This window comes from Armatimonadota bacterium, assembly GCA_031081585.1.
Taxonomy (GTDB): Bacteria; Sysuimicrobiota; Sysuimicrobiia; order Sysuimicrobiales; family Humicultoraceae; genus Geohabitans; species Geohabitans tengchongensis.
The window spans coordinates 1-55,594 of record JAVHLY010000014.1 but is presented as its reverse complement, the minus strand read 5'-3'; the positions used below and the strand labels follow the sequence as shown (position 1 = coordinate 55,594).

General features: G+C 72.8%; 62 protein-coding genes (1 of these 62 cut by a window edge). 16 read left to right on the top strand and 46 right to left on the bottom strand.

What is annotated here, in order from left to right:
- From RB146_07375 to icd, 18 genes are all read right to left on the bottom strand, one after another.
- On the bottom strand, positions 1 to 552 hold the start of the coding sequence (locus RB146_07375; GenBank protein MDQ7828799.1) for an NADH-quinone oxidoreductase subunit N. Its footprint begins 933 nt before the window's first position; the window shows 552 of its 1,485 coding nt (coding positions 1–552); it begins with the start codon at positions 550 to 552; the stop codon falls past the left edge of the window.
- A 76-nt stretch (positions 553 to 628) separates the two neighbouring features.
- Positions 629 to 2,140 (bottom strand): NADH-quinone oxidoreductase subunit M, encoded by a 1,512-nt coding sequence (locus tag RB146_07370; GenBank protein ID MDQ7828798.1) that lies wholly within the window; start codon positions 2,138 to 2,140, stop codon positions 629 to 631.
- Positions 2,141 to 2,198: 58 nt separating this feature from the next.
- Positions 2,199 to 4,121, bottom strand: coding sequence for an NADH-quinone oxidoreductase subunit L (gene nuoL / locus RB146_07365; GenBank protein ID MDQ7828797.1), 1,923 nt, complete (start codon positions 4,119 to 4,121; stop codon positions 2,199 to 2,201).
- Between the two features lie 19 nt (positions 4,122 to 4,140).
- On the bottom strand, positions 4,141 to 4,452 hold the full coding sequence (nuoK, locus tag RB146_07360) for an NADH-quinone oxidoreductase subunit NuoK (GenBank protein MDQ7828796.1): 312 nt from the start codon (positions 4,450 to 4,452) through the stop codon (positions 4,141 to 4,143).
- 1 nt (position 4,453) lies between these two features.
- Complete coding sequence (locus RB146_07355) at positions 4,454 to 4,945, bottom strand: NADH-quinone oxidoreductase subunit J (GenBank protein ID MDQ7828795.1); 492 nt, start codon at positions 4,943 to 4,945, stop codon at positions 4,454 to 4,456.
- A 3-nt stretch (positions 4,946 to 4,948) separates the two neighbouring features.
- Positions 4,949 to 5,953, bottom strand: a complete 1,005-nt coding sequence (gene nuoH, locus RB146_07350; protein ID MDQ7828794.1) for an NADH-quinone oxidoreductase subunit NuoH — start codon at positions 5,951 to 5,953, stop codon at positions 4,949 to 4,951.
- Between the two features lie 20 nt (positions 5,954 to 5,973).
- Complete coding sequence (gene ndhC, locus RB146_07345; protein MDQ7828793.1) at positions 5,974 to 6,333, bottom strand: NADH-quinone oxidoreductase subunit A; 360 nt, start codon at positions 6,331 to 6,333, stop codon at positions 5,974 to 5,976.
- 140 nt (positions 6,334 to 6,473) lie between these two features.
- On the bottom strand, positions 6,474 to 7,808 hold the full coding sequence (locus RB146_07340) for a YvcK family protein (protein MDQ7828792.1): 1,335 nt from the start codon (positions 7,806 to 7,808) through the stop codon (positions 6,474 to 6,476).
- A 2-nt stretch (positions 7,809 to 7,810) separates the two neighbouring features.
- Positions 7,811 to 8,668: an RNase adapter RapZ gene (rapZ, locus tag RB146_07335; protein ID MDQ7828791.1), complete on the bottom strand. Its 858-nt coding sequence runs from the start codon at positions 8,666 to 8,668 to the stop codon at positions 7,811 to 7,813.
- 61 nt (positions 8,669 to 8,729) lie between these two features.
- A complete protein-coding gene (locus RB146_07330) occupies positions 8,730 to 9,068 on the bottom strand; it encodes a phage holin family protein (protein ID MDQ7828790.1) in 339 nt (112 codons plus the stop codon).
- Positions 9,068 to 9,280, bottom strand: a complete 213-nt coding sequence (locus tag RB146_07325) for a PspC domain-containing protein (GenBank protein MDQ7828789.1) — start codon at positions 9,278 to 9,280, stop codon at positions 9,068 to 9,070. The genes RB146_07330 and RB146_07325 overlap by 1 nt, the downstream gene beginning before the upstream one ends.
- Before the next feature lie 7 nt (positions 9,281 to 9,287).
- Entirely contained in the window at positions 9,288 to 10,157 is an 870-nt protein-coding gene (sucD, locus tag RB146_07320) for a succinate--CoA ligase subunit alpha (GenBank protein ID MDQ7828788.1), read from the bottom strand.
- 4 nt (positions 10,158 to 10,161) lie between these two features.
- A complete protein-coding gene (locus tag RB146_07315; protein ID MDQ7828787.1) occupies positions 10,162 to 11,127 on the bottom strand; it encodes an alkaline phosphatase family protein in 966 nt (321 codons plus the stop codon).
- On the bottom strand, positions 11,114 to 12,217 hold the full coding sequence (sucC, locus tag RB146_07310; GenBank protein MDQ7828786.1) for an ADP-forming succinate--CoA ligase subunit beta: 1,104 nt from the start codon (positions 12,215 to 12,217) through the stop codon (positions 11,114 to 11,116). The genes RB146_07315 and sucC overlap by 14 nt, the downstream gene beginning before the upstream one ends.
- Positions 12,218 to 12,276: 59 nt before the next feature.
- Positions 12,277 to 12,693, bottom strand: a complete 417-nt coding sequence (locus tag RB146_07305) for a putative toxin-antitoxin system toxin component, PIN family (protein MDQ7828785.1) — start codon at positions 12,691 to 12,693, stop codon at positions 12,277 to 12,279.
- Positions 12,690 to 12,914, bottom strand: coding sequence for a hypothetical protein (locus RB146_07300; protein ID MDQ7828784.1), 225 nt, complete (start codon positions 12,912 to 12,914; stop codon positions 12,690 to 12,692). Before RB146_07300 ends, RB146_07305 begins: the two co-directional genes overlap by 4 nt.
- Before the next feature lie 57 nt (positions 12,915 to 12,971).
- On the bottom strand, positions 12,972 to 13,901 hold the full coding sequence (gene mdh, locus RB146_07295; protein ID MDQ7828783.1) for a malate dehydrogenase: 930 nt from the start codon (positions 13,899 to 13,901) through the stop codon (positions 12,972 to 12,974).
- 23 nt (positions 13,902 to 13,924) lie between these two features.
- Positions 13,925 to 15,175, bottom strand: a complete 1,251-nt coding sequence (icd, locus tag RB146_07290; GenBank protein MDQ7828782.1) for an isocitrate dehydrogenase (NADP(+)) — start codon at positions 15,173 to 15,175, stop codon at positions 13,925 to 13,927.
- 223 nt (positions 15,176 to 15,398) lie between these two features.
- Here icd and RB146_07285 point away from each other — a divergent pair, with 223 nt between their 5' ends.
- From RB146_07285 to RB146_07265, 5 genes are read left to right on the top strand one after another with little or no spacing between them, the layout of a single operon-like run.
- Positions 15,399 to 16,229: a FadR/GntR family transcriptional regulator gene (locus RB146_07285; protein ID MDQ7828781.1), complete on the top strand. Its 831-nt coding sequence runs from the start codon at positions 15,399 to 15,401 to the stop codon at positions 16,227 to 16,229.
- Positions 16,226 to 17,656 carry a class II fumarate hydratase gene (locus RB146_07280; protein ID MDQ7828780.1) on the top strand — a complete coding sequence of 477 codons (1,431 nt, stop codon included), beginning with the start codon at positions 16,226 to 16,228 and terminating at the stop codon, positions 17,654 to 17,656. Before RB146_07285 ends, RB146_07280 begins: the two co-directional genes overlap by 4 nt.
- A gap of 3 nt (positions 17,657 to 17,659) precedes the next feature.
- A complete protein-coding gene (locus RB146_07275) occupies positions 17,660 to 18,463 on the top strand; it encodes a hypothetical protein (GenBank protein MDQ7828779.1) in 804 nt (267 codons plus the stop codon).
- Positions 18,464 to 18,470: 7 nt separating this feature from the next.
- Positions 18,471 to 20,267 carry a fumarate reductase/succinate dehydrogenase flavoprotein subunit gene (locus RB146_07270; GenBank protein ID MDQ7828778.1) on the top strand — a complete coding sequence of 599 codons (1,797 nt, stop codon included), beginning with the start codon at positions 18,471 to 18,473 and terminating at the stop codon, positions 20,265 to 20,267.
- Between the two features lie 40 nt (positions 20,268 to 20,307).
- A complete protein-coding gene (locus RB146_07265; protein ID MDQ7828777.1) occupies positions 20,308 to 21,117 on the top strand; it encodes a succinate dehydrogenase/fumarate reductase iron-sulfur subunit in 810 nt (269 codons plus the stop codon).
- Positions 21,118 to 21,228: 111 nt separating this feature from the next.
- Here the strand turns inward: RB146_07265 and RB146_07260 are convergent, their stop codons facing one another.
- The 27 genes from RB146_07260 to RB146_07130 all read right to left on the bottom strand — a co-directional run bounded on the left by RB146_07260 (position 21,229) and on the right by RB146_07130 (position 44,547).
- Positions 21,229 to 21,657, bottom strand: a complete 429-nt coding sequence (locus RB146_07260; GenBank protein MDQ7828776.1) for a MaoC family dehydratase — start codon at positions 21,655 to 21,657, stop codon at positions 21,229 to 21,231.
- A gap of 7 nt (positions 21,658 to 21,664) precedes the next feature.
- Positions 21,665 to 22,450, bottom strand: a complete 786-nt coding sequence (locus RB146_07255) for a 3-hydroxybutyrate dehydrogenase (protein ID MDQ7828775.1) — start codon at positions 22,448 to 22,450, stop codon at positions 21,665 to 21,667.
- Positions 22,417 to 23,526, bottom strand: a complete 1,110-nt coding sequence (locus RB146_07250; GenBank protein ID MDQ7828774.1) for an alpha/beta fold hydrolase — start codon at positions 23,524 to 23,526, stop codon at positions 22,417 to 22,419. The genes RB146_07255 and RB146_07250 overlap by 34 nt, the downstream gene beginning before the upstream one ends.
- 83 nt (positions 23,527 to 23,609) lie before the next feature.
- A complete protein-coding gene (locus tag RB146_07245) occupies positions 23,610 to 24,065 on the bottom strand; it encodes a poly(R)-hydroxyalkanoic acid synthase subunit PhaE (GenBank protein ID MDQ7828773.1) in 456 nt (151 codons plus the stop codon).
- A complete protein-coding gene (locus RB146_07240) occupies positions 24,062 to 25,156 on the bottom strand; it encodes an alpha/beta fold hydrolase (GenBank protein MDQ7828772.1) in 1,095 nt (364 codons plus the stop codon). The genes RB146_07245 and RB146_07240 overlap by 4 nt, the downstream gene beginning before the upstream one ends.
- Positions 25,153 to 25,449, bottom strand: coding sequence for a hypothetical protein (locus RB146_07235; protein MDQ7828771.1), 297 nt, complete (start codon positions 25,447 to 25,449; stop codon positions 25,153 to 25,155). The genes RB146_07240 and RB146_07235 overlap by 4 nt, the downstream gene beginning before the upstream one ends.
- Before the next feature lie 28 nt (positions 25,450 to 25,477).
- Complete coding sequence (locus tag RB146_07230) at positions 25,478 to 25,747, bottom strand: hypothetical protein (GenBank protein MDQ7828770.1); 270 nt, start codon at positions 25,745 to 25,747, stop codon at positions 25,478 to 25,480.
- A 119-nt stretch (positions 25,748 to 25,866) separates the two neighbouring features.
- Complete coding sequence (locus tag RB146_07225; GenBank protein MDQ7828769.1) at positions 25,867 to 26,385, bottom strand: hypothetical protein; 519 nt, start codon at positions 26,383 to 26,385, stop codon at positions 25,867 to 25,869.
- A gap of 24 nt (positions 26,386 to 26,409) precedes the next feature.
- The gene (locus RB146_07220) at positions 26,410 to 27,180 is read right to left on the bottom strand and encodes a BTAD domain-containing putative transcriptional regulator (GenBank protein MDQ7828768.1); all 771 of its coding nucleotides are present in this window, start codon (positions 27,178 to 27,180) and stop codon (positions 26,410 to 26,412) included.
- A 16-nt stretch (positions 27,181 to 27,196) separates the two neighbouring features.
- Positions 27,197 to 27,883 (bottom strand): ABC transporter ATP-binding protein, encoded by a 687-nt coding sequence (locus RB146_07215; GenBank protein MDQ7828767.1) that lies wholly within the window; start codon positions 27,881 to 27,883, stop codon positions 27,197 to 27,199.
- Positions 27,884 to 27,934: 51 nt separating this feature from the next.
- On the bottom strand, positions 27,935 to 28,672 hold the full coding sequence (locus tag RB146_07210) for an ABC transporter ATP-binding protein (GenBank protein ID MDQ7828766.1): 738 nt from the start codon (positions 28,670 to 28,672) through the stop codon (positions 27,935 to 27,937).
- Positions 28,669 to 29,676 carry a branched-chain amino acid ABC transporter permease gene (locus tag RB146_07205; GenBank protein MDQ7828765.1) on the bottom strand — a complete coding sequence of 336 codons (1,008 nt, stop codon included), beginning with the start codon at positions 29,674 to 29,676 and terminating at the stop codon, positions 28,669 to 28,671. The genes RB146_07210 and RB146_07205 overlap by 4 nt, the downstream gene beginning before the upstream one ends.
- Positions 29,673 to 30,515, bottom strand: coding sequence for a branched-chain amino acid ABC transporter permease (locus RB146_07200; protein ID MDQ7828764.1), 843 nt, complete (start codon positions 30,513 to 30,515; stop codon positions 29,673 to 29,675). The genes RB146_07205 and RB146_07200 overlap by 4 nt, the downstream gene beginning before the upstream one ends.
- Before the next feature lie 110 nt (positions 30,516 to 30,625).
- The gene (locus RB146_07195) at positions 30,626 to 31,792 is read right to left on the bottom strand and encodes an ABC transporter substrate-binding protein (protein MDQ7828763.1); all 1,167 of its coding nucleotides are present in this window, start codon (positions 31,790 to 31,792) and stop codon (positions 30,626 to 30,628) included.
- Positions 31,793 to 31,872: 80 nt separating this feature from the next.
- Positions 31,873 to 32,934 (bottom strand): alpha/beta fold hydrolase, encoded by a 1,062-nt coding sequence (locus RB146_07190; protein ID MDQ7828762.1) that lies wholly within the window; start codon positions 32,932 to 32,934, stop codon positions 31,873 to 31,875.
- Between the two features lies 1 nt (position 32,935).
- Positions 32,936 to 33,766: an alpha/beta fold hydrolase gene (locus RB146_07185; protein ID MDQ7828761.1), complete on the bottom strand. Its 831-nt coding sequence runs from the start codon at positions 33,764 to 33,766 to the stop codon at positions 32,936 to 32,938.
- Positions 33,767 to 33,768: 2 nt separating this feature from the next.
- Entirely contained in the window at positions 33,769 to 35,355 is a 1,587-nt protein-coding gene (locus RB146_07180) for a long-chain fatty acid--CoA ligase (GenBank protein ID MDQ7828760.1), read from the bottom strand.
- Between the two features lie 5 nt (positions 35,356 to 35,360).
- Complete coding sequence (locus tag RB146_07175) at positions 35,361 to 36,356, bottom strand: 3-oxoacyl-ACP synthase (protein MDQ7828759.1); 996 nt, start codon at positions 36,354 to 36,356, stop codon at positions 35,361 to 35,363.
- The gene (locus RB146_07170) at positions 36,353 to 37,030 is read right to left on the bottom strand and encodes a TetR/AcrR family transcriptional regulator (protein MDQ7828758.1); all 678 of its coding nucleotides are present in this window, start codon (positions 37,028 to 37,030) and stop codon (positions 36,353 to 36,355) included. Before RB146_07170 ends, RB146_07175 begins: the two co-directional genes overlap by 4 nt.
- A gap of 110 nt (positions 37,031 to 37,140) precedes the next feature.
- On the bottom strand, positions 37,141 to 38,421 hold the full coding sequence (locus tag RB146_07165) for an MFS transporter (GenBank protein ID MDQ7828757.1): 1,281 nt from the start codon (positions 38,419 to 38,421) through the stop codon (positions 37,141 to 37,143).
- Positions 38,418 to 38,639, bottom strand: coding sequence for a helix-turn-helix domain-containing protein (locus RB146_07160; GenBank protein MDQ7828756.1), 222 nt, complete (start codon positions 38,637 to 38,639; stop codon positions 38,418 to 38,420). Before RB146_07160 ends, RB146_07165 begins: the two co-directional genes overlap by 4 nt.
- Complete coding sequence (locus RB146_07155) at positions 38,636 to 39,700, bottom strand: metalloregulator ArsR/SmtB family transcription factor (protein MDQ7828755.1); 1,065 nt, start codon at positions 39,698 to 39,700, stop codon at positions 38,636 to 38,638. Before RB146_07155 ends, RB146_07160 begins: the two co-directional genes overlap by 4 nt.
- A gap of 148 nt (positions 39,701 to 39,848) precedes the next feature.
- On the bottom strand, positions 39,849 to 40,406 hold the full coding sequence (locus tag RB146_07150) for a cob(I)yrinic acid a,c-diamide adenosyltransferase (protein MDQ7828754.1): 558 nt from the start codon (positions 40,404 to 40,406) through the stop codon (positions 39,849 to 39,851).
- Entirely contained in the window at positions 40,403 to 42,535 is a 2,133-nt protein-coding gene (locus RB146_07145) for a S9 family peptidase (protein MDQ7828753.1), read from the bottom strand. Before RB146_07145 ends, RB146_07150 begins: the two co-directional genes overlap by 4 nt.
- A 20-nt stretch (positions 42,536 to 42,555) precedes the next feature.
- Positions 42,556 to 43,299 (bottom strand): metallophosphoesterase family protein, encoded by a 744-nt coding sequence (locus tag RB146_07140; GenBank protein MDQ7828752.1) that lies wholly within the window; start codon positions 43,297 to 43,299, stop codon positions 42,556 to 42,558.
- Positions 43,300 to 43,309: 10 nt separating this feature from the next.
- Positions 43,310 to 43,999 (bottom strand): hypothetical protein, encoded by a 690-nt coding sequence (locus RB146_07135; GenBank protein MDQ7828751.1) that lies wholly within the window; start codon positions 43,997 to 43,999, stop codon positions 43,310 to 43,312.
- A gap of 137 nt (positions 44,000 to 44,136) precedes the next feature.
- Positions 44,137 to 44,547, bottom strand: coding sequence for a hypothetical protein (locus tag RB146_07130; protein ID MDQ7828750.1), 411 nt, complete (start codon positions 44,545 to 44,547; stop codon positions 44,137 to 44,139).
- Between the two features lie 173 nt (positions 44,548 to 44,720).
- On the opposite strand from RB146_07130, the gene RB146_07125 reads away from it, so the two are divergent.
- Both RB146_07125 and RB146_07120 read left to right on the top strand, forming a co-directional pair.
- Entirely contained in the window at positions 44,721 to 44,867 is a 147-nt protein-coding gene (locus RB146_07125; GenBank protein ID MDQ7828749.1) for a hypothetical protein, read from the top strand.
- A 108-nt stretch (positions 44,868 to 44,975) separates the two neighbouring features.
- Complete coding sequence (locus RB146_07120; GenBank protein MDQ7828748.1) at positions 44,976 to 46,379, top strand: FAD-dependent oxidoreductase; 1,404 nt, start codon at positions 44,976 to 44,978, stop codon at positions 46,377 to 46,379.
- A 7-nt stretch (positions 46,380 to 46,386) separates the two neighbouring features.
- Here the strand turns inward: RB146_07120 and RB146_07115 are convergent, their stop codons facing one another.
- Complete coding sequence (locus RB146_07115) at positions 46,387 to 46,572, bottom strand: hypothetical protein (protein MDQ7828747.1); 186 nt, start codon at positions 46,570 to 46,572, stop codon at positions 46,387 to 46,389.
- Positions 46,573 to 46,773: 201 nt separating this feature from the next.
- Here RB146_07115 and RB146_07110 point away from each other — a divergent pair, with 201 nt between their 5' ends.
- The 9 genes from RB146_07110 to RB146_07070 form a co-directional block, all read left to right on the top strand.
- Positions 46,774 to 47,568: an IclR family transcriptional regulator gene (locus tag RB146_07110; protein MDQ7828746.1), complete on the top strand. Its 795-nt coding sequence runs from the start codon at positions 46,774 to 46,776 to the stop codon at positions 47,566 to 47,568.
- A 3-nt stretch (positions 47,569 to 47,571) separates the two neighbouring features.
- Entirely contained in the window at positions 47,572 to 48,504 is a 933-nt protein-coding gene (locus tag RB146_07105; GenBank protein MDQ7828745.1) for a hypothetical protein, read from the top strand.
- Complete coding sequence (gene xylB, locus RB146_07100; GenBank protein ID MDQ7828744.1) at positions 48,501 to 50,066, top strand: xylulokinase; 1,566 nt, start codon at positions 48,501 to 48,503, stop codon at positions 50,064 to 50,066. Before RB146_07105 ends, xylB begins: the two co-directional genes overlap by 4 nt.
- A 72-nt stretch (positions 50,067 to 50,138) precedes the next feature.
- Entirely contained in the window at positions 50,139 to 51,572 is a 1,434-nt protein-coding gene (locus RB146_07095) for an extracellular solute-binding protein (protein MDQ7828743.1), read from the top strand.
- A gap of 55 nt (positions 51,573 to 51,627) precedes the next feature.
- A complete protein-coding gene (locus tag RB146_07090) occupies positions 51,628 to 52,509 on the top strand; it encodes a sugar ABC transporter permease (GenBank protein ID MDQ7828742.1) in 882 nt (293 codons plus the stop codon).
- A complete protein-coding gene (locus RB146_07085) occupies positions 52,499 to 53,395 on the top strand; it encodes a carbohydrate ABC transporter permease (protein MDQ7828741.1) in 897 nt (298 codons plus the stop codon). Before RB146_07090 ends, RB146_07085 begins: the two co-directional genes overlap by 11 nt.
- Positions 53,396 to 53,440: 45 nt before the next feature.
- Positions 53,441 to 54,277, top strand: coding sequence for an SDR family oxidoreductase (locus RB146_07080; GenBank protein MDQ7828740.1), 837 nt, complete (start codon positions 53,441 to 53,443; stop codon positions 54,275 to 54,277).
- Entirely contained in the window at positions 54,274 to 55,041 is a 768-nt protein-coding gene (locus tag RB146_07075; protein ID MDQ7828739.1) for a creatininase family protein, read from the top strand. The genes RB146_07080 and RB146_07075 overlap by 4 nt, the downstream gene beginning before the upstream one ends.
- A 26-nt stretch (positions 55,042 to 55,067) precedes the next feature.
- Positions 55,068 to 55,594: bifunctional 4-hydroxy-2-oxoglutarate aldolase/2-dehydro-3-deoxy-phosphogluconate aldolase (locus RB146_07070; protein MDQ7828738.1), on the top strand; the 527-nt coding region annotated here is incomplete at its 3' end.

Below are 55,594 nucleotides of genomic sequence, written 5' to 3'. Positions count from 1 at the left end.
CGTCGCCGAGGCGGCCGCGCCGTAGAGGAAGTACTTCAGCCCGGCCTCGTGGCTCTTCGGGTGCCCCTTCAGGTAGCCGGCCAGCACGTAGGAGGCCAGGCTGGCGAACTCGATGGCCAACGCCAGCACCACCAGGTCGGCGCTGGCGGCCATGAGGATGAAGGCCAGGGCGGCGAAGACGATCAGGACGTAGACCTCGGCCTCGAAGGGCGTCCCGGGCGCCGCCGCCGGCGCAGGCTCGCCGGGGCTGCGGAAGTAGTCCACCGCCGCCAGCACGACCAGCGCGCTGCTCACCAGGACGAGGACCTTGAAGAAGACGGCGAAGCCGTCGACGGCGTAGGTCTGAGCCAGGACCAGCCGTCCCGGCCCGCCCAGGGTCTCGATCAGCCCCCAGGTGGGGATCAGGCCGAGGAGCAGGCCCGCCGCCGCCACCCAGCCGACCAGGTTGGCCTGGCGGGCCGGCACGACCGCGGCCAGCACCAGCAGGAGCAGGCCGAGCCCGGTCACCCAGAACTCGGGCAGCAGCGCCCAGAGGTCGGCGGCCGGCGGCATCACGCCCGCTCCCGGGACGGCGCGCCGCCGCCCCCTACGCCCGCCCGCCCCCGCGTGCCGTGCAGCGCCGAGCCCCTCACCGCAGCGCCGTCACCAATCCGGTCATGGCCACGTCGATGAGGTCGAGCAGCGGCCGCGGGAAGAGGCCGAAGATCAGCATCAGCGCCGCCAGCGGGGCCAGCGCCAGCCACTCCCGGGCGTCCAGGTCGGGCAGCCCGCGCCAGCGCTCGTTCACCGGGCCGGTGAAGACCCGGCGGATGGTCCACAGGAACATCCCGGCGTTGAGGACGATGCCGAGGAGCCCCACCGCGGCGATGGCCGGGAAGATGCCGAAGGCCCCCAGGAAGATGAGGAACTCGGCCACGAAGCCCATGAGGCCGGGCAGCCCCAGCGAGGCCAGCATCGCCAGAACCGAGACCCCGCTGTAGGCGGGTAGCAGGTGCCACAGCCCCCCGAAGTCGTCCACGCCGCGCGTGTGCGTCCGGTAGTCGTAGATGACGCCGACGATGAGGAAGAGCGCCCCGGTAATGACCCCGTGGGCCAGCATCTCGTAGACGGCGCCGTTCAGGGCGATGGCGGCCCAGCGGGCCAGCTCGGGACGGCCGTAGGCGTAGGCCGCGGCCGCCGTGCCCAGCATGACGAAGCCCATGTGGTTCACGCTGGAGTAGGCCACGAGCTTCTTCAGGTCGCGCTGGGCCATGGCCACCAGCACCCCGTAGACGATCCCGAGCAGGGCCAGGATGGCGATGGGCACGGCGAACTGCCGGAAGACCTCCGGGAAGAGACCCAAGCTGTAGCGCACGAAGCCGTAGGTGCCCAGCTTCAGCAGCACCCCGGCCAGGATGACGGAGCCGGCGGTGGGCGCCTCCACGTGGGCGTCGGGCAGCCAGGTGTGGAAGGGCCACATGGGCACCTTGATGGCGAAGGAGAGGAAGAACCCCCAGAAGGCCACCTGGGCCAGCCGGAGGTCTCCGGCCAGGGGGCGCTGCTGGATGAGCTGCCGGAGGTCGAAGGTACGCGGGTCGGCGTGCAGGTAGAAGAGCAGGATGCCCACGAGCATGGCCAGCGAGCCCACCAGCGTGTAGAGGAAGAACTTGATGGCGGCGTACTCCTTGCGCGGCCCGCCCCAGATGCCGATGAGGAAGTACATCGGCACGATGGTCAGCTCCCAGACGATGAAGAACAGGAAGAGGTCCAGGGCCACGAAGACCCCCACCATGGCCGTCTGCAGGAGGAGGAAGAGGAACATGTACTCCTTCACCCGCACCTCCACCCGCCAGGAGTAGACGATGGAGAGGACGGTGAGCACCCCGGTGAGGATCACCAGCGGCAGGCTCAGCCCGTCCACGCCCACGCGGTAGCCCACGCCGATGGCGGGGATCCAGGGGACGTCGGTGACGAGCTGGAAGCCCGGCCGCCCGGCCTCGAACGGCCCCAGCAGGAGGAGGGAGAGGGCCGTGGAGAGGGCGGCCGCCACCAGCGCCACGAGGCGGATGGCCTCCACGGCGGTGCGCGGCAGGAGCAGCAGGACGACGCCGCCGGCCAGCGGGAGGAAGAGGGTCAGGGTGAGGAGCGTCTCCCCGGTCATCCCCTCACCTCGAGCCCCGCCCGCCGACGCGTCGACGGCCCCGCGGTCTGGACCTGACTCATCGCAGCAGCCCCCCGATGACGATGGCGATCACCCCCAGGGCGATGACCAGCAGGTAGTTCTCCGCCCGGCCGGTCTGCACGACGCGCAGGGCCGCGCCCAGCCGCGCCGCCGTCCAGCCGAGCAGGTTGACCAGCCCGTCCACCACGTAGAGGTCGACCAGCCGGTAGAGGCGGGCCAGGGCCACGACCACCACCCCCACCAGGTTCACCAGCCCGTCGATGACGTAGAGGTCGAAGGTGCGCAGCGCCCGCCCCACCCACAGCACCGGGCGGACCACGGCGGCCTGGTAGAGCTCGTCCACGTAGTACCGGTGCTCCAGCAGGGTGACCACCGGGCCGAGCGCCCGGCGCAGCTGCGCCGCGCTCACCCAGCGGAAGTGGTAGACCGCCGCCGCCGCGGCGATCCCCAGCAGCGCCGCCGCGGTGCCGAGCAGCGCCACGGTCAGGCTGAACGGCGCCACCTCCACCCCCTCGGCGTGCACGAAGGCGTGGAAGGGGTTGCCCAGCGCAGGCACCCCCACGAGCCCGATCGTGGCCGAGGCGGCGGCCAGCACCCACAGCGGGACCGTCATCACCGGCGGGCTCTCGTGCGGGTGGACGTGCCCCGCCCAGCGCGGTCGCCCCGTGAAGGTGTAGAAGACCACGCGCAGCATGTAGAAGGCGGTGAGGGCCGCCGTGACCAGCCCCAGGACGAAGAGCGGGCGGTGGTGGTGGAAGGCCTCCAGCAGGATCTCGTCCTTCGACCAGAAGCCGGCGAAGGGGAAGATCCCGGCCAGCGCCAGCGTGCCGACGAGGAAGGTCCAGTAGGTGGAGGGCATCACGCGGGCGAGCCCGCCCATGGCCTTGATGTCGTTGGTGTGCATGGCGTGGATGACGCTGCCCGCGGCCAGGAAGAGCAGCGCCTTGAAGAAGGCGTGGGTCAGCAGGTGGAAAACGGCCGCGGTGTAGCCCAGCACGCCCAACCCGAGGAACATGTAGCCGAGCTGGCTCATGGTCGAGTAGGCCAGCACGCGCTTGATGTCGTCCTGGACCAGCGCCATGGTCGCCGCCAGGAAGGCGGTGATCCCCCCCACCCAGCCCACCACGGCGAGGGCCTGGTGGTCGGCGGTGGCGAAGAAGAGCCCGAACAGCCGCGCCACCAGGTAGACGCCCGCCGCCACCATGGTGGCGGCGTGGATGAGGGCCGAGACCGGCGTGGGGCCCTCCATGGCGTCGGGGAGCCAGACGTGCAGGGGGATCTGCGCCGACTTCCCCACCGCCCCGCCGAAGAGACACAGCGCCGCCAGGAGCAGCGTGGGGCCCGCCAGGCGCCCCGCCTCCACGGCCCGGAAGGTCTCGGCGAAGCCGAGGCTGCCGACCGTGGCGAAGACCAGCAGGATGCCGAGGAAGAAGAAGAGGTCGCCCACGCGGGTGGTGACGAAGGCCTTGACCGCCGCCCGCGCCGCCGCCGGGCGCTCGAACCAGAAGCCGATGAGCAGGTAGGACCCCAGCCCCACGAGCTCCCACCCGGCGAAGAGGAAGAGGAAGTTGTCCGCCAGCACCAGCAGGAGCATCGCCCCGGCGAAGAGGGAGAGGTAGGCGAAGAAGCGCGGGTAGCGCGGGTCGCCGTGCATGTAGCCGATGGAGTAGATGAAGATCAGCGACCCGACCACGGTGACGATGAGCACCATCACGGCGGCGAGCGGGTCCACCTGCAGCCCCAGGGCCACCGGCTGCCCGCCCAGCACCGCCCAGGTCACCCGCTGGTGCACCTCCTGGTGGGCCAGCACCCGCCCGAAGAGGATCACCCCGCCCACCGTGGCCAGGAGCATGGCCCCGACGGCCACGTAGGCGCCCTGCCCGGGCAGGCGGCGGCCCCGGGCCAGGATCAGCCCGCAGGCCAGGAAGGGGAGCAGCGGGACCAGCCAGACCAGGCTCACGGGCGTCCCTCCGGCGGGCTCACCACTTCATCACGTTGATCTCGTCGACGTGGATGGTCTCCAGGGTGCGGTAGGCCGCCAGCACCAGGGCCAGTCCCACGGCCGCCTCGCACGCCGCCAGCGTGATGATGACGAGGGCGAAGACGTGCCCGGCCACCGCCCCCGGAGCCACGTAACGGTTCATGGCCACGAGGTTCACGTTGGCGGCGTTGAGCATCAGCTCGATGCCCATGAGGATGGCCACGGCGTTGCGCCGGCTGAGCACCCCGTAGAGCCCCAGCCCGAAGAGCACGGCGCTCACGACCAGGTAGTGCTCCAGCCCCACCCGCATCTCAGGGCTCCCGCCGGGCGATGACGAGCGCGCCCACCAGCGAGACGAGCAGCACCAGGCTGCTGACCTCGAAGGCCAGGACGAACTCGGTAAGGAAGGCCTCCCCCACGGCGGCAGTGGTGCCGGCCGGCAGCGTCCCCGACCCGGCCGGCCAGGGCGTCCGCACGAGCACGATCACCAGCGCTGCCACGAAGCCGGCGGCGGCGGCCAGCCCCGGCCAGCGCTGGGTATTCACCTGGCGCACCGCCAGCCCGGTCCCCCCTTCCGTGAGCATGATGACGAAGAGGATGAGCACGGCGATGGCCCCGGCGTAGATGAGCACCTGGATGCCGGCCACGAACTCCGCCTGCAGGAGGACGAAGAGGCCGGTGACCCCCAGCAGCGAGGGGATGAGGGCCATGGCCGCCCGCACCAGGTTGCGGCTGGTGACGACGACCACCGCCGGCAGCAGCGTGAGGGCCGCCAGGACCAGGAAGGCGACGAGCTCCCCCATGACCTAGACCAGCACCCAGCCGGTGAGCAGCACGTTCAGCAGGGCCAGGGGCAGGAGCCCCTTCCAGGTGAAGTTGAGCAGCTGGTCCAGCCGCAGCCGCGGGTAGGTCCAGCGCACCCACATGAGGAAGAAGACCATGGCCAAGAGCTTCACGAAGAGCCACAGCGTGCTGGTGAAGCCGGGACCGTGCCAGCCGCCCAGGAAGAGGAGGCTGCTCAGCGCCGCCATGGCGAAGAGCTCCCCGTACTCCCCCAGCTGGAAGAGGGCGAAGCGCATCCCCGTGTACTCGGAGAAGTAGCCGGCCACGAGCTCCGACTCTGCCTCCGGCAGGTCGAAGGGCGTGCGGAAGGTCTCGGCGGTGGCCGCGGCCACGAAGATGGCGAAGGCCAGCACCCCCACGACCACCCCGCCCAGCCCGTGTCCGCCCCCGAAGAGGAACCAGCGCCCCACCCCCAGGAAGCCGCCGCGCTGGGCGTCCACGATCGCCACCGTGGAGAGCGTGCCGGCCAGCATGATGGGCGTCAGCAGCGCCAGGGCCAGCGGGATCTCGTAGGAGACCATCTGGGAGGCGGAGCGCAGCGCCCCCAGCAGCGAGTACTTGTTGTTGGAGGCCCACCCGCCCAGCAGGACGCCGATGACGATGAGCGAGGTCATGGCCACGAAGAAGAGCAGGCCGATGTTGAGGTCGCGGCCGATGAGCAGCACGCCGAAGGGCACGCCCAGCGGGATGACGATCCAGGCCAGGAGCGCGGCCACGGGGACGAGGAGCGGCGCGACGTTGAAGGCCACGGGGTCGGCGTTCACCGGGGTGACGTGCTCTTTCTGCAGGAGCTTGACCGTGTCCGCCACCGTCTGCAGCAGCCCCTGCGGCCCCACGTGCTTGGGACCCAGGCGCGACTGGATCCAGCCGCTGATCTTCCGCTCCGCCAACACCCCGAACATCGCCGCCACCACGGCCAGGAAGGTGAAGAGCAGCACCGTGGCCAGGGTGGCCCGCAGGATCTCCAGGCCCCAGGCGACCGCCGGCACTAGGTCCACTCCAGGGCGCCGGTGCGCCAGGCGTAGAGCAGGCCCAACCCGAGGATGACGATGAAGAGCGCCGCCTCGACGAAGGCGAACATGCCCAGGCGGCGGAAGACCACGGCCCAGGGGAAGAGGTAGATGACCTCCACCTCGAAGAGGACGAAGGCGAGGGCAAAGAGGTAGTAGCGGACGTTGAACTGCGCCCAGGCCTGGCCGAAGGGGACGACGCCGGACTCGTAGGTGAGGCGCTTCTGGGGATGCGGGGCGCGGGGGGCCAGCAACCAGACGACGGCCAGCGGGAGGGCCGCCATGAGCGTCCCGACGACCGCGAAGACCGCCACGTGGAGCCAATCGACGAGGACCATCCAGCTCTCCAGACCAGCGCGCCCGGCCCATGATAGAGGCGCGTTTTTTCGCTTGTCAACAGACGTAGAACGGCCAGAATGCCGCATCAGACGGCGTTCGCTGACGGTGGCGCTCCGCCGGGCGCCGGCGGACGTGGGGCTCAGCTGGCCGGGATGGGCTTCCGCCGTGGCGCCGCCCACGCCGCGGTGCGCATGACCGCGCGGGCCAGCCGGCGCGGGTCGTGGCGGAGGACCTCCTCTTCGCTGATCACCGCCGCCGCCACCACCTCGTAGCCCAGACGGGCCAGCGGCTCCAGGTCCGGGTCGACCGGGAAGGAGCTCTCCGCCTGGTAGCGGCGCAGCAGCTCGGCGTTGCGCGGCAGCTGCGTGTTCACCAGCACGTGGGTGCAGACCCGCCCGCCCACCGCCGCCTCGAGGGCGCGCACGTGGTCGACGGCGGTGAACCCGTCGGTCTCCCCGGGCTGGGTCATGACGTTGCAGATGTAGATGCGCGGCGCCCGGGCCCCGCGCAGCGCGTCGGCGATCCCGGGGACCAGCAGGTTGGGGATGACGCTGGTGAAGAGGCTCCCGGGCCCGATGAGGATCAGGTCGGCCTCGCCGATTGCCTCCAGGACCTCGGGCAGGGCGGGCACGTCCGGCGGCCGCAGGGCCACGCGCCGGATCGGCTTGCGCACGCGGGGGATGGCCGACTCGCCCTCCACCACGCTGCCGTCGGCGAACTCCGCCACCAGGACCACGTCGCGGGCGGTGGCCGGCAGGACCCGCCCCCGGATGTTCAGCACCCGGCTGGCCTCGCGCACCGCCTGCTCCAGGTCCCCGGTCACGCCCACGAGGCCGGCGATGAGGAGGTTGCCGAGGGCGTGCCCGTCCAGCGTTCCCCCCGGGAAGCGGTACTCGAAGAGGCGGGTCATGAGCGGCTCCGCCTCCGCCAGCGCCACCAGGCAGTCCCGGATGTCCCCGGGCGGGGGCACGCCGAGGTCGCGGCGCAGCCGGCCCGAGGAGCCGCCGTCGTCGAAGACCGTCACCACGGCGGTGATGTTGCTGGAGTAGGCCTTGAGCCCGCGCAGCAGCGTGCTCAGTCCGGTGCCGCCGCCCAGCGCCACGATGCGCGGGCCGCGCCCGCGGGTGCGCTGCCGGCGCAGCACCTCCACCAGCGTGGGCTGGCCCGTGGGGAAGAGGACGCGGTCGATGGAGCGCAGCGTGGCGCGCAGGCCCACGAGCACCAGGACCCCTCCGCCCAGAAGCAGCAGGGCGGGGACGAGCCAGGCCCATGGGCCCAGCCCGCCGAGGGCCCGCGCCAGCGCCCCCGTCGCCGCCGGCACCTCCAGTGCGGCCGCAGCCACCGCCCCGGCGCTCAGGACCACGATGCCGGCGCCCACCACCGCCAGCCACCGCTTGATCCCGATCCCCGGGACCAGCCAGCGCCGCCAGCGGCGGACCTGCTCCCCCAGGGCCCGGGAGGCGCCGGTGCGCATGCCTACTCCTTGCGGATGTCGCGGTGGCGGACGCTCACCTTCAGCCCGCGCTCGCGCAGGTAGCGGGCCAGCTCGTCCGCCAGGACCACCGAGCGGTGCTTGCCGCCCGTACACCCGATGGCCACGGTCAGGTGCGTCTTGCCCTCCTGGACGTACTGGGGGATGAGGTAGTCCATCAGCCGGTAGAGGTGGTCGAGGAAGGTGCGCGCCTCCTCGTGCCCCAGCACGAACTCCCGGATGCGGCGGCTGCCGCCCGGCAGCGGGCGCAGCGAAGGGACGTAGTGCGGGTTGGGCAGGAAGCGCACGTCGAAGACGAGATCGGCGTCCAGCGGCAACCCGTGCTTGTAGCCGAAGGAGGTGATGCCCACCTCGAGGGCCCCGGCGCGCTCGCCGCGGTGGTAGGTGGCCAGGATCTCCTCGCGCAGCTCCCGCGGCGTCATGGCCGAGGTGTCGATGATCTTGTCCGCCCGCTCCTTCAGCGCCTCCAGCCGGCGGCGCTCCGCCCGGATGCCCTGCAGGATGCCCCGGCCGTGCCCCAGCGGGTGCGGCCGGCGGGTCTCCTTGAAGCGGCGCACCAGCACCTCGTCGGCGGCGTCGAGGAAGAGGACCTGGTAGTCCACCCCCATGGCCCGCAGCTGGGCCAGCGCCTCGGGGACGTCGTCGAAGAACTGGCCCCCGCGCACGTCCATGACCACGGCCACCTGCCGGACCTTCCCCTCCGAGTGGAGGCAGAGGTCGGCGAACTTGGGCAGCAGCTGCGGCGGCAGGTTGTCCACGACGAAGAAGTCCAGGTCCTCGAAGACCCGCATGGCGTTGGACTTCCCCGCCCCCGACAGGCCGGTGATGACGATGAAGCGCAGCGGCAGCTCCCGGCGGCCGTCGGAGCTCGCCCGGTCGAAGCGCAGCAACCGGCGGCGCCCGTCAGGCCCGGAAGAGGTGGCTGAGGAGCGTGCTGATGACCGCAATGAGGAGCGCTCCCACCAGCGCCGAGAGGAAGTTCGCGATCTGCAGGTTGGTGACGGCGGCGACCAGGTAGAGCATGAGGGCGTTCACCACCAGGGTGAAGAGGCCCAGCGTGAGGATGTTCAGCGGCAGGGTGAGGAGGAGGACGACCGGGCGGATGAAGGCGTTCACCAGGCCCAGGACCAGCGCGGCCACGAGCGCGCTGGGGATGTCCGGGACCCGGATCCCCGGCAGGATGCGGGTAGTCAGGTAGATCGCCACCGCGTTGATCAGCAGCCGGGCCAGGAACCCCGCCATCACCGCGGCGGCTCTCCCGCCTCCGGCATGATCAGCCAGGCCAGCAGGTAGCCGACGATGGCGAACAGGGCCGTCGGCGGGAAGAGCGCGGCGAGCACCCAGGCCAGCCGGACCAGCGTGGGGTCGACGTTCAGATACTCCGCCAGCCCCCCGGCCACCCCTGCCAGCATCCGGTGCTGTCGAGACCGGACCAGCCGCTTCTGTTGCTCCATACGTCGATTATAGGCGTTCGCGCAGGAGCGGGACCACCTGGCCGGGCAGCTCGGCTACCGCCACCCCGGCGGCGGTCAGCGCCGCGATCTTCGCCTCCGCGGTGCCCTCCGTCCCCGCGATCACCGCGCCGGCGTGCCCCATGCGCTTCCCCGGCGGGGCGGTGCGCCCGGCGATGTAGGCCACCACCGGCTTGGGGAAGCGCGTCTCGGCGATGAAGCGGGCCGCCGCTTCCTCGGCGGCGCCCCCGATCTCCCCGATGAGCACCACCGCCGCCGTCTGCTCGTCCCGGCCGAAGAGGTCGACGGCGTCCTGGAAGGACATCCCCACCACCGGGTCCCCGCCCAGTCCCAGCGCGGTGGACTGGCCGAGCCCCGCCTGGGTGAGCGCCGCCACGATCTCGTAGGTGAGCGTCCCGCTGCGCGAGACCACGCCCACGTGGCCGCGCCGGAAGAGGTGGTTGGGCATGATGCCCATCTTGGCGCCCCCCGGCGTGGCCACCCCCGGGCCGTTGGGCCCGATGACCCGCACCCCCTGCTGGCGGGCGTAGCCGACGATAGTGATGGCGTCGTGCACCGGGACGTGCTCGGTGATGATGACCACGGGGTCGAGCCGGTGGCTGATCGCCTCCAGCGCGGCGTCCCGGGCGAAGGGAGCGGGCACGAAGATCACTGACGCCGTGGCCCCGGTCTCCTGCACCGCCTCGGCCACCGTGTCGAAGACCGGCACGCCGTGGACGCGCTCCCCGCCCTTGCCGGGGGTCGTGCCCGCCACCACGGCCGTGCCGAACTCCAGCATGCGCTGGGTGTGGAACTGCCCCTGGTAGCCGGTGATCCCCTGCACCAGCACGCGCGTGCGCTCGTCGATCAGGATGGCCATGGGCTCACCGCACCGGGACGGCGTAGGCCTGCCGCACCGGCCGCCCGGTCCACGTGGACGGGACCGGCAGGCCCAGCGCGTCCAGCGCCGTCGCCGCCGTGTCGTAGGTCACGATCGGGTCGGTGAGCGTGGTACCGGCGCGGGCGGGCCCGCCCAGGGCGATCCAGGGGATCAGGACGTCCTCCGGCCGGCCGGCCCCGTGCCCGCGCCCGTGCCCGCCGTGGTCCGCCGTGACGATGAGGAGCGTCACCGGCCACAGCCCGGCCCGGCGCAGGTCGTCCAGGAAGCGGGCCACCACCCCGGGGACTTCTGCCACGACCTGGAGGTAGGGCGGGCTCATCCACCCGTCCCGGTGCCCGACGTCGTCGGGGTCGGCGGCGTGCGCGAAGAGGAAAGCCGGCCGCCGCTCCCGCAGGACCCGGGAGGCGTGCGCCACCACCTGGGCCTGCCGGGCGCGCGGGTAGAGGAGGTGCTCCTGGGGGACCGCCTCCGGCACCAGGTAGAGCAGCTTGCGCTTGGCCACAATGGCGTAGGCGCGACGACCGTGCCGCAGGACCTCGCTGAAGACGGTGGGGCGGTCCAGGCGCGGCCCTTCCTCCCAGACGTTCATGCGCACCCCGTGCCCCGCCGGGCCCACCCCGGTGAGCATGGAGGCGTGGGCGGGCAGGGTGACGCTGGGCAGAGTCGTGCGCGCCGACCAGGCGGCGGCGCTCTGTCCGGCGAGCGGCCCCCAGACAGCGCGCAGCGCGTCGGGCCGCAGCCCGTCGAAGCTGAGCACGACCACGTGGCGGGCCACGGCGGCGCGCACCGCCGGCTGCGCCGACGTCGGGAGCGCGGCCAGCAGTCCGGCCAGGAGGACCGCCGGCAGCAGCGCAACGGGGAGGAGCCACGAGCCCAGGGGCCGGCGCGCAGGGAGGAGCCGCGAGACCAGGGGCTGGCCCGCGGGCCCCGGCGTGCTAGGCCGCCGCACGGGCCACCGCCTCCCGCGCCGCCGCCTCAGGGTCGACGAAGGCCTGGATCCCCGCCGCCTCCAGGATGCGTCGTCCTTCCTCCTCGTTCGTCCCGGTCAGCCGCACCACCAGGGGCACCGGCGGCCGGTGCGCCGCGATCGCCCGGGCGATGTCGTCGCAGCGAGTGATGCCGCCGAAGATGTTGATGAACAGCGCCCGCACCCCCGGCTTGCGCAGGGCGATGTCGATGGCCGCAGCCATGTGCTCCTCGCTGGCCCCTCCGCCCACGTCGAGGAAGTTCGCCGGGCGCCCGCCGAAGTGGGCCACCATGTCCAGCGTGGCCATGACCAATCCCGCGCCGTTGCCGATGATGGCCAGGTCCCCGCCCAGCTCGACGTAGGCCAGCCCCGCCCGGCGCGCCTCCTCCTCCAGCGGCGTCTCCTCCTCCCGGGGCGGGCGGTCGGGGTGGCGGAAGGCGGCATTGTCGTCGAGGACCACCTTGGCGTCCAGGGCCAGCAGCCCCTCCGGGGTCCTCGCCAGGGGATTGATCTCGGCGAGCTCCGCCTCCTCGGTGAGGAGCAGGCGGTACAGCGCCGTGGCGATCGCCCCGAACTGCTGGAGCTCGCGGCCCCCGAGCCCGAGCTCCCGGGCCAGCTCGTGGGCGTGGAAGCGGTGGAACCCCAGGAAGGGGTCCACGGAGAAGCGCACGATCTGCTCCGGCGTCGTCCGGGCCACCTCCTCGATGTCCACCCCGCCCGCCGCCGAGGTGACCGTGGCCACGCGCCCGGCGGAGCGGTCCACGGTGAAGGCCAGGTAGTACTCCGCCTGCACCTCCGCCGCCTCGGCCACGAGCAGGCGGCGCACCGGCTCCCCCTGGATGCGCAGGGCCAAAATGGCGGCGGCGTGCGCCCGGGCCTCCTCAGCGGTCCGGGCCAGCTGGATGCCGCCCGCCTTGCCCCGGCCGCCCACCAGCACCTGCGCCTTCACCACCAGGGGGTAGCGCAGGTCGAGCCCGTCGAGCTGCTCGGGGTGCTCGATGACCACGCCGCGCTGGACGGGGATCCCGTAGCGGGCGAAGAGCGCCTTGGCCTGGTACTCGTGGAGCCTCATGTCAGGTGCAGCATACCATCCGGTGCCTGGCGCGCGCCTCGAACGCGCACCGGCGTCCCCTACGCTCCGTGCAGGAGGTCGAGGAAGTGGCGTGGGGTCATCACGGGGGGCCTCGCCCCCCGCAACCCCAGCAGATGGCGGTCGCCGGACACGAGGGCCGTCGCGCCCGACGCCCTGGCCAGCGCCACCAGGTAGTCGTCTCCGGGATCAGGGGTCGCCCGGGGAATGTCGGTCGGGTCCGGCACCGCTGTGGCGAGGCGGCGGAAGACGTCGACGTAGTCCCTCACCTCGTCGGCTGTCGCGTACCGACGAAACTCCGGCCTCAGCAGCACCTCCTCCAGTTCGGCGAGGAGCCGTGCACAGGCCACCAGCTCGAAGGCCCCCTGGAGCCAGGAGCGGACGAGCCGTGCCGGCGTGCCGTCGGGAGCGAGCAGCGCTGCCACCAGCACCCCGGGGTCCACGACCGCACGGATCACCTCCTGCGGGCGGCATGGAGCGCGCGGTAGGCACGCTCCAACGCCTTCGCCTCCGACAGGCGGGCCCGCCGGCCGACCCGGTCCAGGAGCTGGAGCCCGAGGTAGCGTTCGAGCGCTTCCTCGAACACCTCATACTCCTTCCGCCCCATCCTGGCGGCGGCCACCTTGGCGGCCCGCAGGAGGTCCTCCCGGACGTACACGGTGGTCTTCCGGCGCGTCATGAAACCCATTTTGACAGAAAAATGCCCCCCCAGCGCCACGGGGGGCCGTCGCGGTCGCTACACCGTCAGCCCGGCCAGCATCGCCCGCACCGCACCCACGGAGGCCTCGAAGGCGCGACGCTCGGCCTCGTCCAGCGGCAGCTCGATGATGCGCTCCACCCCGCGCGCCCCCAGCACCACCGGCACCCCGATGCAGACGTCCCGCTGCCCGTACTCCCCGTCCAGGTAGACGCAGCAGGGGATCACCCGCCGGCTGTCGCGCAGGACCGCCTCGACCATCTCGCAGATGGCCGCCCCGGGCGCGGTGAAGGCGCTGGCCTTCATCAGCTCGGTGATCTCCGCGCCGCCCCGGCGCGTGCGGGCCACCACGGCCTCCAGCCGGGCCGGGGGGAGGAAGTGGCTGACGGGGATGCCGCGCACCGTGGCGAAGCGCGGCAGGGGCACCATGTCCGTGTCGGTGTGCGCGCCGATGACCAGCGCGTGCACGTCCTCCACCGCCACGCCGAGCTCCAGGGCCAGGAAGGTGCGGAAGCGGGTGCTGTCCAGCGCCCCCGACTCGCCGATCACCCGCTGGCGGGGCAGCCCGGCGGTCCGGTAGGTCAGGTAGGTGATGGCGTCCAGCGGGTTGGTGACGACGATGAGGACGGCGTCGGGGGAGGTGCGGGTGACCTGCTCGACCACCCCGCGCACGATCCCGGCGTTGGTGTCGATGAGCTGCTCGCGGGTCATGCCCGGCTTGCGGGCGATGCCGGCGGTGATGACCACCACCGCCGAGCCCGCCGTCGGTCCGTAGTCGGTGCTGCCGGTGACCCGCACGTTGAACCCGGCGATGGGCCCGGCCTGCTGGAGGTCCAGCGCCTTGCCCTGCGGCAGCCCCTCGATGACGTCCACCAGGACCACGTCGGCGAGCTGGCGGCTGGCGATCCAGTGCGCCGCCGCCGTCCCCACGGTGCCGGCACCGATGATCGAGACCTTGGGACGTGCCACGCCTGCCCTCCTCCTCCGCCGCCCTACGGGGCCATGTGGCGGACCACCGCTTCGGCGAACTCACTGGTGCGGACCTCGCGCGCGCCCTCGGTGAGGCGGGCCAGGTCGTAGGTCATGATCTTCTCCTCGAAGGTCCGCTCCATCCCCCGGACGATCAGCGCCGCCGCCTCGGTCCACCCCAGGTGCTCGAACATCATCACGCCCGAGAGGATGAGCGACCCGGGGTTAACCTTGTCCTGGTTGGCGTACTTCGGCGCGGTGCCGTGGGTGGCCTCGAAGACGGCGTGGAAGTCGCTGAGGTTCCCGCCCGGGGCCATGCCGATGCCGCCCACCTGGGCGGCCACCGCGTCGGAGAGGTAGTCGCCGTTGAGGTTGCCCGTGGCGATGACGTCGAAGTCGCGCGGCCGGGTGAGCAGGTGCTGGAAGGTCACGTCGGCGATGGTGTCCTGCACCAGGAGGCGTCCCTCGGGGACGCGGCCGCCGTAGTCGCGCTGCACCTCCTCCCAGGTGACGATGCGGTCGCCGAACTCCTCGCGGGCCACCTCGTAGCCCCAGTCGCGGAAGGCGCCTTCCGTGAACTTCATGATGTTGCCCTTGTGCACGAGCGTCACGCTGCGCCGCCCGCGCTCCAGGGCGTAGCGCAGGGCCTTGCGCACGAGGCGCTTCGTCCCGAAGGGGCTCATGGGCTTGAGGCCCACGCCGCTGTCCTCGCGCACCCGCCAGCCGAAGGCCTCGCGGACGAAGGCGATCAGGCGCTGCGCCTCCGGGCTGCCGCTGGGGAACTCCAGCCCGGCGTAGATGTCCTCGGAGTTCTCGCGGAAGATGACCACGTCCACCTGCTCGGGGTGGCGCACCGGCGAGGGGACGTTCCGGAACCAGCGCACCGGGCGCACGCAGGCGTACAGGTCGAGGAGCTGGCGGAGCGCCACGTTGAGGCTGCGGATCCCCCCGCCCACGGGGGTGGTGAGCGGCCCCTTGATACCCACGACGTAGTGCTGGAAGGCCCGCAGGGTGTCCTCGGGCAGCCACTCGCCGAAGAGGCGGTAGGCCTTCTCGCCCGCGTAGACCTCGAACCAGACCACACGCCGCTCCCCGCGGTAGGCCTGCGCCACTGCCGCGTCGAAGACCCGCCGCGCGGCGCGCCAGATGTCGGGCCCGATGCCGTCCCCCTCGATGAAGGGGATGATAGGGTGCGCCGGCACGTGCAGCCGGCCGTCGCGAATGGTGATGGCCTCGCCCTCGCGGGGCGGGGAGAGCTGCTGCAGGACGGCCATGACGATCCTCCCGGTGCGGCGCTCGCTGGCGTGACCCTCGGGGCAGGACGGCGCCACGTCCGCCCCGGCGCCGCCCTCCAGCATAGCGTCCCGGCGCAGCGGACGGGAGTGGCCGGAGGCGCGCGACGGGGAGGCCCTTCAGCGGCGAGGGGCTGTTGACCGCTGCAGTTCAGATCCTGCCTTGACGGGGCCGCCCACGCCCGGCTAGCCTCTGTATGGACTAATGGCCAGACCAGCAGTCCTCTTGGCCGCTCGGGCGCCCGGCGGGGCCCTCTTCCGCCCCGTGCGCCGCCAGCGCCTCTACGAGGACATCGTGGGCCAGATCCAGACGCTCATCGCCGACCGGCACCTCCAGCCCGGCGACCGCCTGCCCGGCGAGCGCGAGCTGGCCGATGCCCTCTCGGTGAGCCGGGCCTCCGTGCGGGAGGCCCTGCGCGTCCTGGACTACATCGGCGTGGTGGAGGTGCGCGCCGGGGAGGGCACCTTCGTCGCCTCCACCCCGCCCCGCCCGCTCGACCCCTCGGTCTACCGGCTCCTCTCCGAACGCACCTTCCTCCTCGACGTCCTGGAGGCGCGCGAGATCGTCGAGACGATGGTGGTGCGCCTGGCCGCGGCCCGCCTCGACGGCGAAGACCTGGCGGCGCTGGAGCGGGCACTCGAGCGGCGCGAGGCGGAGCTGGCCGCCGGCCGAGACGATGTGGCCGGGGACCTCCGCTTCCACGAGGCCCTGGCGGACGCCACGGGCAACCCCGCGCTGGTCAGCGTCGTGCGCCACCTCAACGAGCTCTGGGCCCGCTCGCGGGAGCGCACGGGGCGCCAGCCGGCCAGCCCCCGCCAGGCGCACGCCTACCACGCCCGCATCCTCCGGGCGCTGCGGCGCCGTCAGGTGGCGGCCGCGGTGCGGGCGATGCGGGAGCATCTGGCCGACATGCGCCGCGATCTGGAGGCGGGGCTGGGGATGGGGCGCCGGCTAGTGCGGCGCGCGCCGGACGGGCGGGGCCGCGGGGAGCGGCCGCGGCCGCTGTCCGGCGCGCCGGGACGGGGGGAGGGATGAGCACCGTGCAGCCGACGTCCGCCACCACACGGGTGGAGCGGGACACCCTCGGCGAGATGACCGTCCCCGCCGACGCCCTCTACGGCGCGCAGACGGCGCGGGCCGTGGAGAACTTCCCCATCAGCGGCCTGCGCCTGGGGCGGCCCTTCCTGCGGGCGCTGGGGCTGATCAAGCAGGCGGCGGCGGAGACGAACATGGCCCTCGGCCTGCTCGACCGGCGCATCGGGGAGGCGGTGGCCCAGGCGGCCGCCGAGGTGGCGGCCGGCCGCTGGGACGACCACTTCCCCGTGGACGTCTTCCAGACCGGTTCGGGGACCTCCACCAACAACAACGCCAACGAGGTCATCGCCAACCGCGCCGCCGAGCTGCTCGGCGCGCCGCGCGGGTCCAAAACCGTCCACCCCAACGACCACGTCAACCTCTGCCAGTCCAGCAACGACGTCATCCCCACAGCCATCCACGTCGCCGCCCTGCAGCTCGTCCACGAGGAGCTGCTACCCGCCCTCGACCGCCTGCACCGCGCCTTCGAGCGCAAGGCCGTGGCGTTCTGGGACGTCGTGAAGACCGGGCGCACCCACCTGATGGACGCCACCCCGATCCGCCTGGGGCAGGAGTTCCGCGGCTACGCCGGGCAGGTGGAGCGGGCCAGCCGGCGGATCCGGCTGGCCGCCGGGGAGCTGGAGGAGGTGCCGCTCGGCGGGACGGCGGTGGGCACCGGGACCAACATGCACCCGGACTTCCCCGCCCGCGCCATCGCTCGCCTGAGCCAGCTGGCGGGGGTCCCCCTGCGGGAGACCACGAACCACTTCCAGGCGCAGGCGGCCCTCGACGCGCTCGTCTTCGCCTCGGGGGCGCTGCGGGCCTACGCCACCGGGTTGATGAAGATCGCCAACGACATCCGCTGGATGGCCTCCGGACCGCACGCCGGGCTGGGCGAGCTGCGCCTGCCCGAGCTGCAGCCCGGGTCCTCGATCATGCCCGGGAAGGTGAACCCGGTGATCCCCGAGGCGGTGCTCATGGTGGGGGCGCAGGTGCAGGGGAACGACCTGGTGGTGGCCATCGGCAACCAGTGGGGCAACTTCGAGCTCAACACGATGATGCCCGTCATTGCCCACAACCTGCTCCAGGCCATCGCGGTGCTCGCGGCGGCCTCGCGCGTCTTCGCCGAGAAGTGCGTCGAGGGGGTGGAGGCGACCGGCCGCGGGCCGGAGCTGGTGGAGGGCGGGCTCATGCTGGCCACGGCGCTCGCCCCCGTCATCGGCTACGACCGCGCCGCCGAGATCGCCCGCACGGCGCGGGCCACCGGCCGGACCATCCGCGAGGTGGCCCGGGAGCGCGCGGGCCTCCCCGACGAGGAGCTCGACCGGCTGCTCGACCCCGCGCGCATGACCGCCCCGGGGCTCGAGGGCGCCGGCGGGGGAGGGTAGCCGGTGCGCTGCCCGCTGCAGGACCAGCGCGGAGCCCTGCGGCTGGGCGCGGCGCCGGGCGCATCACCGGCGGTCCGCACGCTGCGCCAGGACCCGTGGTGGCTGGAGATCCTCCCGACGATCGTCATGCTCGGCGCCTTCGTCGTCTACGCCACCTGGCGGGCGCTGGCGGGGGCGCACTACTTCGTCGAGCCCTACCTCTCGCCGTTCTACTCCCCCTGCCTGGCCGTCACCTGCGAGCACGCCACCATCCGCCTGATCGGGGCGTGGTGGCCCTTCTCCCCGGCCATCCTCATCCTCTGGGGGCCGCTCGGCTTCCGCACCACCTGCTACTACTACCGCAAGGCCTACTACCGGGCGTTCTTCTGGCAGCCGCCGGCCTGCGCCGTCCGCGACCTGCCGCGCGTCTATACCGGCGAGACGCGCTTCCCCTGGGTGCTGCAAAACGTGCACCGCTACTTCTTCTACCTCTCGCTGCTCTTCCTGGTCTTCCTGTGGTGGGACGTGCTGAAGGCTTTCCGCTTCCCCGACGGGCTCGGGATGGGCGTGGGGACGGTGGTGCTGCTCGGCAGCACCGCCCTGCTGACGCTGTACAGCCTCTCCTGCCACTCCTGCCGCCACCTGGTGGGCGGGCACGTCGACGCCTTCTCCCGGGCGCCGGTCCGCTACCGGCTGTGGCGGTGGGTGAGCGCGCTCAACGCCCACCACGGCCCCATCGCCTGGGTGAGCCTGGTGGCCGTGGCCCTGGCCGACCTCTACGTCTACCTGCTGGCCACGGGGGCCGTGCGCGACCTGCGCCTCTTCTGAGCCGGCCATGGAGCCCTACGCGACCCACGACTACGACGTGGTGGTGATCGGCGCCGGCGGGGCCGGGCTGCGGGCGGCCATCGAGGCCCGCCAGGCCGGGCTGCGCACGGCGCTCGTCTGCAAGTCGCTGCTGGGCAAGGCGCACACCGTGATGGCGGAAGGCGGCATCGCCGCCGCGCTGGGCAACGTCTGGCCCGAGGACAACTGGCGGGTGCACTTCCGCGACACCATGCGCGGCGGCAAGCTGCTGAACAACTGGCGCATGGTCCAGCTCTTCGCCCAGGAGGCCCCGGAGCGGGTCCTGGAGCTGGAGGAGTGGGGCGCGGCCTTCGACCGCACCCCCGACGGGCTGATCTTGCAGCGCGACTTCGGCGGCCACCGCTACGCCCGGCTGGCCCACGTGGGCGACCGCACCGGCCTGGAGATGATCCGCACCCTGCAGTTCCGCGCCGTGCACCTGGGCGTGGACGTCTTCATGGAGGTGACGGTCCAGCGCCTCCTCACCGACGCCGGCCGCGTGGCCGGCGCCTTCGGCTACCGGCGGGGCGACGGCGGCTTCGTGCTCTTCCGCGCGCCGGCGGTCATCTTGGCCACCGGCGGCTTCGGGAAGGTGTGGAAGTACACGTCGATGTCCTGGGAGTCGACCGGGGACGGGGTGCTGCTGGCGCTGGAGGCCGGGGCCGACCTCATCGACATGGAGTTCGTGCAGTTCCACCCCACGGGGATGGTCTGGCCGCCGAGCGCCCGCGGCATCCTGGTCACGGAGGGCGTGCGGGGGGACGGCGGCGTGCTGCGCAACCGCGAGGGGCGGCGCTTCATGTTCGACTACATCCCCGAGTTCTTCCGGGCCGAGACCGCCGAGACCGAGGAGGAGGCGGACCGCTGGTACACCGACAAAAAGCACAACCGCCGCCCGCCGGAGCTGCTGCCGCGCGACGAAGTCACCCGGGCCATCTACTATGAGGTGAAGGCCGGCCGGGGCAGCCCGCACGGCGGGGTCTACCTGGACATCGCCTCCCGCCGGCCCGCCGAGTACATCAAGGCGCGGCTCCCCTCCATGTACCACCAGTTCAAGGAGCTCGCCGGCGTGGACATCACCCGCGAGCCCATGGAGGTCTACCCCACCTGCCACTACGCCATGGGCGGCGTGCGCGTGGACGCCGACAGCGCCGCCTCCACCCTCCCCGGGCTCTTTGCCGCCGGGGAGATCGCCGGCGGCCTGCACGGGGCGAACCGGCTGGGCGGCAACTCGCTCTCCGACCTGCTGGTCTTCGGGCGGCGCGCCGGCCTCTACGCGGCGCAGTACGTGCAGGCGCTGCGCAACCACCCCCAGGTGGCCCTCGACCAGGTAGCCGAGGCGGCGCGCGACCTGCTCCGCCCCTTCGAGGGGCCGGGGGGCGAGAACCCCTACGCCCTGCAGGCCGAGTTGCAGGAGACGATGCAGGAGCTGGTGGGGATCTTCCGCACCGGGGATGAGCTGCGCCAGGCCCTCGACCGCATCGCCGTGCTGGGCGAGCGGCTGCAGCGCGTGCGCGTGGAGGGCGGCCGGGAGTTCAACCCCGCCTGGCACCTGGCCCTCGACCTGCGGGCGATGCTGCGCACGGCGGAGGCGGTCACGCTGGCCGCGCTGGAACGGCGGGAGAGCCGGGGCGGGCACTCCCGCCTGGACTACCCGCAGGCCGACCCGGAGTGGGGCAAGGTGAACGTGGTGGTCCGACTGCGCAACGGCCGGCTCGAGCTGGAGCGGGTGCCGCTGCCGCCGCTGCCGGACGAGCTGCGGGCCATTCTGGAGGAGCGGGGCTGACGGCGCCGGCGAGGACACCGGACGCCGAGGAGCGGAGCCGATGGCGCTGACCGAGGTGAAGACGGACGCAGTCGCTGCTGCGCCGGGGGGACGGACGCGCACGGTGCACCTGCGGGTGTGGCGCGGGACGGCGGCGGGCGGCGAGTTCCGCGACTACACCGTGGAGGTCGACGAGAACGCCGTCGTCCTGGACGCCCTGCACCGGTTGCAGGCCACCCAGGCCCCCGACCTGGCCGTCCGGTGGAACTGCAAGGCCGGCCGGTGCGGCTCCTGCAGCGCCGAGGTGAACGGCCGTCCCCGCCTCACCTGCATGACGCGCCTCAGCAGCCTGCCGCCCGACCGGCCGGTCGTGGTGGCGCCCATGAAGACCTTCCCCGTCATCAAGGACCTGGTGCCCGACGTCTCCTTCAACTACGAGGTGGCGAAGACCATGCCGGTCTTCCGGCCCGGGCCGAAGGGGCCGGACGGGCGCTACCGGATGACGCAGGCGGAAGTCAGCCGCATCCAGGAGTTCCACAAGTGCATCGAGTGCTGGCTGTGCCAGAACGTCTGCCACGTCATCCGCGACCACCAGGAGAACCTGCGCCACTTCGCCGGGCCGCGCTTCTTCGTCCGCCTGGCGGCCCTGGACATGCACCCCCTCGACACCAACCCGCGCGAGGAGCTGGCCCGCTTCGCCCGGGACCGGGCCGGGGTGGGCTTCTGCAACATCACCAAGTGCTGCACGGAGGTCTGCCCCGAGGACATCCACATCACCGACAACGCCATCATCCCGATCAAGGAGCGCGTGGTCGACGAGCGCTACGACCCCCTCCTCTGGCTCTGGCGGAAGGTGACGGGCGCGCGGTAGCCGCGCCGGCCGGAGGCCTGGTAGCCGTGCCAGCCGGAAGCCTGGACCGGCCTGCCCGCTCGCGCGGCATCGAGCCATCGCCGCCCGACGCCCTGCGGCGGTCCCCGCGCCTTACCCTCCCTCCTCGACCAGCAGCTCCGCGTCACCCTCCAGCACGGTCTCGCCGCGCTGGTTCACGCAGCGCGTCCGCAGCGACAGCCGCCGGGAGCGCGCGTCGAAGGCGGCGACCTCCACCTCGGCGGTGACGGTGTCCCCCGGGCGCACGGGCCGCCGGAAGCGCAGGGTCTGTCCCAGGTAGATGCCGCCCGCGCCGGGCAGCTGCGTGCCCAGCACCGCCGAGATCAGGCTGGCCGTGAGCAGGCCGTGGGCGATGCGGCCCTGGAAGCGGGTGCGCCGGGCAAAGGCCTCGTCCAGGTGCAGGGGGTTGCGGTCCCCGGTGAGGGCGGCGAAGGCCTGGATATCCTCCTCGGTGATGGTCCGCGTCAGGGTGGCCCGCTGCCCGGGAGTGAAGCGGTCCGCCGACGGTCCCCCGCCGCTCACGTCCCGGCTACCGGGCCGTCCAGCCCTGGTCGATGGGCAACGCCGCGCCCGTGATGCCGGCCGCGGCGTCCGAGCACAGGTAGAGGACGAGCGCGGCCACCTCCTCGGGCTCCAGCAGCCGCTTGATGGCCGCCGGCTGCAGCATGATCCGCTCGACCACCTCGGCCTCGGGGATGCCGTGCGCGCGGGCCTGATCGGCGATCTGGCGCTCCACCAGGGCCGTGCGCACGTACCCCGGGCAGACGGCGTTCACGGTGATCCCGTGCTCCGCCACCTCCCAGGCCGCCACCTTGGTGAACCCCACGACCCCGTGCTTGGCGGCCACGTACGCGCACTTGAACGGCGAGGCCACCAGCCCGTGCGCCGAGGCGATGTTCACCACGCGCCCCCAGCGCCGGGCGATCATGTGCGGCAGGGCGTACTTCGTGCAGAGGAAGGTGCCGGTGAGGAGGACGCCCACCAGCCGGTCCCAGCGCTCCTCGGGGAAGTCGACGACGGGGGCGACGTGCTGGAGGCCGGCGTTGTTCACCAGGATGTCCACGCCTCCCAGTGCCTCCGCCGCCTTGGCGATCATGGCACGGACGGCGGACGCCTGGGCGACGTCGGCGACCAGGGCCACCGCCGCTCCCCCCTGGTCGCGGATCTCCCGGGCGGCGTCCTCGCCGGTCGACGCCTCCAGGTCCACCACCCCCACGCGCGCTCCCTCGCGGGCCAGCAGGCGGGCGATGGCCCGCCCGATGCCCGCGCCCGCCCCGGTGACTACCGCGCTCCGACCGGCGACCGCTCCCCCCATCTGCACCGTCCCCCCCCTCGCCCGGCCAGGCGCCGGGGCCTGCCCGAGCGCGCCCGCAACCAGGCGGCGATCTTCGGCCACACCTCGCGCCTGGCCTGACGGCCGCTCATCAGCCCGACGTGCCCGCCGGGCATCACCTCCACGCGCCGGTCCCGGCTGCCGAGCCGGTCCACGATGCCGGTAGTCTGGCGCATCGGCACGATGTGGTCCTGCTCGGCCACGACGAGGAGCACCGGCATCCGGATCTGCTCCAATCGGACGGGGCGTCCCCGCAGCGTGCAGGTCCCCTGGACCAGGCGGTTCCCGCGGACGTGGTCGACCACCCACTGGCGGAAGGCCGTCCCGGCGAACGGCACGCCGTCGTGCACCCAACGGTGCATCGCCTGCCAGGATTCCACCGCCGCGGGGTCGTCCAACCGCTCCCACAGGTTCAGGTAGACGCCGATGTAGTTCTCCACCGGGCGCAGCATCTGGGCCCACACCTCGATGAGCTCCGCCGGCACGTTGCCCAGCGTTTCCACGAGCCGGTCCACATCGACGTAGCGCTCGTCGAACCAGCGCGCGAACAGGCTGGCCCTCCGGTCGGTGAAGTCGAGCGGGGCGCTGAGCAGGATCAGGTTGCGGATGGGCGCCGTGGGGACCGCGCCGGCATAGAGCGTCACCAGCGTCCCGCCGATGCAATAGCCCAGCACGCTTACCCGTTCCCCTCCCGCCCGTCGCCGCACCTCCTCGAGCGCGCGCGGGAGGTAGTCGAGGGCGTAGTCGTCGAGGCCCAGGCATCGGTCCTCCAGGCCCGGGCTCCCCCAGTCCAGCAGGTAGACGTCGAACCCTTCCCCGAGCATGAACTCCACGAAGCTGCGCCCCGGCAGCAGGTCGAAGATGTAGGGCTTGTTCACCAGGGCGTAGACGAGGAGGAGCGGCACCGGGTAGGTCGGGGGGGCGGCGCCGTGGTAGCGGTAGAGCCGCACCCGGTCCCGGCTCCAGACGAGCTCGCGCGGCGTCAGGCCGACCGGGACGGTGGCCGCGGCCGCCACGGCTTGCTGCCAACGCAGGTACCGCTCCTGCGGCGCTGCCACGTCCGCCGCGCTCGGCGCGGCACCGGCGGCCCGAGACAGCGGTATGGCCGCGCTGCCCCTTTCCGCCGACCCCGACACCGGCCTCACCGCCTGTCGGCCCTCTGCGTCCGCGCCACGGGTCGCTGCGGCGCGCGCGCGCGGCGGCCCCGCGCGCGGCCGCCCCTCTGGCCGCGTCCAGAGGGCGGCGCTGCCCGCCCGGACCGTCCCCGCAGGGCATCCACCCTGCCGGCCAGCGCCTCCACCTGCCGGGCCAGCCCGTCCAGGCGCTCGGCCAGGGCCAGGACGTCCGCGCGCGTCGGCAACCCTGCGCCTTCAAGCGAACGCTGGAGGACGCGCTCCATCTGCCGCAGCGGCGCCCAGGCCTGCAGGAACACCTCGAGCGACCGCCCCATCACCTGGGCGAACTCCTCGGCGGCCACCGTCTCGTGCATCGCTTTCGCCCAGGCATCGAGCCAGGCCTTTTGCAAGGCCTGCCAGGGTTCCGGCTCACCGGACGGAGCGACACCCCGGGGCTCCGCGCCCGGCTGGCTCCCGCTCACCGCACCCGCCGGGTCCGGGACCCGGAGCGGCGGCGCAGCCAGGCGCGCAGCCGCGGCCAGAAGACCTCGGTGGCCTCGCGGCCGACCACGGCGCCCACGTGCCCGCCGGGCAGGGTGAGCAGGGTCACGTCCCGCGACCCCACCAGGCGGTTGAGCGCCACCGCCGACGGCAGAGGGCAGATGTGATCCTGCGTGGCGACGACGTTCAAGAGCGGACAGCGGATGCGCCGGAGGTCCACCCGCATGCCGTCCACGGTGAGGCGTCCCTCCGCCAGGAGATTGCGCTGGTAGCAGTCGCGCACGAACTGCCGGTAGGTCTCACCCGAGACGGGGACGTTGTCCTCGACCCAGCGGTGGAGGGCCACGAACTCCAGGAGCTGCTCGGGGTCGTCGGCGCGCTCCCAGAGGGCCACCAGGTTGCGCAGCCGGGTCAGCGGGCGGAGGGCGCGGAAGCTGGCCTGGAGGAGCCACCCCGGGAGATTGCCCAGCGTGTCGACGAGCTGGTCGACCGGGAAGTAGGGGGCGGCAGCCCAGGCCCCCAGCAGGCCGGCCTGGCGGAAGTCGATGGGAGCGGCCAGGGTGACGAGGTTGCGCACGCGGCGGGGGTGGCGGGCGGTGAAGATGGCGGTCAGGACCCCGCCGATGCAGTAGCCGAGCAGGGACAGGCCGGCGGCCCCCGTGGCGGCCCGGACTTCGTCCACGCAGCGGCGCAGATACCCGTCGATGTGATCGCCGAGCGTCACGAACCGGTCGACGCAGCCCGGCGTGCCCCAGTCGACGAGCCAGACGTCGAACCCGCTGTCCCGCAGGTAGCGGACCAGGCTGCGTCGCGGGGTGAGGTCGAGCACGTAGTGGCGGTTGATGAGCGACGGCACCAGCAGCAGCGGCACCGCGGAGACCCGCTTCGCCGCCGGGCGGTAGTGGAGCAGCCGCACAGGCCCCTGGGTGAAGGCGACGTCCGCCGGCGTGCTGCCCAGCGGGACCTCCGCTCCGCGCAGCGCGTACCAGGCGCGGGCCCACCGCCAGCCATTGAGCAGCGCGTCGGCGCACCGGACGGCGGCGAGACGGTCCTGGTCCGCCCCGGTCCTCACGGCGCTGTGCCACCCCTTTCCTCCAGCCGTGTCACGCGGCGGTCGAGCCAGGCCACCTCTCCCTCGAGACGGCGCAGCCGGGACCACAGGCGCGCCTCCGCCCCTCCCGCCCCGCCGCCCACGGCCGGCCACGGTGACGCCCACCGGACAGCCAGGAGGGCGCCCCGCAGCCACCCCCCCAGCGCGGCCAGAAAGAGCGGGTGCCGGGCGGCCGCCTCCCACCAGGAGGTCGCGACGGGCTCCAGGGTCTCCAGGACGGTCTTCAGGACGGTGACTGCGGGGTCACGCTCCATACCGGCCGGGCCGCCGGAGGGTGGAAGGCTAACCGACCGACGGGACGCCGAAGACTTTCGCCAGACGGCGCGTGGCGACCTGCGCCTGTGCCTGCCAGGCTTCTAGCACGTCCAGAGCCAGCTCTCCTTCCTTCGCCGCCAGCTCGCGGGTGCGCGTGAGGGCCTGCGCCGCGATCGCGCTCAGCCGCTCCCGCACGGTCAGCGCCTCGTCGACCCACTGCTCCGTTGCCTTCAGCCACAGGTCGGCGTACACCTGGGCGGGCGATCCCCCTGCGGTCGTCTGGGCCTGCTTGCTCATGACCATCCCCCTCCTCCCGGGTGTGGTGTCATGCTCCGTCCGTGCTGCCCGTCGCGGTGCGCCGGAGCCTGGACGGGCTTCCCGAACAGGGCCGCCGGTGCCGCGCCGGGGCCCACCCATCAGCCGCGCTTGCCGCCTTTGCGGCCGGGACGCTTCGCAGACCGCTCCAGCCGATCCACCCGCTCGGCCAGCTGCTCGACCCGGGCGGCCAGGCGGTCCACCGCCCGGGCGAGGTCGGGCGACGTCCCCCCCACACCTTTCCAGGCCTGCAGCGAGCGCTGCACCGCCTCGTTCAGCTGCTGCTTGAGGGCGTCCGACTGCTGGATGACCCGATCCATCGCCTGGAACAGCAGGCTGGAGTAGGTCGTGGCGAACTCCTCCCACAGCTTCAGGCTCTCTTGCAACAGCTTGTCCTGATCCATGGACGTCCCCTCCGCGGTCTCTCGGGTGAGTGCGGCCAGGTGACGCTGCATGAACGCCACCACCTCGGCGAACCCGGTGAACGGGACCTCCTCGCTGGTCTGGACGTGGCGCACGGTGCCCCGCCAGCGCAGCCGCGGCTCGCCCGTCCGGTCGCGCCAGGCTTCCTGGACGAAACGCACCAGGAAGGAGGCGATGCCCTGCCGCGTCGTCCTCACCGCCCCCACCCTGGCGGAGGCGAGTTACGGCGGAGTTACAGGCGGCCACGGGCGACCGCGCAGCGTCCGGGCCAGGGCCTGCGTCTCGGGCAGGGGCTCCAGGCCGAGCTCGCGGAGGGCAGCCACGCACCGCTCGTAGGACCGCAGGGCCTGGACCCGGTTCCCGGTGGCCAGGTGGGCGCGCATCGCGATGCGGTAGGCCTCCTCCCAGGCCGGGTCGATGGCCAGCATCCGCCCGGCCAGCCGCAGGCTCTCCCGCGGCTGCTCGTCCAGGAGGAGGCCGGCCAGGGCGGCCATGGCCCCCAGGGCCAGCGTCTGCAGCCGTTCCCGCTCCGCCGTGGCCCAGTCGTCGTAGCGGCGGTCCGGCAGGTAGTCGCCCCCATAGAGGTCGAGGGCGGCACGATAGGCGGCCCGTGCTGCGGCCGGGTCGCGCGCGGTCTGCTGCGCCGCGGCGGCGACGTACGCCTCCATCGCGTCCGCGTCCACCCACACACCCTCGCGGGTCACCTGGTAGCCCTCTCCCACGCGCCGGACGAACCGGGAGGGCTGCCGGGGTCGGCGACGGGGCTCCAGCGCGTACCACAGCGCGTGCAGCGCCACCTTGAAGTCCCGGTCGGCCACCCGGGGGTCGAGATCCGGCCAGAGGCGGTCGACGATCTCGTCCTTCAGCATCGGACGGTGACGGGCGGTGAGGAGGAACTGGAAGAGGAGGAGGGCCTTCCGGCGCCTCCAGGCCCGGGCCGGGATCTCCTCCCCGTCTCGCAGGACGCGGAACCGCCCCAGGGTGTAGACCACGAGCCCCCTGGCGGGCTCAGAGCCCCAGGTAGGCCTGTTGGACGTGGGGGTTCTCAAGCAGCTCGCGGCCCGTCCCCTCCAGGACGACCCGGCCGTTCTCCAGCACGTAGCCTCGGTGGGCCATCACCAGCGTCTGGCGCACGTTCTGCTCGACCAGCAGGATGGTGACCCCGTGCCGGTTGATCTCCCGCAGCGCCTGGAAGACGGCCTGGACCAGCACCGGCGCCAGCCCCAGCGAGGGTTCGTCGACCAGCAGCAGGCGGGGGCGGGCCATCAGCGCCCGGGCGATCGCCAGCATCTGCTGCTCCCCGCCGCTCATCGTGCCGGCCGGCTGCGCCGCCCGCTCGCGCAGGCGGGGGAAGAGGGCGTGGACCCACGCGAGGGTCTGCTCCCGGGCGTCCCAGGCGCCCGGGACGAACGCCGCCCCCAGCTCCAGGTGGTCCCGGACCGTCATCTGCGGGAAGAGGTGGCGCCCCTCGGGCACGTGGGCCACCCCCAGCCGGGCGATGGCGGCGGGGGAGCGGTGGGTGACCACCGTCCCGCCGACGCGGATCACCCCGCTGGCGCGCACGAGGCCCGTGATGGCCCGCAGCAGCGTCGTCTTGCCCGCTCCGTTGGCCCCCACCAGGGCCACGATCTCTCCGGGAGCGACGCGCAGGGTGACGTCCCACAGGACGCGCACCGGCCCGTACCCCGCGCTCATCCCCTCCACCTGCAGCAGCGCGTCGCCGTCCGACGGCCCGTCCAGAGGCCCTCACCCCCCTCCCTCGCCGGCCTCGCCGAGGTAGGCCTGGATGACGGGGGGGTCCCGCGCCACCGCGGCGAACGTGCCCTCGGCGATCTTCCGGCCGAAGTTCAGGACCACCACCCGGTCGGCCAGGTCCCGGACGCTGCGGATCACGTGGTCGATCACCAGCAGGGTGATCCCTGCGCTGCGCAGGCCCCGCAGCATCTGCACGGCCTGGTCGACCTCCGGCGGGCGCAAGCCGGCCATCACCTCGTCGAGCAGCAGCAGGCGCGGGTGCGTGGCCAGCGCCCGGGCGACCTCCAGCCGCTTGAGGTCCGCCACCCCCAGCCCCGTGGCCTCCCGGTGCATCAGGTGCTCGATGCCGACGAGGCGACAGATGCCTTCGGCATCGCGCCGCGCCTCGGCCAGGGACTTGGGGACGGCGTGACCGAACAGCTCCCCCACCATGACGTTCTCCAGGACGGTCATGTCATGGAAGGGCTGCATGACCTGAAACGTGCGGCCGATCCCCAGGTGGGCACGCGCCGACGGCGGCAGACGGGTGATCTCCCGCCCGTCGAAGGCGATGCGGCCCCGGTCAGGGGCCAGCAGCCCCGAGATCAGGTTGAACGCCGTCGACTTCCCCGCCCCGTTCGGCCCGATGAGCGCGAGGACCTCGCCTTCCCGCACCTCGAAGGAGAGGTCGCTCACCGCGACGAGCCCGCCGAACGCCTTCGTGACCTCGTCCAGCGCAAGCAGGCTCACCGCCCCGCCCCTCCCGCCGGCGGCGCCGGGCCGACGGCGACCGCCGGGGGCCGGCGCAGGCGCAGGGCGACCAGCACCCCGAGCAGCCCGCGCGGCATGTAGAGGACGACCACCGCCAGGATCCCTCCGTAGAGGATCAGGTGGCCGCTGCGGATGGTCGCCCGCAGGGCTTCCTCGCCTGCCCGCAGGACCACCGCCCCGAGCAGCGGCCCCGCAGTGGTGTACAGGCCGCCGAAGATGGGCGCCACCAGTGCACCGACGGAGATGGCCAGGCTGAAGACCTCGAAGGGGTTGATGAAGAGGAAGACGTGGGCGTAGTACGCCCCCGTCAGGCCGGCAAAGAAGGCGCTCAGGGCGAAGGCCGCCACCTTGAAGCGGACCACGTCCACGCCCATGACCGCAGCCACCGCCTCGTTGGTGCGGATGGCCGTGAAGGCGAAGTACCAGCGCGACCGGTTCACGCGCCACGAGACCAGGAGCGTGGCCAGCAGCACGGCCAGGATGACCAGGTACTGGCCCACCAGGCTGGCCGGGAAGAGCGGCGGGACGACGAGCCCGGTGGCGGCGCCGAAGAAGCGCACCTGCTTGGCCACGACCCGCAGCGTCTCGGTGAAAGCCAGGGTGGCGATGGCGAAGTAGATGCCGCGCAGGCGCAGGGTGAGCAGCCCCAGCCCCACGGCGCACACCACGGCGAGGCCGCCCCCGGCCAGCATGGCCAGCGGGATGGGCACGTGCAGCCGCGTGGCCAGCAGCGCCGAGGTGTACGCCCCCAGCCCGTAGAAGGCGGCGTGCGCCAGCGAGAGCTGCCCCGTCCGCGCCAGCAGGTCCCACGACACGGCCAGGACGGCGAAGATCAGGATGTTCAGGGAGAGCTGCAGCAGGTAGGGCTGTGTGCGGACGGTGAGGAACGGCCAGGCCAGGGCCGCGCCCAGGAGGAGCGGGACGCCCAACCGGCCGGCCAGGCGGTCCGGCCGCGACAGCGGCAGCGCGCGGGAGACAGTCACTGGAAGAGCCCCCGCGGTCGGACGAGCAGCACGAGCAGGATGAGGAGGAAGAAGACCCCCTCCGACCACCCGCCGCCGTTGGGCACGTAGAACTCCACAAACGCCTCGGCGAGGCCCAGGACCAGGCTGGCGTAGACGACCGCGCCGATGTTGCCCAGCCCGGCGATGACGATGATGGCGAACGCCTTCAGCGTGTAGAGCAACCCCATGTAGGGCGAGGCGGAGAGCTGCAGGGTGATCATCAGGCCCGCCGTGCCGGCCAGGGCCACCGAGAGGCCGAAGGCCAGCAGGTAGATGCGATCGACCTCGACGCCGATGATGGCGGAACCGACGCGGTCCTGCGCCACCGCGCGCATGGCCTTGCCCACCCGCGTGCGCCCCAGGAGGGCGTAGAGCGCCGCCGTCAGCCCCGTGGCCAGGACGAAGACCACCACCTGGGGCAGGCCGATGGTGAAGGGCCCCAGGGCGAGCGCGCTGGCCTTGTAGGGGATGGCGGCGGTGCGCGGGTCGCCGCTCCAGAGGATGACGGCCAGGTTCTGGAGGAAGATGGCGATGCCGAAGGTGAGCAGCATCTGGTTCAGCTCGGGGGCGCGCAGGACGCGCCGGATCGCCGTCCGGTAGAGCGCGCCCCCGAGCACGAAGAGCCCCGCCGCGCCCAGCGGGATCGCCGCCAGCGGGTCGACGCCGTACGAGGCGAAGAGCCAGTACCCCAGGTAGGCCCCCAGCATGAGGAACTCCCCGTGGGCGAAGTTCACGATCCCGATCACCCCCACGGAGAGGGCCAGCCCGACCGCGGCCAGCGCATACAGCCCCGAGCGCAGCGTCCCGAAGATCAGCACCTGGAGCAGGGTCTCGATGCCTCAACCCTCCCCCGGCCCGGGGCCCCCGTCGTGGCGCCGGGTGCCCCCGACGTCGTGTGGACCGCGGGGCGGGGCCCCGCGGCCGTGGGTCAGCGGCCGTACCCCACCGGGTACTGCAGCCGCCCGCCGGCGATCTCCTCGGGCCACACGGTGACCTGCTTGCCGTCCCGCCACTGGAAGGCGATCAGGCTGGTGAACCCCTGGTAGCGGCCCACCAGCGACCGCTTGAAGGTCAGCCGCCGGCCGATCGGCCCCTCGTAGTCCGTCGCCGCCAGCGCCCGCGTCACCGCCGCCCGGTCGGCGGTGCCGGCACGGTTGACCGCGTCGGCCACCGTCACCACGTTGGTGTAGGCCAGCGGGCCCCAGTAGGAAGTCGGTTCTTCGCGGAACTTCTCGCGCCAGCGGCTGACGAAGCGCTGCGAGGCCGGGTGGCGGTTCTCGGGGGTCCACAGCGCCAGCCCGGCCACGTTGTTGCCGGCCGCCAGGCGCTCGTAGCCGATCGGCCAGGAGGGGGGTGTGCCGATCATCAGCTTGGGCGCGAACCCGACCTGGCGGGCCTGCGTCACGATGGGGACCACGTCCTGGGCGAAGCTGATGAAGACGAAGACATCGGCATTGGCGCCCTTGGCCTTGGTGAGCAGCGGGGTCAGGTCCGGCGTGCCGCTCTTGAAGGCGTCGATGAAGGTCACCTCCACTCCGTAGTTGCGGGCGAAGGCCCGGATCGCGTCGATGGACCCCGCGCCGAAGGGCCCGTCCTCGTGGGCCACCGCCACCGTCTTCGCCCCGGTGGACTTGATGAACCGGAAGAGCGAGTCGGTGTTGTGGTAGTCCCACGGGTGGTAGTGGAAGAACCAGTCGGCGTCCTTGACCAGGTCCCGCTCGATACCTGAGAAGGCCGCGCCCGTCCAGGCCATGAGGATCGGCTGGCGGAGGACTTGGCTGACGACCGCGATGGTCACCGCGGACTGCAGGCCGCCGATGAGGATGTCGATGCGGTCGCGCGTGACGAGCTTCTGGAAGACGGCCGCGCCGGTGGGCGGGTCGCCTTTGTCGTCCTCCACGATGAGCTCGAGGGGACGGCCCAGCACTCCCCCGCGGCCGTTGACCTCCTCCAGGGCGAGCTGGTAGCCCTTCTGCATCGCCTGCCCGCTCACGCCCTCGGGACCGCTCAGCGGGATGATGGCCCCCAGCCGGACCGGCCCCGCCCGCTGCGCTGCTGCCGGTGCCAGCACCGCCAGCAGTGCCACCAGCGCCACTCCCGGAACCCACCATCGCCCTCCACGTCTCATGGCTCTCCCCCTTTCGCTCCTTCCCGTGTGTGCCGGCTCCACGGCCGTCAGGTGGTGGCCGCCGACACGAAGGCCACCAGCAGGGACCGAAACCGCTCGGGGTCCTCGAGGTGCGGAGAGTGCCCGCAGTCGGGGAAGACCTCCTCCGCAACCGAGCCGCCGTCGCGCCGGTAGGCGTCCAGGACCGCCCGAGTCTGGCTGACCATCGGTTGCGGCGGGAAGACCTCCTCGCCCGGCCACCCCGGTACGGCCCCGATCCGGCCCAGGTACCCGAAGTCGAACAAGGACGTATCGGAGACGATCTGGTCGTCGGCTCCCCGGATCCAGAGGACGGGCGGCTTGGGCGTGAGGCGGGCGAACCCGCTCAGGTTGCAGTAAGCGGGCGACATCGCGTTGTTCACGCCCCGTCGGCCGGGGGCCACGTGTGGCCAGTGGGGGGAAGGCGTCACGTCCCCCGGGTAGTTGTCATCGCCCACGGCGGTGGTGAGGACCTCCGCGACGAGGATCTCCTCCCGCTCGGGCGCGGGCCGAAACGGCGGCTTGACGTAGAAGGCGCGCATGACGTTGCGGGGGGAGAAGGGGCTCTCGTCAGTCCGGTCACCTTCGCGCAGGCGCCGGACGAACTCCGGGTTCGCCGTCCCCCCGCCCGAGCCGGCGTAGTCGGGCCAGCAGGGCGTTCCGGCCTCGTCTCTGGTGCCGCCGAAGCCATAGGGCGACAGCGGCGCCTCCAGGGTCAGGGAGGCGACACCACCGGGGTGGTCCAGCGCGTATTGCATCACCACTCCCGCCCCCAGCGACCACCCGACCAGGTGTGGCCGCTCGACGGCAAGCGCTTCCAGGAGCGCTGCCAGGTCGTCGGCGAAATCGCGCAGCCCGCGAGTCGCGTCCACCGGTCGGAGTTCCGATCCGCCGTACCCGCGCAGATCCATGGCGATGCCCGACCAGGGCGCGGGCAGCGTCGCCAGGATCTCCTCCCAGAAGCGCGCCGTGGAGATGTTCCCGTCGACAAATACCACCGGCGCGCCGCCCATCCGGGCCGTGCGCAGGACGTGGGTACGGAGTCGGCGCGTCTGGATGACCTCGGAGACCACCCCCGGCAAGAGCGCCATGTCAGCCCTCCTCCCCGGCCGGCGACGCCTCCACCGGCGCCCCCCGGAGGAAGTCCACGACCAGCCGGTTGAAGGCCTCGGCCTGCTCGATGAAGACGAGATGCCCGCCGCCCTCGAAGACCCGGAGCCGCGCGTGCGGCAGCCGGTCAGCCAGCAGGGCGGCGTTGGCCACCGGCAGGACCCGGTCCGCCGAGCCCGCCACCACCAGGGTGGGGTGGCGGATCTCGCGGAGGTGCGCGGAGAGGTCGAAGGCCTGGCCGGCCTGAAACTGCCACGCCCACGCCTCGGGGGACTGGGGACGGGCGAGGCGCCAGTCCAGGATCTGCTCGACCTCCTCCGGGTGCGCTGCCATGTACCCGGTGGCGAAGGCGAGCGCCATGGCCGCGCGCAACCCGTCCCGCGGCGGCAGGGCGCGCGCCGCCAGGAGCGCCTGCAGCGTCTCCGGCGGCATCGGCACCGCCTCCGGGCCGCCGGCGGTGGTGTTCACCAGGACGAGACGCTCCACGCGTTCGGGGTAGTGCAGCGCCAGTGCCATCGCGACCATCCCTCCCATGGAGACCCCCAGGACGTGCGCCCGGGGAATCTCCAGGTGGTCCAGCAGGGCGACCGCGTCGGAGGCGAAGAGGTCGATGGTGTAGGGGCCCGGGGGCGCCTCCGAGAGACCGACGCCACGGGTGTCGGGCAGGACGAGGCGGAAGTGCTGGCGCAGGGCCGGCCGCTGGCGGAACCACATCCACAGCGCATAGCCCAGGCCCTCCAGCAGGAGCAGCGGGGGGCCGCTCCCCTCCTCCTCGTAGTAGAGCCGGATGCCGTTCAGGTGGGCGTACGGCACGGTCAGCCCGCCGCGAACCGTTCGCGCAGCACGCGCTTGAGCACCTTGCCGGCGGCGTTGCGCGGCAGCTCGTCCACCACCACGAGCGACCGCGGGATCTTGTACCGGGCCAGGTGCGGGGTACAGAAAGTGAACAGCTCCTCGGCGGTAAGGGTCTGCCCGGGCCGCAGCACCACCACCGCCAGCGGCACCTCGCCCCAGCGGGGGTGGGGCGAGGGGATGACCGCGGCGTCGAGGACCGCCGGGTGTTGGTAGAGGACCGCCTCCACCTCGGCGGGGTAGATGTTCTCGCCACCGGAGATGATCATGTCCTTGCGCCGGTCCACGATGTAGAGGAACCCTTCCTCGTCCAGCCGGCCCAGGTCGCCCGTCCGGAACCAGCCGTCGACGAAGACCTCCCGGGTCGCCTCCGGGCAGTCCCAGTACCCGGCGAAGAGGTTGGGCCCGCGGGCCCAGACTTCCCCGACCACGCCCGGCGGGACATCGCGGCCCTCCTCGTCCACGACGCGCAGCTCGGCGTGCAGCGCCGCCTTGCCCACCGACCCCGCCTTGCGGAAGGCGTCGGCGGCCGGGACGAGGGTCAGCGTGGGCGCGGTCTCCGTGAGCCCGTACCCCTGCTGGAAGAGCACGCCGCGCTCGCGGAAGGCCTCGATCACCCGCAGGGGACAGGGCGCGCCGCCGCAGGAGAACCGCACCCGGCGGAGGTCCAGCCGGCGGAACCCTTCGTCCTCCAGCAGGGCCTGGTAGATCGCCGGGACGGCAAACATCGCCGTGACCTGCTCTTCGGCCAGCGCCCGGACGACGGCCGCGGGCTCGAACCGCGGCAGCAGCACGGCGGTCGCCCCCAGGTGCAGCGAGGGGAGGGTGAGCAGCCCCAGGCCGCCGCTGTGGAACATGGGCAGGACGTTCAGGGTGACGTCACCGGCGACCAGGCTGAGCGCCGTGCCGATGTTCACGCTGTTCCAGAACTGGGTGGCCTGGACCAGGACCGCCCCCTTGGGCCGGCCGGTGGTGCCGGAGGTGTAGAGGATGAGCAGGGGGTCGCCGCTCGCGCCTTCGGGCGCGGCAGGGCCGGCGGAGAGCAGCGTCTCGTAGGGCACAGCCGCCGGCAAGCCCGCCTGGCCGGTGCCGGAGACGTCGGGGAGGCACACCACCTGCTCCACCGCCGCGGCCTCCGGCCTGCGGCGCAGCGCCTCCGCCAGGTCGGCGAGCGCCGGGTCCACGACCAGCACCCGGGGGCGGCTGTCGCTCACCTGGAAGGCCAGCTCAGGGGAGGTGAGCCGCCAGTTCAGTGGCACCAGCATGGCGCCTAGGCGGGCGGCGGCGAAGAGGAGCTCCACGTACTCCAGTCGGTTCAGGGAGAGGATGGCCACGCGGTCGCCCCGTCGAATGCCGAGCCCGCGCAGCCCTCCGGCGACGGCGGCGACTCGGGCCTGCAGCTCGGCATAGGCAACCCGCCGGTCGCGGTCCACCATCGCCGTCTTGTGCGGACAGAGGTCCCGCCGCCGCTCCAGCCAGTGCCAGATCCCCCAGTCGGGCCACCCCTGGGGGGCCTGGAGCCCGCCGCTGTGCTCGTGTGTCTCCTGCATCGGCCTCACCACCGGATGGCCGTCGCGGCCCACGTGTACCCCGTCCCGGCACTGAGCGCCACCGCCAGGTGGCCCGGCCGGAGCCGGCCCAGCCGCTCCCCTTCGGCCAGCGCCACCAGGGGGTCGATGGCGGACATGTGCCCGAAGCGCTCCAGGTAGACGGACTGATGCGGCTCCAACCCCAGCGCCTGGAGGAGCGCCCGGTGCATGGAGCGCTTGAGATGGAGCACGGCCAGGAAGTCGAGGTCGGCCAGCGCCGCCCCGCTCCCTTCCAGGGCCCGGCGGACCACCTCGACGAAGCGGCCCAGGGAGACCGGGTCGAGGCGGGCCTTCATCCCCTGCGGGTCCGGGACGTCGAGGTGGTGCAGGCCCCGCTCCACCGTCTCGTGGGAGGGCGGCAACACCGACCCGCCGGCCGGGACCATCACGTCGTCGGCGAACGCCCCGTCGGTCAGGATGGCCGAGGCCAGCACGCGGTGCCCCGCCCCCGGACCGCGCCGGAGGAGGGCCGCCGCTGCCCCGTCGGCGAAGGTGAAGGCGAACCGCGAGCGGCCATTGCGGTAGTCGATGATGGAGGACTCCCGCGAAGCGCCCACCAGGAGGATCCCCCGCAGGCGCCGGTCGGCCAGCAGCATGTCCCGTGCCACCTTCAGGGCGATCGGACCGCACGCGCTGGTCGCCATCAGCTCCAGGGCGAAGGCGCGGTGGAGGCCCAGGGCGTGCTGGATCTTCGGGGCCACGGCCCACAGGTAGTAGTCCTTGTGGGCGCTGCCGAAGTAGATGACCGCGTCCACCTCGCCCCGGCCGTCCACCAGGGGCCGAGCGGCCCGGATGGCCAGGTCGGAGACGTGCTCGTCGGTCCCGGCCACGTGCTTGCCGGTCAGGCCGAACTTAGCCGTGATCACCGCTTCGGGAATGCCGCTGGCGGCGGCAATGGCGGCGGCAGGCTGGTATCCCGCCGGGAAGTACGTGTTGATCGCCGTCAGTCGGACCTCGCTCATCGCGCGCGCGCGGCGGCGCGCCCGGGCACCCCGCCGGCGGCGGATCGCCCGGGCGCAGATGCGTCCATTCCCCTCAGCACGAACGCCATCATCGCCTCCACGACCCGGGGGGGCGGCGCCCGCCGCTCCCAGAGGACCCATCGCATCCCCAGGAAATCCCCGATGCCCATCAGGCAGTAGGCCAGGACCTCGGGGTCGAGCGGCCGGATCTGCCCCTGCGCCATGGCGGTGCGCAGGCCCCGGGCGTACCCCTCGGCGATCCTCCGGTAGTACCAGCGGTAGATGGCCGGGTGGACCAGTTCGGCCTGGCGGATGATGCGGTACATGGCCCGGTGTCGCCGGATGAAGTGGAAGAACGCCAGGAAGCCCTCCCGCTCGACCTGGCGCCGATCAGTCAGCCCCGCCACCCGCTGCTGGATGGTGCGGCGCAGGTCGTGGCTGAGCTGGCGCACGAGCTCTTCGAAGATGGCCCGCTTGCTGGGGAAGTACAGGTAGAAGGTGCCCTGGGCTACCCGGGCGCGTCGCGTGATGTCGGCCACCGACGCGGCGAAGTACCCCCGGCTACCGAAGGCCGCCTCGGCGGCCGCCAGCAGGCGCTGGCGCGTCCGCCGACCCCGCGCCTGCGGCGGCGGCGCCCCGGGACCTCGACGGAAAGGTCGGAGAGAATGTGACAAGTGATTCACCTGTCAGATTTTTCGCCGGGCACGGAGGCTTTCGGCGGGAGGCGGCGGAACTCCTCCTGCCCCGACCGGTGGGGTCAGGGAGGCTCCCCGGGACCCGGGGGTCAGGCGGCGGGGTGGGAGGGGGCCCGGTCTCGCGGGTCCGGCCGGGCGGAGGTCGGTGCGGGCGTAGCGGCCATGCCGCCCGGGGCCTGCACCAGCAGCGCCACGGCCACCACGATGACGAGCCCGGTGAGGGCGATCGCCCGGGGCGCGCCCAGCAGGTCGCCCAGCGCGCCCGAGAGCAGGCTGTTGAGGGGACCGCTGCCGATGAGGGCCAACGAGTAGACGCTCATCACCCGCCCGCGGAGCGCATCCGGGGCGGTGAGCTGCACCGTGGCGTTGGCGGAGGAGAGGAAGGCGATGATCCCTGCCCCGGTGGCCAGGGCGCACAGCGCGGAGAGGGCGAAGAGCCGCGAGAAGGCGAAGCCCACCAGGGCGGCACCGGCCACCGTGCCCGTGGCCAGCAGGCGGCGCCCCGGCTGGGCCGGCCGCCCCAGGTGGGCCACGGTGAGGGCGCCGAGGGTGGCGCCCACGCCCACCATCCCCAGCAGGACGCCGTTCTCGGCCGGCCCGCCGCCCAGCACGCGGGAGGCCATCACCGGCATGAGCACCAGGTAGCTGAAGCCGAAGGTGCCCATCACCGCCACGGCCAGTATGACCGTGCGCACCAGGCGCGTCTCCCAGACGTAGGTCAGCCCCGCGCGCAGGTCCGACCAGACGGTGGCGCGCACCGCACCGTTGGATTCACCGGGGACGTCCATGATGGCCAGCGCGTAGAGGATGGCCCCGTAGCTCACGGTGTTGAGGAGGAAGGCGGCCTCGGGCCCGGCGGCGGCGTACAGGAGCCCGCCGACGGGCGGCCCGACGATGCGCGAGGCGTTCCACACGAGCGAGTTCAGGCCGACGGCGTTGGGCACGTCCTCGGGGGCGACCAGCCGGGGGATGAGGGAGTGGCGGGTGGGCGCGTCCACCGCCATGAGCACGCCGTTCGCGAACGCCAGCAGGTAGACGTGCTCCACCCGCAGCGCCCCGAGCCAGGTCAGCGCCGTGAGCACGCCGGCGGAGACCATGAAGAGCCCCTGCGTGACCAGCAGCAGGCGCCGGCGGTCCAGCCGGTCCGCCACCACCCCGCCCAGGAGGGCCAGGAACGTGCTCGGCAGCGTGAAGAAGAACATCGGCAGGCTCGTGGCCAACGGAGAGCGCGTCAGCTCCCACACCAGGTAGGCCTGCGCCGTGCTCTGGGCCCACGTCCCCACCAGGGAGACGATCGCCCCCGTCCAGTAGAGGCGGAAGTTGCGCCAGCGGAAGGCGCTGAAGGTGCGCGTGCGGGCCAGCGCGATCATCGGGGCGCCTCCGCTCCCGGCCCGCCCACCCGGCGCGCCTGGAGGAACGCCTCTACGTCCGACCGCAGCAGGCGGTACACCTTGCCCAGCCGCACGGCGGGGAGCAGTCCCTCGCGGATGTACCGGTAGAGGGTGGCCCGGTGGATCTGCAGGTACTCGGCAGCCTGCTCGACGGTGAGCACCTCCAGCTCCAGCGAAGGCCCCGGGGGCACGGTCATTGCACCGCCTCCGCGTGCAGGAAGTCCCACCAGCGCCGCTCTGCCTCCCGCACCGCCTCCGGCCGCAGGCGGTAGTAGCGGAGGTTGTCCCGCTCCACCGCCTGCACCAGGTGGGCGGCCCGCAGCTGGGCCAGGTGGTGCAGGGCGGTGACGTGGGAGACGCCGAGGGCGTTGGCGATCTCCTGCACGTACATCTCGCGCTCGCTGAGCAGGCGGAGGATGCGCAGGCGGGTCTCGTCGGCCAGCGCCTTGTACAGCCGCACCAGCTCCTGCGGCGGGCGGGCCTCCCGCTCGCGGCCGTCGGGGAGCTCGATGGGGTAGATGAAGACGCGCACCCCGTGGTACTCGGTGAGGAGGTTGTACGGGCGGAAAAAGTAGGTGGGCGCCAGCAGCACCTGGGCGATCCCCGTCCCCGGCGCGATGACGAAACCGCCCGTCACCCGCTCCACCAGGTCGGCCGGGGCCAGCACGCCGGCGAGGGCCTGCCGCGCCGCCACGTCCGCGGCCAGCAGCGGCGCCACGCGCGCCTCCTCCCGGGCGTAGACCCGCGTGTAGAAGGCGCGCAGGAGGCGCAGCAGCCGCGCGTGCACCGCCGCCGGGCCGGCGGCGAGCAGCCGGCGCACCGCGTCCGGGTCGTACTCCCGGGGGAAGGCGGCCACCACCGCCTCCAGCGCGGCGCGGTCGCCCTGGATGGCCTGGCGCAACGGCGGCAGCAGCGGGCGCACGGCGGTAGGCCCGCCCAGCATCCGCTCCACCAGGGACGGCGGGGAGAGCTGCCGCAGGCGCCGCAGGGCCGCGCGCACCGACAGCCCCGGCGTCTCCTCGAGGACGGCCAGCACCCCCAGCACGGGGCTGCGCGGCGGCAGGAGGAGTCCCGCGTCCGCCATCAGCCGTGGCCCCAGGGCGCGGCGGGCCGCGCGCACCCACGCCGGGTCGACGTCGAAGCCGCGCTCCGGCGTCCAGTGGCGCACCAGGTACAGCGCCGCCAGGAAGTCGTAGACGGGGCTGGGGTCGAAGCGGACGTGCAGGGCGCTCTGGGCGGTGAGGTCGATGACGCGCAATGTAAGCTCCAGGCTACGGACTATGTTTAGGATAGGCTACATCACGTGTTCGGTCAACCGGTGCGCGTCACGGAAGAGATCCCCAGATCCCACAAGCGCGGCCGATGTGGAGAGCCCCGGTCGATGCCGCGCTGGCGGCCTGCGCATACTAGCCCGCGTCCTTGTCCCAGGGCGTCTCCGGCCGTCCCGCCGCCTGGTTGACGGCGCGGGCCAGCACGAAGAGCAGGTCGGAGAGGCGGTTCAGGTAGCGGAGGACCTCCGGGTTCAGGGGCTCCGCGCGCGCCAGGGCCACGACGCGCCGTTCGGCCCGCCGGGCCACGGTGCGGGCCACGTGGAGCAGGCTGCCAGCCGGGCTCCCGCCGGGCAGGATGAAGACCCGCAGCGCGGGCAGCTCCGCCTGCACCGCGTCGATCAGGTGCTCCAGCGCGCCGACGTCGTCCGCCGTGCAGGGGCGCACGCCTGCGGCGGCCGGATCCGGTGCGGCGATCTCCGCCCCCAGGGCGAAGAGGCGGTGCTGCACCTGCTCCAGCGCGCGCGTCACCGCGGGCGGGGCATCTCCGAGAAAGGCCCGCGCCGCGCCGATGGCGGAGTTCAACTCGTCGAGCGTACCGTAGGCCTCCACCCGCGGGTCGTCCTTGGGGACGCGGCGCCCGCCGATGAGGCCGGTCTCGCCGGCGTCCCCGGTCCGGGTGTAGAGGCGGGTCATCCCTGTACCGATCCCGCCTCCATCCCCGGCGTCCCGGCCAGCTCGCGCACCGGGGCGGGCACCGGCTCGCGGCCCAGGTGGTCGGCGAACCAGCGCACGACCCACCGGAGGTGCTCCAGGCGGTGGTGGGGCTTGCCCTTGCGCGTGAGGTCGTGGCTCTCCTCGGGGAAGCGGACGAAGACGACCGCCTTCCCCTGCTTCTTCAGGGCGGCGAAGAGCTGCTCCGCCTCGCCGATGGGGCAGCGGTAGTCCTCCTCGGCGTGGAGGATGAGCAGCGGCGTGGTGATGCGGTCGACGTAGGCCAGCGGCGAGCGCTCCCAGTAGAAGGTCGGCGCCTCCCACAGGTCGCCGGGGAACTCCCACATCCCCTTCATGTAGGCCAGGTCGCTCGTCCCCCACTGGCTGGTGTGGTTGGCGATGGAGCGCATCGTCACCGCGGCCTTGAAGCGGTCGGTGTGGCCGATGATCCAGTTCGTCATGAAGCCACCGTAGGAGCCCCCCGCCACGCCCAGGCGCTCCGGGTCGAGGTAGGGGAAGCGGGCCAGGGCGGCGTCCACGCCCCGCATGATGTCCTCGTAGTCCTTGCCGCCCCAGTCGTGCCGGGTGGCCGCGGCGAAGGTCTGGCCGTAGCCCTGGCTGCCGCGCGGGTTGGTGTAGACCACCGCGAACCCTTCGGCGGCCAGCACCTGGAACTCGTGGAAGAACCCGTACCCGTAGGCGGCGTGCGGGCCGCCGTGGATCTGCAGGATGGTGGGGTAGCGGCGGCCGGGCTGGCGCTCCACGGGCGGCAACACCCACCCCTCCACACGCCAGCCGTCGGCGCCCTCGTACTCGAACCGCTCCGGACGGCTCAGCGCCACGTCCGCCAGCACCTGGCGGTTGACGTCGGTGAGGCGCCGCCAGGAGGCGCGGGCCGGCCGCGCCGCCCCGTCCACCGTACCCAGGTCGGCCAGCCAGAGGTCGCCGGGCGTCACGACGTCGGAGAGCGCCACGACGAGCTGTCGGCACGCCGGGTCGAGGGCGTACTGGAAGATCTCGTGGTCGCCCTCGGTGAGGAAGTGCACGACGCCGTCCTCCAGGGAGACGGCGGCCACCTGGCAGGTGGGGCCGAGCCCGATCAGGCAGAAAAGGAAGCGGCCGTCGGGGGACCATACCGGGCGGCCGGGGACGGGGTGGGCCCGCATGTCGGTGAGGATGTGGTGGCCGACGTAGCGGTCCAGCGGGCCGGTGAGGTTGCGGGGCGGGCCGCCCGCCACCTCCACCACCCACAGCTGCGGGCTCGTCGCCGTCATGTGGCTGTTGTCGTGGCCGATGTAGGCGATGCGGCGGCCGTCGGGCGACCAGGCGGGCAGCGCGCACGGCCCCAGCGACGGGGTGAGGCGCCGCGGCTCCCCACCCGCGGCCGGCACCACCCACACGTCGGTGACGTTGGTGAGGTCGACGTCTGGCGAGCGGTTGGCCACGAAGGCCAGCCACCGCCCGTCGGGCGACCACGCCGGGTCGCGGTGGTCGTAGTCGCCGCCGGTGACGGCACGCGCCTCCCCGCCGTCCGCCGGCACCACAAAGATCTGGCGGTAGCGTCCGTCCCAGAACCCCTCGCCGTCCATCTTGTAGCGCAGGCGGGTGATGACCCGCACGGCGCTGCGCGGCTCTTCAGCGCAGGGGACCTTGCCGACGAAGGCCAGCGCCTGCCCGTCCGGCGCCCACACCGGATCCTGGGGATCGTAGTCGGCCGCGGTGACGCGGCGCGCCTCGCCGCCCGTCGCGGGGATCACCCAGAGGTGGCGCGGCCGCCGGCTGCCGGGCGGCGGAGTGCCCGTGGGACGGTCCGACAGGAAGGCGATGCGGCTGCCGTCCGGCGACCAGCGCGGCGTGTGGTCGCGCTGCCGCCCCTGGGTGAAGGGCACCGCCTCGCACCCGCCGGGGTGGACCAGGTAGAGGTGCGAGACGTAGTCGGGGGGCTCGGGCCTGCCGCCGTCCGCGGGCGGCGACGGGGTCTCGATGCGGGTCAGCGTGAAGGCCACCGCCGTCCCGTCGGGCGCCACCGCCGGGTCGCTCACCCAGCGCAGCCGCAGCAGGTCGTCGATGGTGATCCGCCGCGTCGCCGCGGCCCCGTCGGTCGTGGGCATCCCGGTCCTCCTTCCTGCGCTCACCGACCGTAGCGCAGCCGCTCGGCCAGCACCTCCGGCAGGCCCACGGCGCGCATCCGCTCCTGTGTGACCTCGATCGGGTACTCTACCCGGATGAGGATGACCGCAGGCCCCTCGCTGTCCAGCAGGACGTACGCCGCCCGCGGGTCGCCGTCGCGCGGCTGCCCCACGCTCCCCACGTTGATCAGGTAGCGCACCCCCGGCTGCAGGACGACGGGGGTGTCGACCGGGAAGGGCGCCGCCCCCACCGTCTCGCCCCGGGCCAGGAAGAGCGCCGGCACGTGCGTGTGGCCCACGAAGGCCACGGCGAAGGAGCGCTCGCGGAAGTTCTCCTCGGCCGTGGCCTGGTCCAGCACGTACTCCTGGATGGGATCCCGGGGACTGCCGTGCACCGCCAGGAAGGGCACAGTGCCGTCCGCCACCCACTCGTGGGGCAGCGCCGTCAGGTAGTCCCGCACGCCGGGGCGCAGGGCCTGCTGGGTCCAGCGAATGGCCTCCTGGGCGTAGGGGTTGAAGTAGGTGATGTCCACCTTGCCCACCGCGGCCCAGTCGTGGTTCCCTGCCACCGCGCGTCCGTCGACGAGCGGCCGCAGGCGGTCGACGCACTCGTTGGGGCTGGGCCCGTACCCGACGAAGTCCCCCAGGCAGACGATGCGCTCGCACCCGCGCCGGCGGGCATCCCCCAGCGTCGCCTCCAGCGCCTCCAGGTTGGCATGGACGTCGGAGAGGATGGCGATGCGCACGACCGCAGGCTCAGTCGGGCAGGAGCCGCACGCCGCGGTTCCCCGTCGGGACAGGCAGGAGACAGACGTAGGCGTAGAGGGCCGCGGCCAGCGCTGCCAGGAGGAGCCCGCCCACCGGCAGGCCCAGCGCCCCCGCCCCGCGCTCGACCAGGCCGAGCGCCGTCTGGGCCAGGACGACGACGAGGAAGGTGGCGCCGAAGCGGCCGCGCGCGGTGGCCCAGGCGAGCCAGGCCGTGGTGGCGGTGTGGGCCAGGACTGGGAAGAGGCGCAGCGCCACCGCCAGGACCGCCGAGCCGACCGAGCTGACCGGCAGCGTGCTGGCGGCCAGGGTGAGCGCGATGATGAGCTGCGCACCGACGAGCCCGAACCCCGCGCCCACGGACGCACCGTAGACGAACCACTCGTCCGCCGGAGTAGGCTGGGCATGGCCGAGGACCAGCACGGGAGCGATCTTGAGCGCCTCACCGAGCGCGGCCAGGACGAAGAGGTGGATGACCAGCCCGGTGCCGACGTCGGGGATGCCGAAGGTGACAGCGACGGGCGCCCAGAGGGCACGGCCGGCCCATTGGGTGATGAAGGAGGTCAGCCCTCCGACCGCCACGAGGACCCAGACAGTGGGCTGTCGCAGGGCGCTGCGCAGGATGGGGAGGAGACCGGCTACCGCGAAGGCCGCCGCGATCAGCCAGGCGAGGACCGGCATGTGGACCTCCGACGGTCGCTAGGGCTCGGTCCATTCTACCGGAGGGGTCCCAGTGGGTCAATTTACCGTGCGGCGCCGCGCGGTCGTGGGCGAAACTCCGTGGGAACTCCGGAGGCACCCGGGGAGCGCGGGCGCCGCTAACGTCCGAAGGCTCCCGTCATCCAGGCCCGCAGGATCAGCGCACCTTCCGTGAGGCAGACGAGCGCCATGACGCGCGCTTCGCGGAAGGGCTCGCCTACCGCGCGTCGCCGCAGCCAGCCGCCGGGACGCAACCCGTACTGCACCACAGCCCCCACGGCGACCAGCACGCCGTAGAGCAGGTGGAGCGCCGTGCGCGGCCGCGCCCCACCGGCCACGAGCGCCAGACCGACGGCAGCCTGCACGGCCAGCAGGGCGAGCAGGACCAGCAGGGCGGCCCAGAAGAGCGCCGGGAGCGTGCGCCGCCCCGCCAGGGCCGCCAGGCCGGCTAGGAGGGCCAGGACCAGGTTGCCGATGGCAGGGAGCCACACGAGCAGCGCGGTGCCGTGCAGGGCGAGAAGAGTGCTCATGGCGCCCGCACAGTACGACGCGCCCGGCCGAGGCTCCTTCGGCGGAGCGGCACTCTGCAGGGGGGCTGGCTGCAGCGTCCGCTGTCGGCCCGGCGGCACGGGTGCGTGCTCCCGTAGGCCTGGGGGAAGGTGGAGGCCTATGCCGCCTGGGACACGACGACGGGCAGCACGGCGTGCGGATCGCCGTGGTGGACACCGGGGTGGACAACAGCCACGAGGACCTGCCGGCCGTCGTCGCGCAGCGGGACTTCGTGAACAACGACAGCAACGCCGAGGACGACAACGGCACGGCACCCACGCCGGGCGGATCGGTGCGCTGACCAACAGCGGCACCGGGGTCGCTGTGTCCGGAGCCGGATGAGACCGCCGATCCGATCCCGGGACGGCGCTGAAGGGCCTCGCGCCTCTCGGTGCAAAACTTGATAGGCGTGTGCCGGTCCGTCCGGGTCCACCGCCCCCTGGGGCTGTGCGCGGCGCTGCTCCTGCTGGCGACGCCGCTGGCGGCCGCGCCGCCGCGGACCATCACCGTTGACGTGCTGGTGGTCGGCGCCACGCCGGCGGGGATCGCCGCCGCCGCGGCGGCCGCGCGCGCCGGCAGCCGGGTGCACCTCGTCGAGGCCCTCCCCAAGATGGGCGGCGTCATCACCTGGGCCTGGCTCACCACCTTCGACATGAACCTGACGCCCGACGGCGCCCACCTCACCCGCGGCATCTTCTGGGAGTACTACCAGCAGCTCGGCCTGAGCTTCGACCTGGAGGAGGCGGTGGAGAAGCTCACCTGGGCGGTCTACCGGGAGCCGCTCGTCGGCTCCACCACCAACGCCCCGCTGCGGCGCCTCCTGCAGGACGGGACGCGACTGCTCGGGGCGGAGTTCGACGACCGTGACTGGCGCCGCACCCTCACCGTGCGCGCCCGGCAGGTCATCGACGCCACCGACGACGCCGACGTTGCCGCAGCGGCGGGGGTGCCGGTGGTGCTGGGTCGGCCCGGCCCCGACGGCGCGGTGTGGATGCAGGCGGCCACCCTGATCTTCCGCGTGCGCGGCGTGGACTGGGCCGCGCTCGTCGCCGACCTCACCCGGCGCAAGGCGACCGGGGCGGAGCCGGCCGCCTGGGGCGTCAATGGGAAGGCTGCCTGGGGCTACGGTGAGGTGGGACGGCGCTACCGGCCCAGCCAGCCCGACGTGGCGCTGCTCGGCCTCAACCTGGCGCTCCAGCGGGACGGCACCGTCCTCATCAACGCCCTGCAGATCTTCCACGTGAACGGCCTGGTGCCGGCGTCGGTCGAGCAGGGGATGGCCAGGGCGCGGCGCGAACTGCCCCACGTGGTCGCCCACCTGCGCGAGCACGTGCCGGGCTTCGCCCAGGCCGAGCTCGTCGACCACGCGCCGATGCTCTACATCCGGGAGACCCGGCACATGGGCGGCCGCTACACCCTCACCGCCGAGGACATCATCGCCGGCCGGCCCTTCCCCGACCGCATCGCCGTCGCCTCTTACCCCATCGACATCCACCCCTACGTCCCGGGGTGGGTGAACCCCTACCCGCCGGTGCGCTACGTCTACGGGATCCCGCTGCGGACGCTCATTCCGCGCGGGGTGGACAACCTGCTGGTGGCCTCGCGCGCCTTCTCCGCCACTTCGGAAGCGGCGGGGTCGGCGCGGGTCGTCCCCACCACCATGGCGATGGGCCAGGCGGCCGGGGTGACGGCGGCGGTCTGTGCCAGGCGCCGCTGCACCCCCGCCGAGGTAGTCCGCCGGCCGGAGCTCTTCACCGAGGTGACCCGGATCCTCAAAGCCCAGGGCGCCTACCTGGGCGACGGCGAGCGGTGATCCCGGCTCAGTACCCCTTCCAGCCGGCCTCCGCCCAGATGGTGACCTGGGGCGCGCCGTCGAACATCGAGGCGATGCGTTCATCCACCGCAGGGTTCCCCATCAGGATCTGCAGTTCTTCCAGGCTCTCCCACCGACCGATGGCCAGAAACTCGCGGGGGTGACCCCGCGGCCGCAGGCACCCGGAAGCCACCGCCCCTGCAGTATCAGGTTCATCACGGCCTTCATGAACCCCAATTTGCTCCTCCGCCTCCGGGCTCCCCTCAAGGATCGCCGCATCGTAAGAGCTCATACGGGAGGGGATGGACGGGGTACCCGCGAAAACGTCGTTGGTTCCATTATTTGGATCAAGGTCCGCATTATGAAACACCCGCGAGTGGATGAGGTCAAGTCGTTGAGCCGGGCCCTCCACCTACTGGAGGCCCTGAGGGGCGGTGCCGAGGGGTTGTCCCTGTCCGACCTGGCGGCCCGGACCGCGCTGCCGAAAGGGACGGCCCACCGGCTCCTGCGCACCCTCACTCGGCACGGGTTCGTCGAGCAGCGCGACGGTCGCTACCGGGTGGGCGTGAAGGCGTTCGTGGTCGGGAATGCATTCCTGGCCCACCTCGACCTGCGCACGCGGGCCCTGCCTCACCTGGTGGCCCTGCGGAATGAGAGCGGCGAGTCTGTCCAGCTGGCCGTCTTCGAAGACCTGCAGGTGGTGTACATCGAGCGGGTCCTCTCCCGCTTCCCCGTCGCCTACATGAAGTCCCGCGTGGGCGCGATGCTGCCGGCCTACTGCACCGGCCTGGGCAAAGCGCTCCTGGCCTTCTCGCCCCCGGGGACGCTGGAGACCTACCTGCAGCGCGTCCCCCTTCGGCGCCTGACGCCGTACACCATCACCGACCCTCGGCGGCTCGGCCGGGAGCTCGAGGCCGTGCGGCGGCTGGGCTACGCCGTCGACCGGGGCGAACGGGAAGTCTCGGTCCGCTGCATCGCCGCGCCGGTCTTCAACCATGAGGGCGCCGCCGTGGCCGCCGTGAGCGTCGCCGGGCCCGCCGACCGGATGCCCTGGCCCCTGGAGGGGAGCCCGTTGGCCGGGCGCGTGGTGGCCACCGCCCGGGCGATCTCGGCCGACATCGGCTACAGCCCGCCCCCTGTCCATCCGCAGCCGACGGCGGTGGCGCGCCTCCCGCGGTCCGGCGCCTGAGCGATGCCGCGGACGCTCCCCACCGTCCTGGGCGACGTAGCCGTGACCGACCTCGGCGTTGTGGACTACCACGAGCACCTCTACGTCGATCCCCCGGCCTGGCTCCACCGCCTGGATCCCGACTTCGCCCTGCGCGACGAGCGGCGCAGCGCCGAGGAGCTGGCCCGCTGGGCAGCCGCCGGCGGCCGCACCCTGATCGAGATGACCGCTGCGGACTTCGGGCGGGACGTCGAAGCCGTGCGGCGCATCGCCGAGCGCGTTCCCCAGGTGCACGTGCTGGTCACGACCGGCTTCAACCGGCCCTGGTACATGGGCCGCTGGGTCTACGAACTCGACGAAGCGGCGACGGTGCGCCTCCTGGTCCGGGAGCTGACGGAGGGGATCGGCCGCACCTCCATTCGCGCGGCCGTCATCAAGGCCGGCACGGAGTACAACTGCCTCGACGAGGCCGGGCGGAAGCTCCTGCGCCTGGCGGCGGCGGCCCACCGCGAGACAGGCGCCCCACTGATCACGCACACGACGGGCGGCACCATGGGGCCCGAGCAGGTGGCGTACCTCGTCGAGCACGGGGTGGTGCCCCACCGCATCTGCCTGAGCCACATGGATCGCCTCCCCGACCCCGTGGTCCACGCGTCGGTGGCCCGGGCGGGCGCCTACCTGGGGTACGACTGCGCCGGCAAGGCCAAGTACGGCACCGATGCCGCCCGCGTCGAGCTCATCCGCACGATGGTCGAGGCGGGATGGGGTCAGCGCATCCTGCTGGGCAACGACCTGGGCCGCCCGTCCTACTGGGTGAGCTACGGCGGCGGTCCCGGCCTGGACTACGTGCTCACCCGCTTCGTCCCCCGGCTGCGCGAGGCCGGCCTGCCCGACGGCGTCATCGACGATCTGCTCATCCACAACCCGCGCCGCTTCCTGGCAGGGGAGGAGACGTGAGCGCCGAGGCCACCGACACGTTCCTCCTCGGCATCGACCTGGGGACGTCCGCGGTCAAGGTGCTGGCGGTCACCCCGCGAGGGGAGATCCGCGGGCGGGCCGCTCGCCCCTACACGGTCACCTGGTTGGCTGAGGGACGGGCGGAACAGGACCCAGAGACCTGGTGGCAGGCGACGGTGGAGGCGGTCCGGGAGGCCCTGGCCCGGGCGAGCGCGGGATCGCGCGGCAGGGTCTCGGTGGCGGCCATCGGCCTAGCCGGCCAGGTGAACGGGGTCGTCCTGCTCGATAGCCGGGGACAGGTCCTCCGCCCGGCCATCATCTGGCTCGACCGGCGTGCCGCGGAGGAGGCCGAGGAGATCAATGCCCGCGCCGGCGACCTACTGGCGCAAGGGGCGCTGGGCCGGGCCGGCCCCATCCACACCGCGGCCAAGCTCCTGTGGCTCCTCCGCCATGAGCCGGGGACGATCGACCAGACCCGCGTCGTGCTGGCCCCCAAAGACTTCCTGGCCTACCGGCTCACCGGGCGCGCCGCGACGGACGTGACCGACGCTGCCGCGACGCTCATGCTCGACCTGCATCGTCGTGCCTGGCACGCTGCGCTCCTCCACCGTTTGGGGCTCCCGGCTCATCTGCTCCCGGAGGTCGTGGAGTCCCCGACGGTCATCGGCCCCCTGGTCGACGCCCAGGCCCAGGTGCTGGGGCTACCTCCCGGCGTGCCCGTCGTGGCCGGTGCAGGAGACATGGCCGCGATCACGGCGGGGACCGGGGTCATCAGCCCGGGGGTAGGGTGCATCATGGTCGGGACGGCGGGACAGATCGCCCTGGCCATGGCCGGCATCCCCATCACCACGGCGGACGGCGTCTGGGCCATGGCCGCCCCGCTGCCGGGAGCCTACTTCTGGCACGGGCTGGTCATGACCGCCGGCCACTGCCTCACCTGGCTGGCCGGGCTGATCGGGGGCGAGCTGGACCACCTCCTGACCGAGGCGGCGGAGGTCCCCCCGGGGAGCGGCGGGTTGCTCTTCCTGCCCTTCCTCGACGGCGCGGCCACGCCCCACGCCGACCCGCATGCCCGTGCCGCCCTGGTGGGCGCCACCTCCACCCACGGGCGGCGAGAGGTCACCCGCGCCGTGCTGGAGGGGGTGGCATTCAACTTCCGGGAAGCGTTCGAGCAGTTCGCCGAGCTGGGACAGCGCGCCACGCACATCCGGCTGGGCGGAGGCGGTGCTCGCAGCCCGCTGTGGGCGCGGGTGCTGGCCGACGTGCTGGGAACGCCGATGGAGCTGTTGGCCGAGCACGATGCCTCAGCCCTGGGGGCGACGATCATCGCCGCCGTGGCCACAGGCGTCCACCGGGACTTCGCCGCCGCCTGTGGCGCCATGGTGCACTTCCAGGGTCTCGTCGCACCCGATCCGCAGGCGCAGCAAGCCTACGACCGCGTCTATGGCCTTTACCGGGGTCTCTACCACCGGCTCCGCGAGACCGCCCACGGGCTGGCGACCCTCGCCGCGGCAGCTCCGGCGCCGGGTGGCCCCGCCATGGTGCGATCCGGCACAGAGTGATGCCTCCGGCGCTCCCCCCGCGCAGGCGGGGGCCGCACGATCACGACCGGACCAGGAAGGGAGGGGAGAACGGTGTCGCATGACGAGAGGGTCGAGGAGGCACACGGAGGCGGGAAGGTCACCCGCCGCACATTCCTGAAGGTCGGCGCCGGCGTGGCCGGCGCCCTGGCCGGCGTGAGCACCGCCCACCGGTGGCCGGCCATCGCGCTGCAGCGTACGAAGACCGTCCGCGTGATTGCCTTCGCCCAGGGCTTCGCCTGGCCCGAGCTCTTCGGGCCGAAGGGGACCGAACGCACCGAGGCGCTCCGCGCCCTGGAGCGGGAGGTCGGCGCCACCATCCAGATCGAGTGGGGCGACGAGCTGGCCGTCCGCCAGAAGGTCCTGACGGACCTGATGTCGCGAACCGGTCGCTACGACGTCGTCCTGCTGGGCAGCGACGGTGCGGTGCAGACCTACGGGTATGCCGGGCTGCTGGAAGACCTGGAACGGTGGATGCGCCGCAGCCCGTCGAAGTACGTCAGCCTGAAGGACATCTACCCCAAGTACCTCGAGGCCAACCGCGTCGACGGCGTGCTCTACGGCCTCCCCTACTACTCGTTCGGCCCCGGCCTGATGTACCGTCGGGACATCTTCCGCCGCTACGGCCTGACGCCGCCCCGCACGACCCAGCAGCTCGAGGCCACGCTGCGCACGCTCAAGGAGCGCTTCCAGCAGGAGAAGGTGGACATGTTCCCGCTGACGATGCGCGGGGCCCCCGGGGAGGAACCCAGCCTCGACCTGCTCGGCTTCGTCTACGCCTACGCCGGCTACCCCGCCTGGTTCGAGGGCGGACCGCGCACGGCGGCCGAGATCCGCCGCCGGAAGGCCAAGCCGATCTTCACCGGCGACTTCAAGCCGGGCTTCACGGCCTTCGTCACCCTGCTGCGGAACTACGGCTCGCCGGCCGCCTCCACGCACACCTGGGTGGACATGCTCAACCTCTGGGACCAGGGCAAGGCCGCCGTCATGCTCCCCTCGGCCATCAACGCCTACCCGGCGCGCCTGGGCAGCAAGATCCCGGAGGTGCGGACGGAGAGCCGCCTGGCCCCCTCGCCCATCGGGCCGTCGGGGAAGATGATCCAGTCCTTCTGGACCTTCTCGCTGGGGCTCAGCCGCTTCTCGCGCAACAAGGAGGAGGCCTGGCAGACCCTGGCCTACCTGACCGGCAAGAAGGCGATGGAGGAGTTCTCCAGGCGGACCAAGTTCCCGTGGGTGACCATGCCGTCGCTGATGTACAGCCCGACCCTCGTAGAGACGTGGGGGCGAGAGGAGTTGAAGGTGTGGGAGGACGCCATCCTCAAGTCGGACCCCTTCTACTTCCCCTACTTCCCCGAGCTCAACGAGTTCATGGATAAGATCGGCACGGCGGCGTCGCGGGCCATCGCCGGGGCGAAGATCGACGACGTGCTGGCCGACCTCCAGACCTTCGCCCTCGAGCGCATGTTCCGGGCGGGGTACTACCGCTAGGACACGGGGGGGCGGGGAGCGCTCCCCGCCCCCGCCGGCGGCCCTGGAGGATGCGATGAGCGTACAGCCGGCCGCCCTCCACCGCGCCCCGGAGCGAGAGTGGCTCCCCCTGCTGGCCCCGGGCATCCTGGCCCTCGCGGCGGTCACGCTCTTCCCGGGGCTCTACCTGCTGTGGATGAGCACCCAGGGGCTCCAGGTGCAGGCCCCCGGAGGGTTCGTGGGGCTGGACAACTTCCGGCTGCTCCTGCGCTCGCCCGGCTTCCGGGAGGCGCTCGTGACGACGTTGATCTTCGTCACCGCCTCGACCGCGATCAGCCTTGGCTTGGGGCTGGCCCTGGCGCTGGCGCTCACCGAGGCGCTGCGGGGGCGCGGGCTGATGCGCACGCTCTTGACGCTGCCGCTGATCGTCCCGCCCGTGGTGGCCGGGTTCGCCTGGAAGTTCCTCTTCAGCAGCGACGTGGGCGTCATCGGGGCCTTCCTCCTCCCCCGCCTGGGGATCGGGGTGGCGCCCCTGGGCACGCCACGCCTGGCCATGGCGGCCGTGGTCGTGGCGGACATCTGGAGCAAGACCTCCTTCATGTTCCTCATTCTGCTGGCCGGGCTGCAGGCCATCCCCCCGTTCCTCTACGAGGCCGCCCGGATCGACGGGGCGGGCTTCTGGACAACGCTGCGCCTGATCACCCTCCCGCTGCTGCGCGGCGTGCTGGTGGTCGCGCTCATCCTGCGCGTGCTGGATGCCCTCAACACCTTCGACGTCATCTTCGTCATGACGCAGGGCGGTCCGGGCACCGCCACGCAGACGCTGACCATCCTGGGGTGGAAGATCGGCTTCACCTACTTCGACCTGGGCCAGGCGGCCGCGCTGGCGGTGTTCATGATGCTCCTCACGGTCGCGGGGGCCAGTGCCCTCATCCAGCGGACCCGCGATGCGGTCTGATCCCGCCGGCGCCGGACGCGCCGCAGTGCTCTCCCTGCCCCGCCAGGCCGCGGCCGACGTCGCCGCACAGATTCAGCGCCAGGCGGCCCGCCTCGGCCTCTACGCCTTCCTGGTCGGCTACCTGATCTTCATCCTCTTCCCGCTCCTCTGGCTGTGGCTCTCGTCGTTCAAGACCCGGCAGGACGCGCTGGCCGTGCCGCCGCGCCTGCTCTTCTCCCCGACCTGGGACGCGTGGGAGAAGGTCTTCACCGCCGGGATCCTCCAGCCGTTCGGCACCAGCGTCCTCGTGGCGACCAGCAACATCGTCGTGGCCCTAGGGCTGGCGTTGCCGACGGCCTACGCGCTGGCGCGGCTGCGGGGGCCGGGCAAGGAGCGCCTGGCCTTCTGGGTCCTCTCCACCCGCATGGCTCCGGCCTTCGGGGTCGTCGTCCCCGTCTACACGATGATGCGCCTCCTGGGGTTGCTGGACACCCGGCTGGCCGTCACCCTGGCCCACCTGGCCTTCAACCTGCCCTTTGCCATCTGGCTGCTCATGCGGTACTTCGAACACCTGCCGCCGGAGCTGGAGGAGGCGGCTCTGGTCGACGGGGCGACCCGATGGCAGGTCCTGCGCTTCGCCGTCATCCCTCCGGCGCTCCCCATGGTCGTGGCGGTGGCGATCCTCATCTTCGTCTTCTCGTGGAACGAGTTCGTCCTGGCCTTCATCCTTACGTCGACCGAGGCCCAGACCGTGCCGGCGCTGGTGGCCTCGCTGGCGGGGACCATGTCCTTCGACTGGCCGCTGATCTGCGCGGTCTCGTCCGGCGCCATGGCCCCGGCGTTTGGGCTGGTCTTCCTCGTCCAGCGCCACATCACGCAGGGGCTGACGCTGGGGGCCGTCCAATGAGGAACGGCGGCACGGCGGGGGACCGGACGGAGGGGCGGTGAGACGATGACGGGACGGCTGGCCGGGAAGGTCGCCCTCATCACCGGCACGGCCAGCGGGATCGGACGCTCCCTGGCACTGGCGTTCGCCGCCGAAGGGGCCCGGGTGGCCGGCGTGGACCTGCGCGGTGACGGCGCGGAGGCCACGGCCTCCGCGATTGCTGCGCGCGGCGGCGTCGCCCTGGGCCTGGCCGCCGACGTCACCGACCCCGAGCAGGTGCGCCGGGCCGTCCGGCGGACCGAGGAGACCCTGGGCCCCATCGACGTCCTGGTGAACAACGCGGGCGTCACGGACTCGGAGCACCGCCAGGTCAGCGACCTGCCCCTGGCGGTCTGGGAGCGGATCCTGCGGGTGAACGTCACCGGGGCCTTCCTGTGCGCCCAGGCCGTGATTCCCTCCATGCGCGCCCGGCGGCGGGGGAACATCATCAACGTCACTTCCCTGCTCGGCTGGTGGCGGATGGGCCAAGCGGGCGACGCCGCCTACTGCGCCTCCAAGGCCGCCCTGGAGGCGCTCACCGATGTGCTGGCCAAGGAACTCCGCCCGCACCGTATCAACGTGAACAGCCTCTGTCCGTTCACGAAGCTGGATACGGGCTTCTTCGCCCACCTGCCTGCGGAGGCGCGGACCGATCTCGACCCGCCGGAGGTCCTCCACGAGCCGGCCATCTTCCTGGCGGCCCTCGCCCCCGGGACGCTCACGGGGCTGTCGCTCTCGGACCTGTGGTGGCGGACGGTGCCGGCGTACCGCGCCGACCTGGAGACGGCCCATGCCGTCTACGCCCGGGGGGAGACGCAGCCGTCGACCACCCCGCCGTCCTCCTCCACACAGGAACGTCCATGACGCCGCGCTTCCTCGACGCCGCCACCGCCACCTGGGAGGAGGCCCGAGCCTACCTGGCGCGCGTGCCGGCGGCCATCCTCCCGCTGGGCGCCACCGAGCAGCACGGACCGCACCTGCCGCAGGCCACCGACACGATCCTGGCGGAGGCGATCTGCCGCCGCGTGGCCGAGCGCACAGCGGGGTACCTGCTGCCGGCTCTGCCCATCACCTACTCCTGGGTCTGGCGGACCTTCCCCGGCTCGCCCTGGATCGGCACCGCCACCTTCGCCCGGCTGATCGAGGATATCGTTCGGAGTCTGGAGCGCGGGGGGGTGCGGGCCATGCTCATCCTGAGCGGGCACGGCGCGAACCAGGCGCCGCTGAAGTACGTCGTGCGCGACCTGGCCGACAGCTCCCGCGTGGCCGTCCTCTACGGCACCTGCCTGGGGTGGGGGCAGGCGGTCCAGGAAGCGGAGAGCCCGCTCTGGCTGGGGGCGTACGAGCTACACGCCGAGGAGGTCGAGACCTCCTTGATGCTTGCGGTGCGCCCGGACCTGGTCCACCTGGATCGGGCGGTCCGCGACTACCCTCCGATTCCCCCCGACTATGGGAAGACGGTCACCAGCATGGGGGATCTGGCACAGACAGGGGTGTTCGGCGACGCCACCCGGGCCAGCCGGGAGAAGGGCGAGCGATGGCTCCAGCAGATCGTCGACGCCGTGGCCGACGCGTGGACCAGTTTCCTCCGGCGTCACGGCATCGTGCCCGAGGAGGCGCCCCGCTGACCGGAGCGGACCGGCCGACGGCGGCCGTGCTGCGGGAGGAACTGCTGGCCGACGGGCTGCTGGCCATCCTGCGGGGTTTCGACCGGGGCGGCGTGGCGACCATCGTCGATGCGCTCCTCCGCGCCGGGGTCCGCTTCGTCGAGGTCACGGTGGAACGGGGCGCCTTCGACCTGCTGGGCTGGCTCAGCGAGACCTATGCGCCCCACCTGCGGGTGGGGGCGGGCACCATCGTCACCGTCGAGGAGGCGCAGCGGGCCCTGCAGGCCGGCGCGCAGTACCTCGTCTCCCCCGGGTGGTTTCCCGATGTGGCTGAGGAGGCGCGACGAGCTGATGCGCTCTACCTGCCGGGCGTGACGACGCCGACGGAGGTGGGGCTGGCGCTGCGCTCGGGCATCGACCTCCAGAAGCTCTTCCCGGCCGGCCTGCTGGGGCCCGACTACCTGCGGGCGCTGCTGGGGCCGTACCCGCAGCTCAGGGCGGTGGCGGTGGGCAACATGACGCTGGATCGCATCGCTCCCATGGTGCGCGCCGGGGCGGTGGGCGTGGCCCTGGG

Excerpts from the sequence above, each read along its gene's own strand:
- RB146_07130 (MDQ7828750.1), bottom strand. The coding sequence starts at position 44,547 with ATGAGCACTCTTCTCGCCCTGCACGGCACCGCGCTGCTCGTGTGGCTC.
- RB146_07355 (MDQ7828795.1), bottom strand. The coding sequence starts at position 4,945 with ATGGGGGAGCTCGTCGCCTTCCTGGTCCTGGCGGCCCTCACGCTGCTG.
- nuoK (MDQ7828796.1), bottom strand. The coding sequence starts at position 4,452 with ATGCGGGTGGGGCTGGAGCACTACCTGGTCGTGAGCGCCGTGCTCTTC.
- RB146_07370 (MDQ7828798.1), bottom strand. The coding sequence starts at position 2,140 with ATGACCGGGGAGACGCTCCTCACCCTGACCCTCTTCCTCCCGCTGGCC.
- RB146_07135 (MDQ7828751.1), bottom strand. The coding sequence starts at position 43,999 with ATGCCGGTCCTCGCCTGGCTGATCGCGGCGGCCTTCGCGGTAGCCGGT.
- RB146_07085 (MDQ7828741.1), top strand. The coding sequence starts at position 52,499 with ATGCGGTCTGATCCCGCCGGCGCCGGACGCGCCGCAGTGCTCTCCCTG.
- RB146_07325 (MDQ7828789.1), bottom strand. The coding sequence starts at position 9,280 with ATGGAGCAACAGAAGCGGCTGGTCCGGTCTCGACAGCACCGGATGCTG.
- RB146_07235 (MDQ7828771.1), bottom strand. The coding sequence starts at position 25,449 with ATGGAGCGTGACCCCGCAGTCACCGTCCTGAAGACCGTCCTGGAGACC.
- RB146_07075 (MDQ7828739.1), top strand. The coding sequence starts at position 54,274 with ATGACGCCGCGCTTCCTCGACGCCGCCACCGCCACCTGGGAGGAGGCC.
- RB146_07265 (MDQ7828777.1), top strand. The coding sequence starts at position 20,308 with ATGGCGCTGACCGAGGTGAAGACGGACGCAGTCGCTGCTGCGCCGGGG.
- RB146_07165 (MDQ7828757.1), bottom strand. The coding sequence starts at position 38,421 with ATGATCGCGCTGGCCCGCACGCGCACCTTCAGCGCCTTCCGCTGGCGC.
- RB146_07340 (MDQ7828792.1), bottom strand. The coding sequence starts at position 7,808 with ATGCGCACCGGCGCCTCCCGGGCCCTGGGGGAGCAGGTCCGCCGCTGG.
- RB146_07080 (MDQ7828740.1), top strand. The coding sequence starts at position 53,441 with ATGACGGGACGGCTGGCCGGGAAGGTCGCCCTCATCACCGGCACGGCC.
- sucD (MDQ7828788.1), bottom strand. The coding sequence starts at position 10,157 with ATGGCCATCCTGATCGACGAGCGCACGCGCGTGCTGGTGCAGGGGATC.
- RB146_07190 (MDQ7828762.1), bottom strand. The coding sequence starts at position 32,934 with ATGGCGCTCTTGCCGGGGGTGGTCTCCGAGGTCATCCAGACGCGCCGA.
- RB146_07150 (MDQ7828754.1), bottom strand. The coding sequence starts at position 40,406 with ATGACCCGCCTCTACACCCGGACCGGGGACGCCGGCGAGACCGGCCTC.
- RB146_07255 (MDQ7828775.1), bottom strand. The coding sequence starts at position 22,450 with ATGGGGGGAGCGGTCGCCGGTCGGAGCGCGGTAGTCACCGGGGCGGGC.
- RB146_07145 (MDQ7828753.1), bottom strand. The coding sequence starts at position 42,535 with ATGCCCACGACCGACGGGGCCGCGGCGACGCGGCGGATCACCATCGAC.
- icd (MDQ7828782.1), bottom strand. The coding sequence starts at position 15,175 with ATGGCCGTCCTGCAGCAGCTCTCCCCGCCCCGCGAGGGCGAGGCCATC.
- RB146_07270 (MDQ7828778.1), top strand. The coding sequence starts at position 18,471 with ATGGAGCCCTACGCGACCCACGACTACGACGTGGTGGTGATCGGCGCC.
- RB146_07230 (MDQ7828770.1), bottom strand. The coding sequence starts at position 25,747 with ATGAGCAAGCAGGCCCAGACGACCGCAGGGGGATCGCCCGCCCAGGTG.
- RB146_07330 (MDQ7828790.1), bottom strand. The coding sequence starts at position 9,068 with ATGGCGGGGTTCCTGGCCCGGCTGCTGATCAACGCGGTGGCGATCTAC.
- RB146_07160 (MDQ7828756.1), bottom strand. The coding sequence starts at position 38,639 with ATGACCGTGCCCCCGGGGCCTTCGCTGGAGCTGGAGGTGCTCACCGTC.
- RB146_07105 (MDQ7828745.1), top strand. The coding sequence starts at position 47,572 with ATGCCGCGGACGCTCCCCACCGTCCTGGGCGACGTAGCCGTGACCGAC.
- ndhC (MDQ7828793.1), bottom strand. The coding sequence starts at position 6,333 with ATGGTCCTCGTCGATTGGCTCCACGTGGCGGTCTTCGCGGTCGTCGGG.
- RB146_07285 (MDQ7828781.1), top strand. The coding sequence starts at position 15,399 with ATGGCCAGACCAGCAGTCCTCTTGGCCGCTCGGGCGCCCGGCGGGGCC.
- RB146_07090 (MDQ7828742.1), top strand. The coding sequence starts at position 51,628 with ATGAGCGTACAGCCGGCCGCCCTCCACCGCGCCCCGGAGCGAGAGTGG.
- RB146_07180 (MDQ7828760.1), bottom strand. The coding sequence starts at position 35,355 with ATGCAGGAGACACACGAGCACAGCGGCGGGCTCCAGGCCCCCCAGGGG.
- RB146_07300 (MDQ7828784.1), bottom strand. The coding sequence starts at position 12,914 with ATGACGCGCCGGAAGACCACCGTGTACGTCCGGGAGGACCTCCTGCGG.
- sucC (MDQ7828786.1), bottom strand. The coding sequence starts at position 12,217 with ATGAGGCTCCACGAGTACCAGGCCAAGGCGCTCTTCGCCCGCTACGGG.
- RB146_07215 (MDQ7828767.1), bottom strand. The coding sequence starts at position 27,883 with ATGAGCGCGGGGTACGGGCCGGTGCGCGTCCTGTGGGACGTCACCCTG.
- RB146_07175 (MDQ7828759.1), bottom strand. The coding sequence starts at position 36,356 with ATGAGCGAGGTCCGACTGACGGCGATCAACACGTACTTCCCGGCGGGA.
- RB146_07280 (MDQ7828780.1), top strand. The coding sequence starts at position 16,226 with ATGAGCACCGTGCAGCCGACGTCCGCCACCACACGGGTGGAGCGGGAC.